The sequence below is a fragment of the Lysobacter sp. Soil_C_59 genome (genome assembly GCF_057656415.1).
This window is the reverse complement of record NZ_JBDGKK010000003.1, coordinates 226,461-282,730: the sequence shown is the minus strand read 5'-3', so window position 1 is coordinate 282,730 and position 56,270 is coordinate 226,461. Positions and strand designations below refer to the sequence as shown.

Annotated in this window: 51 protein-coding genes, 4 tRNA genes and 2 pseudogenes (1 of these 57 only partly in view); 39 read left to right on the top strand and 18 right to left on the bottom strand. The window is 66.8% G+C overall.

Translation table 11 applies throughout. The features are described 5' to 3' along the window. Positions 1-1,026: the 5' end (the start) of a M3 family metallopeptidase gene (locus tag AC3A3Q_RS08030; protein WP_487585745.1), read on the bottom strand. 1,188 nt of this gene lie to the left of the window's left edge; only the first 1,026 of its 2,214 coding nucleotides appear in the window; its start codon is at positions 1,024-1,026; its stop codon lies beyond the left edge, outside the window. A gap of 245 nt (positions 1,027-1,271) precedes the next feature. Here AC3A3Q_RS08030 and AC3A3Q_RS08025 point away from each other — a divergent pair, with 245 nt between their 5' ends. From AC3A3Q_RS08025 to AC3A3Q_RS08010, 4 genes are all read left to right on the top strand, one after another. Then, positions 1,272-3,332 carry an amidohydrolase family protein gene (locus tag AC3A3Q_RS08025; RefSeq protein WP_487585744.1) on the top strand — a complete coding sequence of 687 codons (2,061 nt, stop codon included), beginning with the start codon at positions 1,272-1,274 and terminating at the stop codon, positions 3,330-3,332. A 363-nt stretch (positions 3,333-3,695) separates the two neighbouring features. After that, entirely contained in the window at positions 3,696-6,002 is a 2,307-nt protein-coding gene (locus AC3A3Q_RS08020; RefSeq protein ID WP_487585743.1) for a TonB-dependent receptor, read from the top strand. A gap of 195 nt (positions 6,003-6,197) precedes the next feature. Then, the gene (locus AC3A3Q_RS08015) at positions 6,198-6,680 is read left to right on the top strand and encodes a glutathione peroxidase (RefSeq protein WP_200605465.1); all 483 of its coding nucleotides are present in this window, start codon (positions 6,198-6,200) and stop codon (positions 6,678-6,680) included. A 4-nt stretch (positions 6,681-6,684) separates the two neighbouring features. Next, on the top strand, positions 6,685-7,083 hold the full coding sequence (locus AC3A3Q_RS08010; RefSeq protein WP_487585742.1) for a hypothetical protein: 399 nt from the start codon (positions 6,685-6,687) through the stop codon (positions 7,081-7,083). A gap of 22 nt (positions 7,084-7,105) precedes the next feature. On the opposite strand, the gene AC3A3Q_RS08005 is transcribed toward AC3A3Q_RS08010, so the two are convergent. The 5 genes and pseudogenes from AC3A3Q_RS08005 to AC3A3Q_RS07985 form a co-directional block, all read right to left on the bottom strand. Then, positions 7,106-7,915 carry a ferredoxin--NADP reductase gene (locus tag AC3A3Q_RS08005; protein WP_487585741.1) on the bottom strand — a complete coding sequence of 270 codons (810 nt, stop codon included), beginning with the start codon at positions 7,913-7,915 and terminating at the stop codon, positions 7,106-7,108. Positions 7,916-8,071: 156 nt separating this feature from the next. Beyond that, positions 8,072-9,280, bottom strand: coding sequence for a PQQ-dependent sugar dehydrogenase (locus AC3A3Q_RS08000; RefSeq protein ID WP_487585740.1), 1,209 nt, complete (start codon positions 9,278-9,280; stop codon positions 8,072-8,074). 38 nt (positions 9,281-9,318) lie between these two features. Further along, the gene (locus AC3A3Q_RS07995) at positions 9,319-11,178 is read right to left on the bottom strand and encodes an ABC transporter ATP-binding protein (protein ID WP_487585739.1); all 1,860 of its coding nucleotides are present in this window, start codon (positions 11,176-11,178) and stop codon (positions 9,319-9,321) included. An 83-nt stretch (positions 11,179-11,261) separates the two neighbouring features. Beyond that, a pseudogene (gene xth / locus AC3A3Q_RS07990) lies at positions 11,262-12,083 on the bottom strand (exodeoxyribonuclease III); the annotation flags it as partial. After that, positions 12,084-12,923, bottom strand: a complete 840-nt coding sequence (locus AC3A3Q_RS07985; RefSeq protein WP_487585738.1) for a hypothetical protein — start codon at positions 12,921-12,923, stop codon at positions 12,084-12,086. A gap of 188 nt (positions 12,924-13,111) precedes the next feature. Here AC3A3Q_RS07985 and AC3A3Q_RS07980 point away from each other — a divergent pair, with 188 nt between their 5' ends. Continuing rightward, complete coding sequence (locus tag AC3A3Q_RS07980) at positions 13,112-14,668, top strand: fumarate hydratase (RefSeq protein ID WP_487585737.1); 1,557 nt, start codon at positions 13,112-13,114, stop codon at positions 14,666-14,668. Between the two features lie 220 nt (positions 14,669-14,888). Here the strand turns inward: AC3A3Q_RS07980 and AC3A3Q_RS07975 are convergent, their stop codons facing one another. The 3 genes from AC3A3Q_RS07975 to AC3A3Q_RS07965 all read right to left on the bottom strand — a co-directional run bounded on the left by AC3A3Q_RS07975 (position 14,889) and on the right by AC3A3Q_RS07965 (position 17,642). Further along, positions 14,889-15,842 (bottom strand): patatin-like phospholipase family protein, encoded by a 954-nt coding sequence (locus AC3A3Q_RS07975; protein WP_487585972.1) that lies wholly within the window; start codon positions 15,840-15,842, stop codon positions 14,889-14,891. 95 nt (positions 15,843-15,937) lie between these two features. Further along, complete coding sequence (locus AC3A3Q_RS07970) at positions 15,938-17,113, bottom strand: phospholipase A (RefSeq protein ID WP_487585736.1); 1,176 nt, start codon at positions 17,111-17,113, stop codon at positions 15,938-15,940. A 43-nt stretch (positions 17,114-17,156) separates the two neighbouring features. Next, positions 17,157-17,642, bottom strand: a complete 486-nt coding sequence (locus AC3A3Q_RS07965) for a DUF456 domain-containing protein (RefSeq protein WP_487585735.1) — start codon at positions 17,640-17,642, stop codon at positions 17,157-17,159. Between the two features lie 218 nt (positions 17,643-17,860). Here AC3A3Q_RS07965 and AC3A3Q_RS07960 point away from each other — a divergent pair, with 218 nt between their 5' ends. Next, complete coding sequence (locus tag AC3A3Q_RS07960; RefSeq protein ID WP_158731317.1) at positions 17,861-18,070, top strand: cold-shock protein; 210 nt, start codon at positions 17,861-17,863, stop codon at positions 18,068-18,070. Positions 18,071-18,252: 182 nt separating this feature from the next. Here AC3A3Q_RS07960 and AC3A3Q_RS07955 read toward each other — a convergent pair whose 3' ends face one another. Together AC3A3Q_RS07955 and AC3A3Q_RS07950 are read right to left on the bottom strand one after the other, a co-directional pair. Beyond that, a complete protein-coding gene (locus AC3A3Q_RS07955; protein ID WP_487585734.1) occupies positions 18,253-18,732 on the bottom strand; it encodes a glycine zipper 2TM domain-containing protein in 480 nt (159 codons plus the stop codon). 183 nt (positions 18,733-18,915) lie between these two features. Then, positions 18,916-19,362: a hypothetical protein gene (locus AC3A3Q_RS07950; RefSeq protein WP_487585733.1), complete on the bottom strand. Its 447-nt coding sequence runs from the start codon at positions 19,360-19,362 to the stop codon at positions 18,916-18,918. Positions 19,363-19,447: 85 nt separating this feature from the next. Between AC3A3Q_RS07950 and AC3A3Q_RS07945 the strand changes: the two genes are divergently transcribed. Next, complete coding sequence (locus tag AC3A3Q_RS07945) at positions 19,448-20,248, top strand: tRNA threonylcarbamoyladenosine dehydratase (protein WP_487585732.1); 801 nt, start codon at positions 19,448-19,450, stop codon at positions 20,246-20,248. 61 nt (positions 20,249-20,309) lie between these two features. Here AC3A3Q_RS07945 and AC3A3Q_RS07940 read toward each other — a convergent pair whose 3' ends face one another. Both AC3A3Q_RS07940 and AC3A3Q_RS07935 read right to left on the bottom strand, forming a co-directional pair. Then, positions 20,310-21,080 carry a TatD family hydrolase gene (locus AC3A3Q_RS07940; protein ID WP_487585731.1) on the bottom strand — a complete coding sequence of 257 codons (771 nt, stop codon included), beginning with the start codon at positions 21,078-21,080 and terminating at the stop codon, positions 20,310-20,312. Positions 21,081-21,100: 20 nt separating this feature from the next. Further along, entirely contained in the window at positions 21,101-21,322 is a 222-nt protein-coding gene (locus tag AC3A3Q_RS07935) for a DUF6116 family protein (protein WP_487585730.1), read from the bottom strand. A 165-nt stretch (positions 21,323-21,487) separates the two neighbouring features. Between AC3A3Q_RS07935 and AC3A3Q_RS07930 the strand changes: the two genes are divergently transcribed. From AC3A3Q_RS07930 to asnB, 6 genes are all read left to right on the top strand, one after another. Beyond that, positions 21,488-22,297 carry a glycine zipper 2TM domain-containing protein gene (locus AC3A3Q_RS07930; RefSeq protein WP_200605449.1) on the top strand — a complete coding sequence of 270 codons (810 nt, stop codon included), beginning with the start codon at positions 21,488-21,490 and terminating at the stop codon, positions 22,295-22,297. Positions 22,298-22,554: 257 nt separating this feature from the next. Further along, entirely contained in the window at positions 22,555-23,718 is a 1,164-nt protein-coding gene (locus AC3A3Q_RS07925) for an acyl-CoA dehydrogenase family protein (RefSeq protein WP_487585729.1), read from the top strand. Between the two features lie 120 nt (positions 23,719-23,838). Further along, positions 23,839-24,396: a GNAT family N-acetyltransferase gene (locus AC3A3Q_RS07920; protein WP_487585728.1), complete on the top strand. Its 558-nt coding sequence runs from the start codon at positions 23,839-23,841 to the stop codon at positions 24,394-24,396. Next, complete coding sequence (locus tag AC3A3Q_RS07915; RefSeq protein ID WP_487585727.1) at positions 24,393-25,037, top strand: glutathione S-transferase family protein; 645 nt, start codon at positions 24,393-24,395, stop codon at positions 25,035-25,037. The genes AC3A3Q_RS07920 and AC3A3Q_RS07915 overlap by 4 nt, the downstream gene beginning before the upstream one ends. A gap of 76 nt (positions 25,038-25,113) precedes the next feature. After that, positions 25,114-27,381, top strand: a complete 2,268-nt coding sequence (locus AC3A3Q_RS07910; RefSeq protein WP_487585726.1) for a thiamine pyrophosphate-dependent enzyme — start codon at positions 25,114-25,116, stop codon at positions 27,379-27,381. Beyond that, a complete protein-coding gene (asnB, locus tag AC3A3Q_RS07905) occupies positions 27,382-29,316 on the top strand; it encodes an asparagine synthase (glutamine-hydrolyzing) (protein ID WP_487585725.1) in 1,935 nt (644 codons plus the stop codon). 113 nt (positions 29,317-29,429) lie between these two features. Here the strand turns inward: asnB and ygfZ are convergent, their stop codons facing one another. Continuing rightward, positions 29,430-30,305 (bottom strand): CAF17-like 4Fe-4S cluster assembly/insertion protein YgfZ, encoded by an 876-nt coding sequence (ygfZ, locus tag AC3A3Q_RS07900; RefSeq protein WP_487585724.1) that lies wholly within the window; start codon positions 30,303-30,305, stop codon positions 29,430-29,432. On the opposite strand from ygfZ, the gene AC3A3Q_RS07895 reads away from it, so the two are divergent. From AC3A3Q_RS07895 to AC3A3Q_RS07790, 22 genes and pseudogenes are all read left to right on the top strand, one after another. Further along, positions 30,252-30,500 carry a DUF1674 domain-containing protein gene (locus tag AC3A3Q_RS07895; protein ID WP_487585723.1) on the top strand — a complete coding sequence of 83 codons (249 nt, stop codon included), beginning with the start codon at positions 30,252-30,254 and terminating at the stop codon, positions 30,498-30,500. The two genes, ygfZ and AC3A3Q_RS07895, sit on opposite strands and share 54 nt — an antisense overlap. Before the next feature lie 62 nt (positions 30,501-30,562). Next, positions 30,563-30,973 carry a succinate dehydrogenase, cytochrome b556 subunit gene (gene sdhC / locus AC3A3Q_RS07890; protein ID WP_487585722.1) on the top strand — a complete coding sequence of 137 codons (411 nt, stop codon included), beginning with the start codon at positions 30,563-30,565 and terminating at the stop codon, positions 30,971-30,973. Then, complete coding sequence (gene sdhD, locus AC3A3Q_RS07885) at positions 30,970-31,365, top strand: succinate dehydrogenase, hydrophobic membrane anchor protein (protein WP_487585721.1); 396 nt, start codon at positions 30,970-30,972, stop codon at positions 31,363-31,365. Before sdhC ends, sdhD begins: the two co-directional genes overlap by 4 nt. A 3-nt stretch (positions 31,366-31,368) precedes the next feature. Further along, positions 31,369-33,162, top strand: a complete 1,794-nt coding sequence (gene sdhA, locus AC3A3Q_RS07880; RefSeq protein ID WP_487585720.1) for a succinate dehydrogenase flavoprotein subunit — start codon at positions 31,369-31,371, stop codon at positions 33,160-33,162. A 15-nt stretch (positions 33,163-33,177) separates the two neighbouring features. Continuing rightward, positions 33,178-33,960, top strand: a complete 783-nt coding sequence (locus tag AC3A3Q_RS07875; RefSeq protein ID WP_200605439.1) for a succinate dehydrogenase iron-sulfur subunit — start codon at positions 33,178-33,180, stop codon at positions 33,958-33,960. A 173-nt stretch (positions 33,961-34,133) separates the two neighbouring features. Further along, positions 34,134-34,331, top strand: coding sequence for an FAD assembly factor SdhE (locus AC3A3Q_RS07870; protein ID WP_245156979.1), 198 nt, complete (start codon positions 34,134-34,136; stop codon positions 34,329-34,331). Beyond that, complete coding sequence (locus AC3A3Q_RS07865; protein ID WP_487585719.1) at positions 34,282-34,731, top strand: hypothetical protein; 450 nt, start codon at positions 34,282-34,284, stop codon at positions 34,729-34,731. The genes AC3A3Q_RS07870 and AC3A3Q_RS07865 overlap by 50 nt, the downstream gene beginning before the upstream one ends. A 6-nt stretch (positions 34,732-34,737) precedes the next feature. Beyond that, positions 34,738-35,982, top strand: coding sequence for a lipoprotein-releasing ABC transporter permease subunit (locus AC3A3Q_RS07860; RefSeq protein ID WP_487585718.1), 1,245 nt, complete (start codon positions 34,738-34,740; stop codon positions 35,980-35,982). Next, complete coding sequence (lolD, locus tag AC3A3Q_RS07855; RefSeq protein ID WP_487585717.1) at positions 35,975-36,694, top strand: lipoprotein-releasing ABC transporter ATP-binding protein LolD; 720 nt, start codon at positions 35,975-35,977, stop codon at positions 36,692-36,694. The genes AC3A3Q_RS07860 and lolD overlap by 8 nt, the downstream gene beginning before the upstream one ends. 14 nt (positions 36,695-36,708) lie before the next feature. Further along, a pseudogene (locus tag AC3A3Q_RS07850) lies at positions 36,709-39,206 on the top strand (DNA internalization-related competence protein ComEC/Rec2); the annotation flags it as partial. Then, positions 39,100-39,732, top strand: coding sequence for a MotA/TolQ/ExbB proton channel family protein (locus AC3A3Q_RS07845; protein WP_158731297.1), 633 nt, complete (start codon positions 39,100-39,102; stop codon positions 39,730-39,732). The pseudogene AC3A3Q_RS07850 and the gene AC3A3Q_RS07845, both read left to right, overlap by 107 nt. Before the next feature lie 13 nt (positions 39,733-39,745). Beyond that, entirely contained in the window at positions 39,746-40,204 is a 459-nt protein-coding gene (locus tag AC3A3Q_RS07840; RefSeq protein WP_487585716.1) for an ExbD/TolR family protein, read from the top strand. Then, entirely contained in the window at positions 40,201-41,949 is a 1,749-nt protein-coding gene (gene msbA, locus AC3A3Q_RS07835; protein ID WP_487585715.1) for a lipid A export permease/ATP-binding protein MsbA, read from the top strand. Before AC3A3Q_RS07840 ends, msbA begins: the two co-directional genes overlap by 4 nt. Next, entirely contained in the window at positions 41,946-43,001 is a 1,056-nt protein-coding gene (gene lpxK / locus AC3A3Q_RS07830; protein WP_487585714.1) for a tetraacyldisaccharide 4'-kinase, read from the top strand. The genes msbA and lpxK overlap by 4 nt, the downstream gene beginning before the upstream one ends. After that, on the top strand, positions 42,998-43,768 hold the full coding sequence (gene kdsB, locus AC3A3Q_RS07825; RefSeq protein ID WP_487585713.1) for a 3-deoxy-manno-octulosonate cytidylyltransferase: 771 nt from the start codon (positions 42,998-43,000) through the stop codon (positions 43,766-43,768). The genes lpxK and kdsB overlap by 4 nt, the downstream gene beginning before the upstream one ends. Beyond that, a complete protein-coding gene (locus AC3A3Q_RS07820; RefSeq protein WP_487585712.1) occupies positions 43,761-44,246 on the top strand; it encodes a low molecular weight protein-tyrosine-phosphatase in 486 nt (161 codons plus the stop codon). The genes kdsB and AC3A3Q_RS07820 overlap by 8 nt, the downstream gene beginning before the upstream one ends. A gap of 123 nt (positions 44,247-44,369) precedes the next feature. Then, on the top strand, positions 44,370-46,241 hold the full coding sequence (gene uvrC / locus AC3A3Q_RS07815) for an excinuclease ABC subunit UvrC (RefSeq protein ID WP_487585711.1): 1,872 nt from the start codon (positions 44,370-44,372) through the stop codon (positions 46,239-46,241). After that, positions 46,238-46,804: a CDP-diacylglycerol--glycerol-3-phosphate 3-phosphatidyltransferase gene (gene pgsA, locus AC3A3Q_RS07810; protein ID WP_200605428.1), complete on the top strand. Its 567-nt coding sequence runs from the start codon at positions 46,238-46,240 to the stop codon at positions 46,802-46,804. The genes uvrC and pgsA overlap by 4 nt, the downstream gene beginning before the upstream one ends. Positions 46,805-46,968: 164 nt before the next feature. After that, positions 46,969-47,044 (top strand) — tRNA-Gly (locus AC3A3Q_RS07805). Positions 47,045-47,171: 127 nt separating this feature from the next. Continuing rightward, positions 47,172-47,245, top strand: a tRNA-Cys gene (locus AC3A3Q_RS07800). 217 nt (positions 47,246-47,462) lie between these two features. After that, a tRNA-Leu gene (locus AC3A3Q_RS07795) sits at positions 47,463-47,549 on the top strand. Positions 47,550-47,627: 78 nt separating this feature from the next. Beyond that, positions 47,628-47,996 carry a hypothetical protein gene (locus tag AC3A3Q_RS07790; protein ID WP_487585710.1) on the top strand — a complete coding sequence of 123 codons (369 nt, stop codon included), beginning with the start codon at positions 47,628-47,630 and terminating at the stop codon, positions 47,994-47,996. 52 nt (positions 47,997-48,048) lie between these two features. On the opposite strand, the gene AC3A3Q_RS07785 is transcribed toward AC3A3Q_RS07790, so the two are convergent. Continuing rightward, entirely contained in the window at positions 48,049-49,548 is a 1,500-nt protein-coding gene (locus AC3A3Q_RS07785; protein ID WP_487585709.1) for an arylsulfatase, read from the bottom strand. Positions 49,549-49,734: 186 nt separating this feature from the next. Next, positions 49,735-50,619 carry a LysR substrate-binding domain-containing protein gene (locus AC3A3Q_RS07780; protein ID WP_487585708.1) on the bottom strand — a complete coding sequence of 295 codons (885 nt, stop codon included), beginning with the start codon at positions 50,617-50,619 and terminating at the stop codon, positions 49,735-49,737. A gap of 71 nt (positions 50,620-50,690) precedes the next feature. On the opposite strand from AC3A3Q_RS07780, the gene AC3A3Q_RS07775 reads away from it, so the two are divergent. From AC3A3Q_RS07775 to AC3A3Q_RS07765, 3 genes are all read left to right on the top strand, one after another. Further along, complete coding sequence (locus tag AC3A3Q_RS07775; RefSeq protein ID WP_487585707.1) at positions 50,691-51,725, top strand: YeiH family protein; 1,035 nt, start codon at positions 50,691-50,693, stop codon at positions 51,723-51,725. Between the two features lie 70 nt (positions 51,726-51,795). Then, the gene (locus AC3A3Q_RS07770) at positions 51,796-53,076 is read left to right on the top strand and encodes a nucleotide sugar dehydrogenase (RefSeq protein ID WP_487585706.1); all 1,281 of its coding nucleotides are present in this window, start codon (positions 51,796-51,798) and stop codon (positions 53,074-53,076) included. A gap of 64 nt (positions 53,077-53,140) precedes the next feature. Further along, complete coding sequence (locus AC3A3Q_RS07765) at positions 53,141-54,763, top strand: FMN-binding glutamate synthase family protein (RefSeq protein ID WP_487585705.1); 1,623 nt, start codon at positions 53,141-53,143, stop codon at positions 54,761-54,763. 29 nt (positions 54,764-54,792) lie between these two features. Here the strand turns inward: AC3A3Q_RS07765 and arsC are convergent, their stop codons facing one another. Beyond that, positions 54,793-55,146 carry an arsenate reductase (glutaredoxin) gene (arsC, locus tag AC3A3Q_RS07760; RefSeq protein ID WP_487585704.1) on the bottom strand — a complete coding sequence of 118 codons (354 nt, stop codon included), beginning with the start codon at positions 55,144-55,146 and terminating at the stop codon, positions 54,793-54,795. Between the two features lie 72 nt (positions 55,147-55,218). Next, positions 55,219-55,293: transfer RNA gene (locus tag AC3A3Q_RS07755), tRNA-Val, on the bottom strand. A gap of 133 nt (positions 55,294-55,426) precedes the next feature. Here AC3A3Q_RS07755 and AC3A3Q_RS07750 point away from each other — a divergent pair. Then, entirely contained in the window at positions 55,427-56,260 is an 834-nt protein-coding gene (locus AC3A3Q_RS07750) for a tyrosine-protein phosphatase (RefSeq protein WP_487585703.1), read from the top strand. Positions 56,261-56,270 lie beyond the last annotated feature (10 nt).

Here is a 56,270-nt window from a genome sequence, read left to right as displayed (position 1 = left end):
CGGAGCGAGCTGGCCGAGCATCTTGTTGACCGCCTCGGGCGACTTGGCAGTCTCGTCATCGAGCACATAGGCCGCGTAGTTCGGGTAGCCCATGATCTTGGCGCGTTCGGCGCGCAGCTTGGTCACCTGCGAGACGATGGCGGTGTTGTCGTACGCATTGCCGCGGCTGCCGCGGGCGACCGAGGCCTTGTGCAGGCGCTCGCGCAGTGCGCGATTGGTCAGCGAGGCTTCCGGCGGCTGGCCGGTGGTGTTGAGCAGCGCGATGACGTACTTGCCGTCGAGCTTGCGTGCCTTGGCTGCTTCGGCGGCCGAGGCAATCTGCTCGTCGGTCAGACCATCGAGCTCTTCCTTGGTGTCGACCACGATCGCCGAATCGTTCACTTCGGCCAGAACGTTCTGGCTGAACTTGGTGCCCAGCGCGGCCAGCTCGGAGTTGATCGCCTTGGTGCGGGTCTTGTCGGCTTCCGACAGGTTGGCGCCGGAGCGGACGAAGTCGGTGTAGTAGCGCTCGACCAGGCGCACGCCCTGGGCGTCCAGGCCGAGGGTGTCGCGGGTGTCGTACAGCGCCTTCACGCGAGCAAAGAGCTTGGCGTTGAGGTTGATCGCGTCACGGTGCGCGGAGAACTTCGGCGCGTAGGTCGCCTGCAGCTTCTCGCGGGTCGGGTTGGTGTCGGTGCCGACCAGGTTGAAGAACACCGTGGTGGCGCGGCCAAGGGTGCGGCCCGTCTTTTCCATCGCGATGATGGTGTTGTCGAAGGTCGGCTTCGCCGTGTTGTTGGCGATCGCATCGATCTCCTTCAGCTGCTCGGCCATGCCGGCGTCGAAGGCGGGCGCGAAGTCGGCGTCCTTGATCTTGTCGAACTGCGGATAGTGGAGCGGCAGCGTGCTGTCGCTGAAGAACGGGTTCACGCTGTTGGGCTGCTGGGCTTGCGCACTCACGGACGTGTCTGCCTTGGGGGTCTTGGCATAGGTGGGGGCGGTTGCGCTCAATGCCACGGCCAGGGCCAGCGCGAGAGGGTGCTTCATTGGACTGAAACCTCGTCAAAGGGAGCCCGCAGCCTACCCGATGGGGGGCGCCGGGACCCCTGACGAAAGGCATGGGCGGACAAACGGCCCGTGCAGGCACAGGCTGGCTACACTTCGGGCAAGGGGGCGGGGCCGAACGAGCCATGGCCAGGCCGCCTCCGGCCTTCCTGCCGTGGTGCCGCAGCTGCCCAAGCTGGTGCTGCCGGGCGAGGGGAGGCGCCCACCCGCCAGCACAGGATCACCGCATGACCTCCAATACGCGCGCCGTACTCACCCGTAGCCTGGTTCTCGGCATCGGCCTGCTGGGCCTCAGCGCCACCGCGCTCGCCGCCGAGACCGTGCGTTACGTCGCCCTGGTCGATGGCGGCAAGCAGGCCGGCCACCAGCTGGTCACCCGCGGTGACGACGGCAAGACCACCGTAGATTTTATTTTTAAAGACAATGGCCGCGGTCCGGAGCTGAAGGAAGAGTTCACCCTCGCCGCGGACGGTACCTACCAGAGCTATCGCTCGCAGGGCACCACGACCTTTGGTGCCAAGGTCGACGAGACCTTCAGCCGCAACGGCGACCAGGCGCAGTGGAAGACGACCTCCGACGACGGCCGCCAGACGGTTTCCGGCACGGCCCTGTATTCGGCGCTGGGCGGTACGCCGGAAAGCTTCTCGGTGGCCATCAATGCCCTGTCCAAGCGCAGCGACGGCAAGCTGCCGCTGATCCCCAACGGCACGCTGACCTCGCGCAAGGTCGCGACGGCCCGCGTCGAGTGCGGCAAGTCGCCGCGCGACGTTGAGCTGTACGCCGTCACCGGCGTCGGCCTCACCCCGACATTTGCCTGGGCCACCACCGGCGCCAACCCGCGCCTGTTCGCCTACATCTACCCCGGTTACCTGCAGCTGGTCGAAGACGGCTGCCAGGCCGACGCCAATGCCCTCGAAGCGCGCCAGAAGCAGGCCGAAAGCCAGGTCCTGGTCGACCTGGCCAAGCGCCTGGGTCATCCGCTCGGCGGCACCACGCTGATCACCAATGCGCGCGTGTTCGACAGCGAGAACGCGAAGCTGGGACCGTCCAGCGACGTGCTGATCAAGGATGGCCGCATCGTCTCGGTCACGGCGGCGGGGAAGGGCAAGGGCAAGGCTGACAATCTCATCGACGCCGGCGGCAAGGTCCTGCTGCCCGGCCTGTTCGACATGCACGGCCACGTCGGTCGCTGGGACGGCGGACTCAACCTCGCCACCGGCGTGACCACCGTGCGCGACATGGGCAACGACAACGACACGCTGCAGCAGATGCTGGGCGAGATAAAGAACGGCACGCTGATGTCTCCGGATGTCGTCCCGGCCGGTTTCATCGAAGGCGAGAGCAACTTCTCGGCGCGCAATGGTTTCGTCGTAAAGGATCTCGGCAGCGCTAAAAAGGCGGTCGACTGGTACGCCGAGCACGGCTACCCGCAGATCAAGATCTACAACTCGTTCCCGAAGGACGTGCTCAAGGACACCGTGGCCTACGCCCATTCCAAGGGCATGCGCGTCAGCGGCCACGTGCCGGCGTTCCTGCGTGCGCAGGACGTGGTCGACGACGGCTTCGACGAGATCCAGCACATCAACCAGCTGATGCTGAACTTCTTCGTCGACGACAAGACCGACACGCGCACGCTGGCGCGCTTCTACCTCGTCGCCGACAAGACCGACGGCCTGGACCTGGACAGCAAGCCGGTGCAGGACTTCATCCAGACGCTGGCGACGAAGAAGGTCGTGATCGACCCGACCCTGGCCACCTTCGAGTTCCTGCACCAGCGCGACGGCGAGATGTCGCCGATCGTCGCCGAAGTCGCCGACCACCTGCCGCCGGACATCCAGCGCGGCCGCCGCGTCGCCGAGATGAACATCCCCGACGACGCCACCGCCGAACGCTACAACCGCTCCTACGCCAAGATGGTCGAGTTCGTCGGACGCGCCTACAAGGCCGGCGTGCCGATGGTGGCCGGCACCGACGAGATGGTCGGTTTCACCCTGCAGCGCGAGCTGGAGCTGTACGTGCAGGCCGGCCTGACCCCGTCCCAGGCCCTGCAGGTGGCCACCTGGAACGGCGCCAAGTACACCCGCACGCTGGCCGAGCGGGGCTCGGTGGCACCGGGCAAGCGGTCGGATATTGTGCTGATCGACGGCGATCCGACTACCAACATCGCCGATATCCGCAATGTGGCGCTGGTGATCAAGGGTGGCACGGCGTATTACCCGGCCGAGATCCACGAGGCGCTGGGCATCAAGCCGTTCGTGCCGGCGGTGAAGGTCAGCGCTGCGCGCTGAGCCCCCCTCTCCCCGGCGCCATGCGGCGCCATCCCTCTCCCACAAGGGGAGAGGGCAACGCGGACCCCAGAACCTCTCCCTGTTTTCCCCTCTCCCCTTGTGGGAGAGGGACAGGCCGCGAACGCGCCAGGGAGAGGGGCAGGGCGTACGCACAAGTACGGGCCTTTAACAGTCTGGTAACATTCCGCCCGTCATGTCAGCCGCCGTGGCGCGGGACGGGTCCGCGTCTAGGTCGTCAGGGGACGGCCTGAAGTCACGTATCGCCGCATTCGCATGTCGGAGATGGACATGCCGGTGCGTCGGCCTTCGAATCCTTGGTGTCCCATCCTTGACGCCACCCATCGAGACCGCTCAATGCCTTCCATGCCGCTTGCACGCAAGCTTCCCCGTCACGCCCTGACCGTTGCCATCGCCCTGATGCTGCCGGCCCAGGTCGCTTTCGCGCAGGATGCGCCGACCCCGGTCGAGACTGCCCCGGCCCAGACGACCAATGGCAAGTCCACGACGCTGGAGACCATCGAGGTCACCGCGCAGCGCAAGGTTGAAAACCTGCAGGACGTGCCGGTCTCGGTCACCACCCTCAATGCCGAGCAGCTCGACGTGCTCGGTTCGGGCGGCAACGACGTGCGCTTCCTGTCCGGTCGCGTGCCCAGCCTCAACATCGAATCCTCGTTCGGTCGTGCCTTCCCGCGCTTCTACATCCGCGGCTACGGCAACACCGACTTCCGCCTCAACGCGTCGCAGCCGGTGTCGCTGGTCTATGACGAAGTCGTCCAGGAAAACCCGATCCTCAAGGGCTTCCCGGTGTTCGACCTGGATCGCGTCGAAGTGCTGCGTGGCCCGCAGGGCTCGCTGTTCGGCCGCAACACCCCGGCCGGCGTGGTCAAGTTCGAGTCGGTGCGCCCGTCGCAGGACTTCGGCGGCTACGGCAAGGTCGGCGTCGGCAGCGACAACATGTTCAACTTCGAAGGCGCCGTCGGCGGCGGCCTGACCGAGAACTGGTCGGCCCGCGCCTCGGCCCTGTTCCAGCGTCGCGACGACTGGGTGACCAACACCTACCCGGGCCCGAACGACGGCTTCGAAGGCTACGACGAGTCGGCCGGACGCGTGCAGTTCCTGTACGAAGGCGAGTCGTTCGAGGCGCTGCTCAACGCGCATGCGCGTCACCTCAACGGCACCGCGCGCCTGTTCCGCGCCAACATCATCAAGCCCGGCACCAATGACCTGGTCGACGGCTTCGACGAGGACAAGGTGTCGCTGGACGGCCTGAACCACTCCGAGCTCGACAGCCAGGGCGCCAGCGCGCGCCTGACCTGGGACATCGGCGACTACATCCTGCACTCGATCACCGGCTACGAGTCGGTCGAGACCTACAGCCGCGGCGACATCGACGGCGGTTTCGGCGCGGTGTTCCTGCCGGTTTCCGGCCCGGGCGTCATTCCGTTCGCCTCGGAAACGGCCGACGGCATCCCCGAGCATTCGCAGTGGACGCAGGAGTTCCGCATCGAGTCGGACTTCGACAGCGCGTGGAACTGGCAGGCCGGCCTGTTCTACTTCAACGAAGACTACGACGTCGAAAGCTTCAGCTACGACTCGCTGGCCGGCGGCATCCAGGACGGCTACGAGCGCGTCAACCAGACCAACGATTCGTGGGCGGTGTTCGCCGCGACCACCTGGGACGTCAACGACGCCTTCCAGCTGCGTGCCGGCGTGCGCTACACCTGGGACGACAAGGACCTGGACGTCAAGGAATACTGGCAGACCGGCTTCGCGCCGTGCGTCCTCGCCCAGAAGTGCACCATCCAGCAGCTGGCGGCGATGGAGCCCGACGGCGACCTGCGCGAGTCGACGGAAGACAAGAAGTTCAGCTGGGACCTGTCGGCCACGTACGAAATCAACGACGACGTGAACCTGTACGGTCGCGCCGCCACCGGCTACCGCGGCAGCAGCATCCAGGCCGCTGGCGCGTTCAACGGCATGTCGATCGCCGGTCCCGAGACCTCGACTTCATTTGAAGCGGGCATCAAGGCCGACCTGTGGGACAAGCGTGCGCGCATCAACGCCGGCATCTTCTACTACGAGGTCAAGGACCAGCAGCTCACCGCCGTCGGCGGCGAGACCGGCAACGCCAACATCCTGCTCAATGCCGACAAGTCGACCGGCCAGGGCTTCGAGATGGATTTCCAGGCGTACCTGATGGACGACCTGCTGCTGACCCTGGGCAGCAGCTACAACGACACCGAGATCAAGGATCCTGATCTCACCGTCGCACCGTGCGCGGCATGCACCGTGACCGATCCGCTGGTCAACGGCGCTGCCCTGATCGACGGCAACGTGCTGCCGCAGGCGCCGAAGTGGAACCACAACCTGACCCTGCGCTGGGGCATCCCGATGGACAACGGCGGCGAGTTCTACGCCTACACCGACTGGGTCTATCGCAGCGAAGTGAACTTCTTCCTGTACGACTCGGTCGAGTTCACCGGCAAGTCGCTGGTCGAGGGCGGTCTGCGCCTGGGCTACACCTGGGAGTACGGCAAGTACGACGTCGCCCTGTTCGGCCGCAACATCACCGACGAAGTGCAGGTTGTCGGCGGCATCGACTTCAACAACCTGACCGGCTTCATCAACGAGCCGCGCACGGTTGGCGTGGAGTTCAAGGCCGGGTTCTGACCGGCTTGAAGCGGCGATTCGCGGCAATCGTGTGACACCGACAACGCCGGGCATGTCCCGGCGTTGTCGTTTCTGCCCTCGTGGCCCGGCAGCTGGCGCCACCAATGGCCGTACGGCGCCGAATGCCAACGTTTTCACGTCCCGGATGCCCGCGCCCGGCGCTATGCTCAGGCCCACTGTTCCGGAGTCTCCCCCATGACGACCGCCTACGACTTCAGCGCCACCGACATCGATGGCCAGCCGCGCGGGCTGGACGAGTTCCGCGGCAAGGTCCTGCTGATCGTCAACGTGGCCTCCCAGTGCGGGTTCACCCCGCAGTACACCGGCCTGGAAAAGCTCTCCCGGGACTTCGGCCCCAGGGGGCTGGCCGTGCTCGGCTTCCCCTGCGACCAGTTCGGCCACCAGGAGCCCGGGGACGAGGCGGAGATCCGCAATTTCTGCTCGCTCAACTACGACGTCACCTTCCCGATGTTCGCCAAGATCGAGGTCAACGGCGCCGGCGCCCACCCCTTATGGAAGTGGCTCAAGGACGAAAAGGGTGGCATCCTCGGGCTGGACGGGATCAAGTGGAACTTCACCAAATTCCTGGTCGGGCGGGACGGCCGGGTGATCAAGCGTTACGCACCGACCGACAAGCCCGAGTCGATTGCGAAGGACATCGAAGCCGCATTGGGGTAATGCCATGCTTAGACAGGTCATGCAGGCCCAGCTGCAGGTCGAGATCGAGGATCACGATTTCGGTCTGCGCGTGCAGGTGAGCGGCGAGGAAAATCTCGACAACACGCTGGCCTACTGGCGCGAGATCATGCCGCGCCTGGAAGTGGCGCAGGGCAACGGCGTGCTTCTCGTCGACGAGTTGTCCGGCGAAGCGATGCAGGAACACGAATGGCTGGAGCTGGTGCTCGCCCTGGAATATGCCCGTCTGTGGCGCTATCGCATCGCCCACGTGAAGTCGCGCGGCGTTCAGGACGTGGAGTACTGCGCGCTGTACGCGCGCGATGCCGGCGTCGATGCGGCGGTGTTCACCAGTGAGCTCGAGGCCGAGCGCTGGCTGCGGCGGCCGGTGACGTTGCCGGCCTGAGCGATCTGCCTGACGGCTGGGGTTACTTCTCTACGAACGCGCGTTCGAACACGTACTGACCCGGCACGCCGATGCGCGGCGCCGCGGCAAAACCGCGGCCGTCGAGGATGCCGCGGAAATCGGCCAGCATTTGCGGGCTGCCGCAGATCATGGCGCGATCGAGTTCCGGATCCAGCGGCTCCAGGCCCAGGTGATCCATCATCCTGCCGCTGTCGAACAGGTCGGTGAGGCGGCCGCGGTGATCGTTGCCATCGAACGCGAACTCCTCACGCGTCACCGCCGGGTAGTACTTGAGCTTGGCGGCGATCTGATCGCCCAGGAACTCATGACGCGGCAACTCGTTGACGAAGTAGTCGCGGTAGGCGAGGTCGCCCGCGCTGCGTACGCCATGGGTCAGGATCACCCGGTCGAAGCGCTCGTAGGTTTCCGGATCCTTGATCACCGCCAGCCACGGCGCCAGGCCGGTGCCGGTGCCCAGCAGGTAGAGGTTTCGGCCGGCGTGCAGGTCGTGGATCAGCAGGGTGCCGGTCGGCTTGCGGCCGATCAGGACCTGATCACCGGGCTGGATCGATTTCAGGCGCGAGGTCAGCGGCCCGTTCGGCACCTTGATGCTGAAGAACTCCAGCTGTTCTTCCCAGTTCGCGCTGGCGATCGAATAGGCGCGCAGCAGCGGACGCGATGAACCGTCCGCTTGCGGCACCTGCAGTCCGATCATCACGAACTGGCCGTTCTCGAAGCGGAAACCGTCGTCGCGGGTGGTGGTGAAGCTGAAGTAGTCGTCCGTCCAGTGACGGACATCCAGCACCGTTTCGGTGCCAAACGCGGAAGACATGCCGGTGCTTGGGGGGAGGTGACCGGCGGGCATTGTAGCCGATCAGGCCCAGCTGAGACTGATTCTCATCTGGGCCGAAAAATTGTAGGAGCGAGCTTGCTCGCGATCGCCTCAGCGGCAGCCGGTCGCGAGCAAGCTCGCTGCTACACCAGATCTTCAGCCCGCCGGCGGATCCAACCGCAGCAGCTTGCCGTTGTCCTCGTCGGTGAGCACGTAGACCTTGCCGTCGCTGCCGACACGGACATCGCGGATGCGCGAGGTCAGTTCCTTCAGCAGGCGCTCTTCGCCGGTGATCTTGTCGCCGTCGAGGCTCAGGCGGATCAGGCTGCTGTCGGCGAGCGCGCCCAGGAACAGGCTGTTGTCCCACTTCGATCCGGCCTGGCCGGTATAGAAAGCCATGCCCGACAGGCCCGGCGACTTCTCCCAGACGTGGTACGGCTGTTCCATGCCGGGCGCCGAGGTGCCCACGGCTTCGGGGATCTTCATGCCCGAGTAGTTGATGCCGTGGGTGATGATCGGCCAGCCGTAATTCTTGCCCGGCTCGGGAATGTTGATCTCGTCGCCGCCACGCGGGCCGTGCTCGGCTTCCCACACCTTGCCGGTGCGCGGGTCGAGCGCCAGCGACTGCATGTTGCGATGGCCGTAGCTCCAGATCTCCGGACGCGCATCCTTGCGACCGACGTACGGGTTGTCGCTGGGCACGCTGCCATCGAGATTCAGCCGGACCAGCTTGCCCTGCAGCATGTCCAGCTTCTGCGAGGTCGGGCGGTCGTTGCGTTCGCCCTGGCTGATGAAGACATGGCCCTTGCCGTCGAAAACGATGCGCGAACCGAAGTGGTTCGGCCCTTCCAGCTTCGGCTGTTGCTGGTAGATGCGGCGCACGTCGCTGAGCGAGCTGTCGCCGAGCGTGGCCGTCGCCACCGCGGTGCCGGCGGTGCCGTTCTCGCCGGCTTCGGAATAACTGAAGTAGATGCGCTTGCTGCTGGCGAAGTCCGGCGCCAGCACTACGTCGAGCAGGCCGCCCTGGCCCTGCGCCCAGACCTCAGGCACCCCGCCCAGAGGGCCGGACACCGCACCGTCGGCGGAGACGCGGCGCATCCGGCCGGGGCGTTCGGTGACCAGGAAGCTGCCGTCGGGCAGCAACGCCACGCTCCACGGGTGCGAGAGGCCCGAGGCGATTTCGGTCACGCGCACCTGGCCGTTCTGGCTGGCCACGTTTTGCGACGGCAACGTCTTCGGCGCCGCGGTGGCGCTGGCAGCTGCGCCGGCATTGGCGCCTTGGCCGGCCCCTTGTTCGGCCTGGCAAGCGGCCAGAGAGAGCGACAGCGCAAAGGCGAGGGCGGTGCAGTGCAAGTGGTGGCGCATGGACGGACTCCCGGTGCGGAGGGGTGGAGGCTTGTCCGTCAACGATACCCGGCGGCCTGCAATTCAAAAAGTTCGGCGTAGCGGCCGCCCTGGTCGAGCAGTTCCTGGTGGGTGCCGCTGGCCTCGAGCCGGCCCTGTGCCAGCACCAGGATGCGATCGGCCATGCGCACGCTGCTGAAGCGGTGCGATATCAGCACCGCGGTCTTGCCGTGCGAGAGTTCCTTGAAGCGCTTGAACACTTCGAACTCGCTGCGCGCATCCAGCGCCGCCGTCGGTTCGTCGAGGATCATCACCTGCGCATCGCGCATGTAGGCGCGGGCAATGGCGATCTTCTGCCACTGCCCGCCGGACAGGTCGACGCCGGTCTTGAAGCGCCGTCCGATCAGTTGGTCGTAGCCGTTGGGCAGGCTCTCGATCACCTCGTCGGCTGCCGCACGCCGCGCGGCCTCGCGAATGCGCGCGCCGTCGGCCATCGCGTCGATCTGGCCGACGCCGATGTTCTCGCCGGCAGTGAGGTGGTAGCGCACGAAGTCCTGGAAGATCACGCCGACGTTGCCGCGCAGGTCGTCCAGGTCGTACTCGCGCAGGTCGCGGCCATCGAGCGTGATGCGGCCTTCGTCGGGGTCGTACAGGCGCGCCAGGAGTTTGACCAGGGTGGTTTTGCCGGCACCGTTCTCGCCGACCAGGGCCAGCACTTCGCCGGCGCGCAGTTCGAAGTCGAGCCCGCGCAGCGCCCATTTGTCCGCATCGGGATAGCGGAAGCCGACGTTCTCGAAGACGAAGCCGCGCGTGATCGGCCGCGGCACCGGCAGGGCATTCGCCGGCGAGACGATTTCGGGTTTGATCTCGAAGAACGAGAACAGGTCGTCCAGGTACAGCGCCTGGCCGGCCACCTGCGAGAAGCCGATCAGCAAACCCTCCAGCAACTGCCGCAGGCGGCGGAAGCTGCCGGCCAGGAAGGTCAGGTCACCGATGCTGAAGTCGCCGCGCACGGTGCGCCAGGCGATATAGGCGTAGGCGACGTAGTAGCCCATCGTGCCCAGTGCGGCCAGCAGTGCGCCCCAGGCGGCGCGGCGCCGGGCGAGGGCACGGTTGGCGCGGAAGAAACCGTCGGCCAGTTCGCGGTATTTGGCGATCAGGTAACGATGGAGGTTGAAGATCTTCACCTCCTTCGCCGTTTCGACGCTCGCGCCCATCTGTCGCACGTACTCGAGCTGGCGGCGCTCGGGGGTCCAGGCGAAGTTGAGCGAATAGCCCAGTGCGTTGAAGTGCGCCTCGCCGACGAACGAGGGCACCAGTGCCACCGCCAGCAGCACGATCAGCCAGGGCGCATAGACCAGCAGGCCGGCGGCGAAGCTGATCACCGTGATCGCATCCTGTACCTGGCCGAACAGCTGGCTCATCAGATTCATCCGCCCCATCGTCTGGCGGCGCGCACGGTCCAGCTTGTCCTGCAGGTCAGGGTCTTCGAAGTCTTCCAGGTCGAGCGTGGCGGCATGCTCCATCAGCCGCACGCTGGTGACATTGGTGAACAGCTCCGACAGCAGCGAGTCGCCGTAGCTGATCAAGCGGCCGAGCAGGTCCGAACCGATCGCCAGGGCGAACTCGAGCACAAGCAACGACGACAGCGTGTCGAGCTGGCCGCTGCGCCAGGCCTCGCCGATCGTGCCGAAGCCGTTGCCGGCGGCCACCAGCCGTACCGCCTCGTCGATGATCAGCTTGCCCACATAAAGCGTGGCAATGGGCAGGAACGCGCGCACCACGCGCAGGCCCAACGTGGTCAGTGTCAGCCAGGGGCTGGTGGCCCAGATCTGTCGCAGGAACGGCGGCAGGTTGCGCAGCGCGTCGAATCGTTCGCGCAGGCTCGGCTTGGCGGATGCGGTCGAAGGGGCAGGCATGGGTTCGCAGGATAGGGCAGTTGGGCGACAACCGACGTCATTGCCCCATCATCGCGCCGTGGCGGTGCCCAGCATCAGGGGTCGATCACGATCCACGTCGGTGCATGGTCGCTGGCACGCTCCAGATCGCGCACCCAGCGATCGACGCCGGCTTCGCTCAATCTCGGTGCGAGCTCGGCATTGAGCAGCAGATGGTCAATGCGCAGTCCGGCGTCGCGCTGCCAGTGCTGGCGGAAGTAATCCCAGAACGTGTACACGCGTTCCTCGCCGAACAGCTCGCGCAGCGAGTCGGTCCAGCCCTGCGCGAGCAGCTTCTGGTATCGCTCGCGCGACTGCGGCTGCAGCAGCGCATCCTTGCGCCACGACTTGGGATTGTAGATATCCTCGTCGGTCGGCACGACGTTGAAGTCACCGGCGAGCACGACCGGTTGTCCACTCGCATGCAGTTGCTTCGCACGCTTGATCAGGCGGTCGAACCACGCCAGCTTGTAGTGGAACTTCGGCCCCGGTTGCGGATTGCCGTTGGGCAGGTACAGGCAGGCGACCACGATGCCTTCCACCGCGGCTTCGATGTAGCGGCTCTGGCTGTCGTCCGGGTCGCCGGGCAGTCCACGCCGGATCTCGACCGGGTCGCTGCCGCGGGCGAGGATGGCCACGCCGTTCCACGCCTTCTGCCCATGCCAGATCGCGCCGTAGCCGGCATCGGCGAGGGCCTTGCGCGGAAATTGTTCGTGCGCAGCCTTGAGTTCCTGCAGGCAGGCCACGTCCGGCGCTTCCTCGCGCAGCCACGCCAGCAGCGAATCCAGGCGGGTGTTGATGCCGTTGACGTTGAACGTGGCGATCTTCAAGCGTTGACCCGGCGCGGCGCCCGGGAGCCGGCAAGGCCGGCCCCTGGGCCAATGCACTCAGAAGCGATACACGCCACCCAGTCGGATGCCGCTGTCCTGGAACTCGAGGCGGCCGTCGAAGCGGCTGGCTTCGGCATCGGCATCGATGTTGTTGAAGGTGTAGTCGAGCATGAAGCCGAAGCTCTCCCACGGGAACCACTCGACGCCACCACGGGCGAAGGTGACGTCGGCATCGATGTCGTTGATCTTGGCGGTGAAGTAACCGGCTTCGGCGTAGATGCGCCAGTCGTCGGCCGGGACCCAGCGCCAGCTGGCACCGATCGACGGTGCGGGCACGTCGGCGGAGACCTGGCGATCGAACGCCGCGCCGCCCTGGTTGCCGCCTGCGTCCAGTTCCAGGTCCAGGTCGAGTTCGACCTTGTACCAGACCAGTCCCAGGCGCGGTCCCAGCGCCCAGGTGTCGTTGTTGGCGACCCACCAGTTGTAGTTGAGCTCGTAGGCATCGAGGTTGTACTCGCTGCGCACGGTGGCACTGGCCGGGTAGACCGCGCCGTCGAAGTTGATGTCGCGGCTGAGCGTGCGCCTGGAGTTGAAGCTGTCCTGGTAGTAGGCGATGCCGAACTCGTGGTTCTCCAGTGGCCGCCACGACGCCGAGATCAGGCCGATGGTGCTGTCGCCATCCAGGCCCAGGTCGCGCTCCAGGTCCACATTGGTGCCGCGCAAGGTCTCGCCGTCGGCGCGAAGCTCGGTGTCGAATTTGCTGATATAGCCTGCGATGCGGATGCTGAAGGTATCCAGGGGCTCGACCGCCAGGGCAGGGAACGAGGCGATCGAGAGGAGGACAGCGGGCATCAGCAGGCGGCCGACAGCCCCGCTACGGCGTTGCGAAGACGACATGGGAACCCCCTCAGGCTGGCGGCAGGCGGGGGCCGGCCGCATAGATGTTCAGTTTCTGTAACGTTCCATTGTGGGCTGTGCGTGAAATGTGAAGGCCCCGATTTCCCCAATCGCGCCCCTGCCGGCACCGGACCCGCAGTCAGTTAAGGGCTAAAATATCGGCCCCATCGCCAGCCTCGAAGCCCGCCGTGAGCAACGCCGCAAGCCCGAAGTCCAGCTCGACCACGCCCGTAGCCATTCGCCAGGAAGACCTGATCCAGTCGGTTGCCGATGCCCTGCAGTACATCAGCTACTACCACCCGGTCGACTACATCAAGAACCTTGCCGCCGCCTACGAGCGCGAACAGTCGCCGGCCGCGCGCGACGCCATCGCCCAGATCCTGATCAACTCGCGCATGTGCGCCGAGGGCCACCGCCCGATCTGCCAGGACACCGGCATCGTCACCGTCTTCCTCGAGATCGGCATGAACGTGCGCTGGGACGACGCCACGATGGGCGTGGAGGACATGGTCCACGAGGGCGTGCGTCGCGCCTACAACCACCCGGACAACAAGCTGCGCGCCTCGGTGTTGGCGGATCCGGCGGGCAAGCGCACCAACACGAAGGACAACACGCCGGGCGTGGTCAACGTCAAGGTCGTGCCGGGCAACACCGTGGACGTCATCGTCGCGGCCAAGGGCGGCGGTTCGGAAGCCAAGTCGAAGTTCGCGATGCTCAATCCGTCCGACTCGATCGTCGACTGGGTGCTCAAGACCGTGCCGACGATGGGCGCGGGCTGGTGCCCGCCGGGCATGCTCGGCATCGGCATCGGCGGCACCGCCGAGAAGGCGATGCTGCTGGCCAAGGAAGCGCTGATGGAGCCGATCGACATCACCGAGCTGCAGCAGCGCGGTGCATCCAATCGTGCTGAAGAGCTGCGCCTGGAGCTGTTCGAAAAGGTCAACGCGCTCGGCATCGGTGCGCAGGGCCTGGGTGGCCTGACCACGGTGCTCGACATCAAGGTCAAGGATTACCCGACGCACGCGGCCAACCTGCCGGTGGCGCTGATCCCCAATTGCGCCGCCACGCGCCACGCCCATTTCACCCTCGATGGCAGCGGCCCGGTGATGCTCGATCCGCCGTCGCTGGCCGACTGGCCGCAGCTGACCTACGACTCGTCCAAGGGCCGTCGCGTCGATCTCGACACGCTCACCCGCGAGGACGTCGCCAGCTGGAAGCCGGGCGAAGTGCTGCTGCTCAACGGCAAGCTGCTGACCGGTCGCGACGCCGCGCACAAGCGCATGGTCGACATGCTCAACAAGGGCGAGCCGCTGCCGGTCGACCTCAAGGGGCGCTTCATCTACTACGTCGGCCCGGTCGATCCGGTGCGCGATGAAGTGGTTGGCCCGGCCGGCCCGACCACGGCCACCCGCATGGACAAGTTCACCGAACAGGTGCTCAGCCAGACCGGCCTGCTCGGCATGGTCGGCAAGGCCGAGCGCGGCCCGGCCGCGATCGAGGCGATCCGCAAGCACGGTTCGGCCTACCTGATGGCCGTCGGCGGCGCCGCCTACCTGGTGTCGAAGGCGATCAAGGCCGCACGCGTGGTCGGCTTCGCCGACCTGGGCATGGAGGCGATCTACGAGTTCGAAGTGCAGGACATGCCGGTGACCGTCGCCGTCGATTCCACCGGCGAATCGGTGCACAAGACCGGCCCGCGCGAGTGGCAGGCGAAGATCGGCAAGATTCCGGTGGTGGTGGAGTAAACCGCCAGCGTTGTAAGACCTCGTCGTTCCGGCGAACAGTCACCGTCATCCCGGCGAACAGTCACCGTCGTCCCGGCGAACGCCGGGACCCAGGCCCGCAACGCATCAGCCACCTCACCGTCATCCCGGCTTTCGCCGGGACGACGTGACTGAAGGGCTCTGAGCCTGGATCCCGGCGTTCGCCGGGATGACGTTGATAAGTGACTGAACGTGGCCGCCGCTACAACCGCCCCACCAGCTCCACAAGCTTCTTGCGCGTATCGGCCTGCAGCAGATACGCCTGCGCCATCGACTCCAGCGCCGCGACGTTGGTCGCGCTGACGTCATCGAGGTCATCCAGCCCGGTCACCAGCTCCGCCTGCAGGCGGAAGTAACCATCGCCGACCAGGTGCTGGGCGATGTAATCGACCGCATCGGTGTTGCCGTCGAACAGCACGTCGATGATGGGAATTGCCCATTCCAGCGCACCCCATTCCTGCGCCGATTTCAGGTCGATCGGCCGGTTGCGCTCGCCGCTGCCGACCGACAGCACCACCAGGTCCTGGGCGCCGTCGATGCGCGCGTCCTTGCGCAAGGCTTCGGCGATGGCGCAGGCGGTGGGATTGTTGGCGACCACGCCGCCATCGATCATCGAGCGCCTGCGTCCTTCGACCACCATCGGATGGGCCGGGAAGTAGGTCGGTGCCGCGGTCGAGGCCCGGCACACGGACCACATCGGCAGGTCGGCGTGTTCGGGCTTGAAACTCTTGAAGACGATCGGCGTGCGCGAAATCGTGTCGTAGCTGGTTACCAGCAATGGCTTCTTCGCCTGGCCCAGCGTGGTCGTGCCGAAAACCTTCTTCAGCACCTTCTCCAGACCTTTGGCGTCATAGCGGGGGGCAGACACGCCCTGGGTAAACGCGCGTCCGGCCCGCGACCACAACCGCTGCGCCATGCCGGGAAAGATCAGGTGCCGCTGCTGGCGGTACAGCTCCGCCAGTTGCTGGGGCGGAAGGCCGAGAGCCAAGCCGCAGGCGATCAGCGCACCGGTCGAGCTGCCGGCGATCAGGTCGAAGTTGCGGAGCAGCCCGCCGGATTTCCTGGCCTGGGCGAGGGCATCTTCGACGCCGGCCAGCCAGACGCAGCTGACCAGGCCGCGGATGCCGCCGCCATCGAGCGAAAGGATGCGGCGCATTTTCACGTTCACGTCTCCTGCCATTGCAACCCCTGCCGAAGATGGAAGCCATCATCGCAGGCCGCGGTCGCAGGGACTGCGACCGCGTTGTCAGGTCAGTACCACTCCAGCAGCGAGATGCCCAGGCCGATGTAGGTCGCACGATGGTTGTAGTCGATCAGGCTTTCGCCGTAGCCGTCGAACACCTGGATGTGTCCGCGCAGGCTGTTGCTGATCGGGAAACCCCAGTCGAGCTGCACCGCGCCGTGCGAGCGGTCGCCACCGCGCAGCGAATGCCGCCCCATCACCGAGAACTGATGACCGCCGTGCACGTACACCAGCGTCGCATCGCCGCGCCCGACGAAATCCTCGATGTCGGAGTTGTTGTCCTCGCTCGCGCTTTCCTTGACCCGCCACCACGGCCGGACCGTCAGCGCCCAGTTCTCGCGATCCAGGCCGATCATGCCGACCACGCGGTTCCAGCTGCGCGACAACGGATCGGCTCGGCCATTGGACTGGTGGTTGATGCCGATGCCGGCCAGGCGGCCGTTCCAGCCACCGATCTGGTAGTTGTTGCGGAAGGTCAGCATGACCTCCGGTTCGTAATTGGTCTCGCGGAACGGTCGCGAGGTGTCGGCGCTGTAGACCTGCCAGTGCGAGGACTGGGTATAGGCCATCCACAGGTCGCCGTTGTCGCCGAAGATGTTCTCCCAGGCCTTGGTCTTGAAGCTGAGCTGGAACTTCGCCTCCAGCGCATCGACCGGGATGGGCCCTGGCACGGTGTTGTTGGGATTGGGCGAGTGCGGCGTCTCGTTGGCGTCCGTGCTCCAGAACGCGGGCAGCAGGTAGACCGGCTTGTAGGCGCGGAAGTTGAAGACGCCCAGCTTGGAATCGCGCGCCAGTTCCCAGCGGCTGTCGAGCAGCGAGCCCTTGCCGGCGTTGGCGATGGCGCTGTGAAGCGGGTCTTCCATCGGGTACAGGTCGCTGCCGGCGCGGGTCTGCTCGGGCGCGGCCGCCGTCGCATCGGGCACGACCTCCTCGGCGATCTCCAGGTTTTTCTGGATCGCCTTGGCTTCCTTGGCCGCAATGTCGGCGCCGCGCGTGTCGCGGGCGCGGCGGCCATGTACGGCGTCATAGCAGGCCAGGCGTTCGGCATCTACGTTGATGGAAACGCAGGCTTCCGGCGTGGCCGGAACGGCAGGGGCCTGCGCCTGTGCAAGCAATGGCATGGCGGCGGCGACGACCAGCCATGAGCGGTGCGGATTACGGTGCGGATTGCGAACTGGCGGCATGCGGGGGGCTCGATGCGTTGAAGTCACTGATGGGAAGTGTGGCCTAGAAGAACCAGGCGAAGGCGAACAGGCCGAGCATGGCGAATGCCAGGCCGAGCTTGAGCACGACGCCGAAGACGATGCCGAGCCAGGTACCGAACCCGACCTTGGCGGCCTTTCGCACTTCGCGTCCATGGATCAGCTCGCCGCCGAGGGCCCCGACAAACGGCCCGGCGAACAGCCCGACCGGCCCGAAGAACAGCCCGGCGAACGTGCCCAGTACCGCCCCGATGACGGCCAGCCTGCTCGCCCCGACGCGCTTGGCGCCTATCGACGTGGCCAGCAGGTCGATGCCCAGCGACAGCACGGTCAGCAGTCCCAGTATCACCAGCGGCACCCAGCCGACCTCGCGGAAATCCCCGGCCCATGCCGCCAGCAGCATCCCGGCGAATACCAGGGGCAGGCCGGGCAGGGCAGGCAATACCGTCCCGGCTATCCCGACCAGCATCAGAATGCCCGCGATTAGATAGTAAATTCCCTGCAATTCCATACTAATTACCCCCTGTCGGACCATGACTTTGCCCAGATTGCATTTTCACCCGGCGCGGGGTACTTTGCGGGCGCTGTGTTTGCCAGGGTCACCGTGAATCGTGGCCCGATGCGGTTGATCCATCGATCCGCTACATCGTTGCACCTCGCTTCCTCCTTGCAACCAGCACGCAGCCTAACGCCGCGTTATCAACCAAACGTTCCAAGGAGTAAGTAAATATGTCGAACCGTGAAACCGGTACCGTCAAGTGGTTCAACGATGCCAAGGGCTTTGGCTTCATCAGCCGCGAAAATGGTGAGGACGTGTTCGTGCACTTCCGCGCCATCCAGTCGCAGGGCTTCAAGAGCCTGAAGGAAGGCCAGAAGGTCTCCTTCACCGTCGTCCAGGGCCAGAAGGGCCTGCAGGCCGACGCCGTCCAGCCGCTCTGATCACGGCAGACGACGGAAGTCACTGGCGCGCCGCTTGCGGCGCCCGGAATGGAAAAAACCCGGCCTTGGCCGGGTTTTTTCTTTCTGCGTCGGTGGCGGAACGGATGGCTGCCGGTGCATGGGCGAAGTTTCCAAACATTCCCGGTCATCCTTGTTACCGCTCCCATTGTTTCCAGGATTAGTTACTGCGCCCAGGCGCGGCCGTTATTCACGCGGACATACGAGCCTTCGCGAATGCCGTCGAGGTCCTTCTGCGTGACCACGGTGGTGCGACCGTCGTTCAGGCGCACATAAACGTTATAGGCCGCGCTGCCGGTGTTCTTCTGGATTGCGTTGCCGGCAACGGCGCCGCCGACCGCGCCCGCGGCCGCTGCGACATTCTGATTGCCCTTGCTGCCACCGGTATGGGCGGAGATCTCATGGCCGGCGACGGCGCCGACGATGCCGCCAAGGATTGCACCCGTTGCGCTGGGCGCGGTGCTGCCTGCCGCGACCTGCTCGATGCGGGTAACGGTGCCGCAGTCGTAGCAGGTGGCACTGCTGCCACCGTAGGACGGTGCCGGCGCGGTGCTGTAGCCCGAGGACGGAGACGTGGCACAACCGGCCAGTGCGACCATGGCAGCGGCGGCAACACCAAGCAGGCGGAGATTCTGGGAACTCATGCGCGACTCCTGTGTGGATGGAGTGGTGTTGGCCGGACTACGTCGGCACGCCACGCATTGGACGCTAGCGGTCGCGAGGTGAACCGGCGATCAATACTCACCGGGTCGAGTGGATTCGTTGGGGAAGTAGCCAGCTTGCTGGTGACGGCGTGACGACGCCGCTGCCGAATGCCGGCTACGGCCTCAGCTGCGGAAATCCTGGTGGCAGGCCTTGCAGGCTTCGCCGATTTCAGTGTTGACCGTGCCGACACCGGCGCAGTTGAGCGGCGGACTGGCCAGCGCCGCGTCGAGCTTGGCGCGCATGCGGCTGGCGTGCTCGCCAAAGCGCTTGTCGTCGGCCAGGTCCGGGAAGGCCGGTTCCAGGTCGTCTGCCATGACCCGCAGCGCCTTGAAATGGGGCAGGACATCGGTGGCCGCGCAACGGTTCTGTTCGACCTTCTGCTTGAGCTGACCCAGGTGCCACTGCTGGACGTGCATGACGCTCTCGTGGAAATGGTCCTTGCGGGCATCGATCGCACGCAGCGCCATCACCGTAGCGACCACGCCCATGACCAGGCCGATCAGGAACAGGAACAGATACTTCGTCGCGTTGCTGCCTGGCTTGACGCTGCTGGGCTGTGGGGTGCTCATCGCCGGGGCTCTCCTTGCAGTTTGCGCGGAACCATATCACGCGGCCCGTGCCCGACCGCGGCCGGCGGACCCTTACAATGTCGCAATGACCACCACCCCCCTGGACCCGGCCTGGCTCGAACGCTTCGCCGGAGTAGACCGCCTTTACGGCGTCGGAACCGTTGCCCGCCTGTCCACCTGCCGCGTTGCCGTCGTCGGCATGGGCGGCGTCGGCTCGTGGGTGGTCGAAGCGCTGGCACGCACCGGCATCGGCCACCTGACGCTGATCGATGCGGACGATCTGTGCGTGTCCAATACCAACCGCCAGCTTCCGGCGCTGGCCGGCCAGTACGGCCGTGCCAAGGTTGAATCGATGGCGGAACGCTGCCGGGCGATCAATCCGCAGATCACGGTGGAGGCGGTTGCCAGTTTCGTCACGCCGTCCAACCTGACCGAGATGCTCGACCGCGGTTTCGACCTGGTGATCGATGCCTGCGACAGCTTCCGCACCAAGGTGGAGATGGCCGCGTGGTGCCGTCGCCGCAAGTTGCCACTGATCGTCGTCGGTTCGGCCGGCGGACGCACCGACGCGACCCTGGTGCGCGTGCGCGACCTGTCGCGCACCGAGCACGATGCGATGCTGGCGCTGGTGCGCAAGAAGCTGCGCAGCGAATTCAACTTCCCCAAGAACACCGATCGCTACTTCGGCATCTCGGCGATCTACTCGCTGGAGAACGTCAAGTACCCGCAGCCGGACGGCAGCGTCTGCGGCGTGCGGCCGCAATTGAGCGGGGACGCCGCGCTGAAACTCGACTGCGGCGCGGGGCTGGGCGCTGCCACGCACATCACCGGCACGTTTGCATTTGCCGCGGTCGGTCGCGCGCTGGAGCTGCTGCTGAAGCGGTAGGAGCGAGCTTGCTCGCGAGGCCAGCCGCAGTTGATGACCCCGATCGCGAGCAAGCTCGCTCCTACGGCGGCAGGGCGAACAGTCGGTGTGCGTTCGCAGTGGTTGCCAGCGCCAGTTCCCCAGGCGCGATGCCGCGCAGCCCTGCGATGACGCGTGCCACTTCCGGCAGCCGTGCCGGTTCGTTGCGCTGCCCGCGGATGCCCGCATCGGGCTGGTCGGGCGCATCGGTTTCCAGTAGCAGGTGCCCGATCGGCATCGATGCCGCCAGCTTGCGCAGGCGATTGGCGCGGTCGTAGGTCACCGGGCCGCCGAGCCCGAGCATGAAGCCGGCGTTCCACAGTTGCCGTGCCTGCTCTGCGCTGCCCGAATAGCTGTGGACGACACCGCGCAGTCCGCCAACGCGCCGGATGGCGCCGATCACTGCGTCGACGGCGCGGCGTGCGTGCACGATGACCGGCAGCTCGAACTCGCGCGCCAGCCGCAGCTGGCCTTCGAAGAAGTGCATCTGCAATTCCGCGTCGAGACCTTCGACGAAGTAATCCAGGCCGCACTCGCCGATCGCGAGCGGACGTTCGCGCTCGATCCACTCGCGCAGCAGCGGCACGTGCTCGTCGCGGTGCTGCGCCAGGTACATGGGGTGCAGCCCATAGGCCGGATGCAGGCCGCTGCCCGGCCGACAGGTGTCTCGCAACTTCGGCCAGCCGGCGGCGTCCACCGCCGGCACGACCTGGCGCGTGACGCCGGCCTCGCGGGCGCGCGCGATCACCTGGTCACGGTCGCCATCGAACTCGGCCGCGTCCAGGTGGCAGTGACTGTCGACCAGCGGGTGCACGGAGGCAGGGTGGCCCGGGTTCAGCGGGGAGCGCGGGGCGCGGGCGGCAGGCCCGGGTCCTTGCGCTTCTTCCAGCTGGCCAGCAGCAGGGTGCCCAGGCCGAGCAGGAGCTCGTCGGCCAGCGGCACGAAGTCGGGCACGACCACGTCGACCACGAACAGGGCCGCGGTCAGCAGGAACAGGCGCGGGAAGCTCAGCTTGCCGAGGAAGCCCAGCAGGGGGGCGGTGAGTGGGTTGGCCATGGCATTCGCAGTATGACGGCGGTCGCAATGACGCTAACACGCGGCCAAACCAGGTTCACAGTCGCGACAGCTTGATGTTAAAAAATCGGCGGCCGTTCAGGATCGCAGTGTTCGAATGGCGCCATCCATCAACCCGCGGGCCAAATCCCGCAACAGAGGCCTGAAATGAACAAGAACATCCTCGCAGTCGCCCTGGCTTCGCTGCTGGTCGGTGGCGTCGCAGTCGCGGCCTTCAACAGCTTCCGTGGCAACGACAACGCGCAGGCCCAGGTGGATGCCAACGGTCAGGCCATCGGCCAGGACGGCGACATGGCGGCTGACGGCTCGATCCAGTCGGGCAAGATCGAATACGCCGACGTGCTCAACGTCAAGCCGATCAACGAGAAGGAAAAGCTCTACGCCACCGTGATCGGCACCGACGCCGTGCGCGAGACCAGCACCACCTCGACCCCGCGTGAGGTCTGCGAGGACGTGGTCGTGCAGGAGCGCGCTCCGGAGCGTGACGGCAACGTTGGCGGCACCGTTGCTGGCGCCGTCATCGGTGGCCTGGTCGGCAACCAGATCGGCAGCGGCAACGGCCGCAAGGCTGCCACGGCCGCAGGCGCCGTCGCCGGTGGCTTCATCGGCAACACGGTCGACAAGCGCCACGTCGGCGGCAAGGTCACCAGCCGCACCGAGCGCCAGTGCCACACCACGTCGTCGACGTCGCAGTCCTCGCGCGTGGTCGGTTACAACGTGACCTACCGCAATCCGGACGGCACCACCGGTTCGATGCGCACCGACAGCAAGCCGGGCAACAAGATCCTGCTGGGTGAAGAGGACAAGGTGGTCGGTTACGACGTGACCTACCGTTACGACGGCGCCGAGCAGACCATCCGCATGGACGAGCGTCCGGTCAACAACCGCCTGCCGGTGATCGACGGCCAGGTCGTGACCCAGACCGCTTCGGCCTCGACGGGTTCGACCCAGGGCTGATCGCTCTCCAGCCAAACGCAATACCCGAGGGGCCGGAGCAATCCGGCCCCTTTCTTTTGTGCCATCGCCGCCCCCGGGCCGGAGGACGACGCTTCGGCGAGTTACTTCACGGTCTTCGTCAGTTCGTAGGGGGCTGGCAATCGAAGCGTCCCGGGCCCGTAAAGGCCTTGGAAAAACAACGCTGTACAGGCTCCACAGGGGGTACCCGAGCGGCCGGCGGCCATTACAATGGCTGTCTTTCCACTGTCGAGCGCGCCATGGCCCTGCACCCGTACGATCTTTACGACGTCCGCTCCCTGCTCACTGAAGAGGAGCGCGCCGTACAGGACACGGTGGCGCGTTTCACCAACGAGCGCGTGATCCCGATCATCGGTGATGCGTTCGACCAGGCCCGCTTCCCCAAGGAGCTGGTGGGTGAGATCGCCGAACTGGGCCTGCTCGGCTCGTCGCTGCCGGAGAAGTACGGTTGCGCTGGGCTCAACGCAGTCAGCTACGGCCTGATCTGCCAGGAACTCGAGCGCGGCGACAGCGGCATCCGCAGTTTCGTCAGCGTGCAGTCCTCGCTGTGCATGTACCCGATCTACGCCTACGGTTCGGAAGAGCAGCGCATGCGCTGGCTGCCGGACATGGCCGCGGGCAAGGTCATCGGCTGCTTCGGCCTGACCGAGCCGCACGGTGGTTCCGATCCGGCCAACATGAAGACCCATGCCAAGCGCGACGGCGGTGACTGGGTCCTCAACGGTTCCAAGATGTGGATCACCAACGGCAACGTCGCCGACATCGCGATCGTCTGGGCGCAGACCGACGAGGGCATCCAGGGTTTCGTCGTCGAGAAGGGCATGCCCGGTTTCGCGGCGCAGGAAATCAAGCACAAGATGAGCCTGCGCGCATCGGTGACCAGCTCGCTGTTCTTCGACAACGTGCGCGTGCCCGACGCCAACCGCCTGCCGAACGTGAAGGGCCTCAAGGGTCCGCTCGGTTGCCTCACGCAGGCCCGTTACGGCATCACCTGGGGTCCGATCGGCGCGGCCATCGCCTGCCTCGACGAAGTGCTGAACTACACCAAGGAACGCATCCTGTTCGATCGCCCGGTGGCGGCAACGCAGAGCGCGCAGATCAAGATGGCCGAGATGGCGCGTCGCATCACCCTGGCGCAATTGCTGGTGGTGCAGCTCGGTCGCCTCAAGGACGCCGGTGCCATGCAGCCGGCACAGGTGTCGCTGGCGAAGTGGAACAACTGCCGCATGGCCATCGACATCGCGCGCGAGTGCCGCGATCTGCTCGGCGGCGCCGGCATCACCACCGAGCACGCGGCAATCCGCCATGCGCTCAACCTGGAGTCGGTGATCACCTATGAGGGCACCGAAACCGTGCACCAGCTGGTGATCGGACGCGAACTGACCGGCATCAGCGCGTTCTGATACCCAGGCTCGTCATTCCCGCGAAGGCGGGAACCCAGCGCCTTCGATTGGCAGCGCGAAGCCACTGGGTCCCCGCCTTCGCGGGGATGACGGCTCAGATGCTGTCGGAGAGGTCCACACGTGTCTGTCTTCGACATCCAACTCGAAACCCCGCGCCTGATCCTGCGCCCACCACAGGCAGGCGACTTCGAGGCGTGGGCGGCGTTCCGCGCCGACGAGGAGGCGACACGTCACATCGGTGGCATCGAAGCACGGCCCATGGCGTGGCGCAGCTTCGCCGCGATGATCGGCGTCTGGCACCTCAAGGGCTTTGCCATGTTCTCGGTGATCGAGAAGGCCAGCGGCGAGTGGGTGGGGCGCGTCGGGCCGTGGCAGCCGGAAGGCTGGCCCGGCACCGAGGTCGGCTGGAGCATCGTCCGCAGGCACTGGGGCAAGGGCTTCGCCCCCGAGGCCGCTGTCGCCTCGATGGACTGGGCCTTCGATCACCTCGGCTGGACCGAGGTGATCCATACCATCGATCCGCAGAACGCCAATTCCAGGGCCGTTGCTGCCAAGCTCGGTTCGCGCTACCTGCGCATGGGCCGCCTGCCGGTCCCATACGATGCCAACGAGATCGAAATCTGGGGACAGTCGCGCGAGCAGTGGCTCGCCCGACGCACACGCGAGGAGCGCGCATGATCACCGTCTATGGCTATCCGTGTTCCGGCAATTGCCACAAGCTGAAGTTGCTGCTGACCCAGCTGGGGCGTGAGTACAAATGGGTCGATATCGACAGCACCTGCGGCGAGACGCGCACGCCGGAATACCTGGGCAAGAACCCCAACGGCAAGGTGCCGATGATCGAGCTCGAGGATGGCCGCATCCTCACCGAGTCCAACGCGATCCTGTGCTGGCTGGCCGAAGGCACGCCGTTCTGGGCGGGCGACGCGTGGCAGCGTGCGCAAGTGCTGAGCTGGATGTTCTTCGAGCAGTACAGCCATGAACCGTACATAGCGGTCGCCCGCTTCATCCGCGGCTGGACGACGCTGGACTCGCCGCGTCGCGCCACGCTGGAGCAATTGCGCGAGCGCGGTCACCAGGCGCTGGCGGTGATGGAACAGCACCTTGCCGCCGGCCACGAGTGGTTCAGCGGCGATGCCTACGGCATCGCCGACATCGCCCTGTTCGCCTACACCGTTGTCGCCGATGAAGGCGGCTTCGACGTTTCGCGTTATCCGCAGATCCGCGAATGGCTGGCCCGCGTGATGAAGACGCCGGGCTTTGTCGCCATGCCGGCGCCGCCGGTCGAGGTCGCCTCGCGCCTGGCGCTGCCGGACTGACCGCCACAGCAAGTTTCCTGCAAAGACATGCCTGGTCCCGCGCATAGCGCAGGACGACATCCGAGAACCTGAAAAAATGTCCGTACTGCCCAATCCGATCCCCGCACGCATGAAAGGCCTGAACCGGGCCGAGATCTGCGACGTCAACTTCAGCGAGTTCGTCAAGGCCTGGAATGGCCGCGCCGAAGCCCGTCCGACCGCGGGTGAGGCGATCCTCGACGGCAGCGCGCTCGATGCGCGAGGTTTCCGCGAGTTGTTCGAGTCGCAACTAGTCAGCCGCCACCTCGACCTGATGGCGCGCGTGCTGCGCGTGCAGAACAAGGTCTTCTACACGATCGGTTCCAGCGGCCACGAAGGCAACGCGATGGTCGCGCGCCTGACGCGCCATACCGATCCGGCGTTCCTGCATTACCGGTCCGGCGGCTTCATGGCCGAGCGCTTCCGCAAGTTGCCCGGGATGGATCCGGTGATGGATTCGGCGCTTTCGTTTGCCGCCAGCAAGGACGACCCGGCCAGCGGTGGACGCCACAAGGTCTGGGGCAGCAAGCCGTTGTGGGTGCTGCCGCAGACCTCGACCATCGCCTCGCACCTGCCCAAGGCTCTGGGCACGGCAGTGGCCATTGAAGCAGGCAAGCGCCTGGGCCATGCGCTGCCGATTCCGGACGACAGCATCACGATCTGCTCCTTCGGCGACGCGTCGGCCAACCATGCCACCGCGCAGACCGCGTTCAACGCAGCGGCCTGGACCGCCTACCAGAAGCTGCCGGCGCCGGTGCTGTTCGTCTGCGAGGACAACGGCATCGGCATTTCGGTGAAGACCCCGGGTGGCTGGATCGGCAACCGCTTCCGCAACATGGACGGGCTGGACTACTTCACCGCCGACGGCCTCGACCTGGCCGCCGGTTATGGCGACGTGCAGCGCGCCGTCGAGCATTGCCGCACTACGCGCCGTCCGACCTTCCTGCACCTGAAGACCACCCGCATCATGGGTCACGCCGGCACCGACTTCGAGATCGAATGGCGTTCGATCGAGGAACTGTGTGCGGTCGAGGCCACCGACCCATTGCTGCGCTCGGCCGCGATCGCGCTCGAGTCGGGCCTGATGTCGAAGGACGAAGTGCTGGATCTGTACGAGCAGACCAGGAAGAAGTGCTTCGCGGCCGCCGATGAGGCCGACCGCCGGCCCAAGCTCGACAATCTGGCCGACGTAATCGCGCCGCTGGCCCCGTACACGCCGGCCAAGGTCGCCGCCGAAGCCAAACGCGCTGATTACGGTCCGCGCCGCCTGGAAGTGTTCGGCAGCGAGGCCAAGCTGCCGGAGAACCAGCCGCCGCGTCACCTGGCGATCCAGATCAACAATGCCCTGCACGACATCTTCGCCAAGTACCCCGAGACGCTGCTGTTCGGCGAGGACGTGGCGCAGAAGGGCGGCGTCTACACCGTCACCAAGGGCCTGCAGAAGGCCTTCGGCCCGCGCCGCGTGTTCAACACCCTGCTCGACGAGACGATGATCCTGGGCATGGCCCAGGGCTTCGCCAACGTCGGCATGCTGCCGATCCCGGAGATCCAGTACCTGGCGTACTTCCACAACGCCTGCGACCAGATCCGAGGCGAGGCGGCGAGCCTGCAGTTCTTCAGCAACAACCAGTACGCCAATCCGATGGTCGTGCGCATCGCCGGCCTGGGCTACCAGCGCGGCTTCGGCGGCCACTTCCACAACGACAATTCGATCACCGCGCTGCGCGACATCCCGGGCCTGGTGGTGGGGTGCCCGTCGCGCGGCGACGACGCGGCGACGATGCTCCGCACGTTGACGGCGCTGGCCAAGGTCGACGGACGCGTGAGCGTGTTCCTCGAGCCGATCGCGCTGTACATGACCAAGGATCTGTACGAGGCCGGCGACGGCGCCTGGCTGACGAACTATCCCAAGCCTGATGAGGCGATGACGCTCGGCGAGGGCCGCATCTACGGCGAAGGCAACGATGACCTGGTGATCTTCAGCTACGGCAACGGCGTGCCGATGAGCCTCCGCGCGGCGCGGACCATCGAGGCAAAGCACGGCTGGAAGGCGCGAGTGGTCGACCTGCGCTGGCTCGTGCCGCTCAACGAGGAGTTCATCCGCGAGCAGGCACGCAGCGCCAAGCGCCTGCTGATCGTCGACGAAGGCCGCCACAGCGCCGGCGTGGGCGAGGGCGTGCTGACTGCCATTGCCGAGGGTGGTTACGGCGCACGACCGTTCCAGCGCGTCGTCGGCGTCGACACCTACACGCCACTGGCTGGCGCCGCATTCCTGGTGATTCCGGGCGAGGACGACATCGTCGCGGCAGCGGACCGGCTCGCCTGAATGTGCGGTCTCGCCGGACTGTTGCGCGCCACCCCCGACGCCAGTGCTGAGCGGCTGACCACGCTCGCCGGCGCGATGGGCGACGCGCTGGTCCATCGTGGCCCGGACGATCGCGGTGTCTGGACGGAAGCGGAGACCGGCATCGCGCTGGCCCATCGCCGCCTGAGCATCCTCGACCTGTCGCCGCTGGGCCACCAGCCGATGGCGTCGAGCGACCACCGCTTCGTCATTGCCTACAACGGCGAGGTCTACAACTTCGCCGAGCTGCGCGAAGTGCTGGTCGCGCGCGGTCATGCGTTCCGCGGCCATTCCGACACCGAGGTGCTGCTGGCCGCGGTGGTGGAGTGGGGCGTGGAAGACGCGATCTCCCGGTGCAACGGCATGTTCGCGATCGCCCTGTGGGATCGCCAGGAGCGCTGCCTGTGGCTGGCCCGCGACCGCGTCGGCAAGAAGCCGCTGTATTACGGTTGGGCCGGCGACACGTTCGTGTTCGGTTCGGAGTTGAAGGCGCTGTGGCGCCACCCGGATTTCGACAACGGCGTCAGCCGCGATGCGCTGGCCCTGCTTTTGCGCCTGGACTACATCCCGGCGCCGCATGCGATCCATGAAGGCACCTTCAAGTTGATGCCCGGCTCGCTGCTGCGCATTGACGCGGCAGCGGTGGCCGGTGGGGCAGGCGCGCACGACCCGCAGCGCGACCAGCGCCGATACTGGGATCCGCGCGAACGCATGGAAGCGGCGCTGCGTGCGCCATTCAAGGGTGACGAGCGCGAAGCGGAGAACCGCCTCGACGAGCTGCTGCGTGATGCCGTCGGCCTGCGCATGGTCGCCGACGTTCCAGTCGGCGTGTTCCTGTCGGGCGGCACCGATTCCTCGATCGTCACCGCGCTGATGCAGGCACAGAGCCGGCATCCGGTGCGCACCTTCACCATCGGCTTCGAGCGCTCGCACCATGACGAGGCGCACCTCGCGCGCGAGGTTGCCGAGCATCTGCATACGGCGCACACCGAGCTGTACGTGACCGGCAGCGATGCGCTGGCAGTAGTGCCGACGTTGCCGGCGATGTTCGATGAACCCTTTGCTGATGCCTCGCAGGTGCCGACCGCGCTGGTGGCGCGCCTGGCGCGCAGCGCGGTCACCGTGGCCCTGTCGGGTGACGGCGGCGACGAACTGTTCTTTGGTTACAAGCGCTACGAGCGCGCCTTGCGCAACTGGCGCTGGCAGCGGCGCGTGCCGTCACCGCTGCGCAAGGCGATGGCGCGCAGTGCGACCGGTCATGGCGAGTCCTCGCGCACGGGCGGCTTTGCCGCACTCGCGGCGGAGATGGGCGCGTGCGGCATCGGCGACGTCTACCGCCAGCGCATCGCCCGCTGGCGCGATCCAACCTGCGCCGTGCCTGGCGCGCAGCTTCCGGCGACCTTGTACGACCAGCCAGATCCGCTGCACGGCGCCGGCACCGCGGCCGACGCGATGATGCTGGCCGACTTCAGCGTCTACCTACCCGAAGACCTGCTGTGCAAAGTCGACCGCACCAGCATGGCGGTGAGCCTGGAGGCGCGGGCGCCGCTGCTGGACTGGCACGTGGCCGAGTTCGCCTGGTCGTTGCCGCTGGCGTTCAAGCGCCACCCCAAGGGCAACAAGTACCTGCTCAAGCAGGTGCTGCGGCGCTATCTGCCCGACGAGATGGTCGACCGCGGCAAGCGCGGGTTCGGTGCGCCGGTCAGTGACTGGCTGCGCGGCGACCTGCGCGAATGGGCCTCGGCGCTGCTGGACGAGCAGCGCCTGCGCGAAGAAGGCTACTTCGATGCCGCTGCCGTGCACGGCATCTGGCGCAAGTTCCTCGACGGCGAACGCAAGTGGCACACGCACCTGTGGAACGTGCTGATGTTCCAGGCGTGGCACGAGCATTGGCGCGAGCAGCGGCGCGCGACCTAGCCGCCATCCCGGCATTTCAGTTCCGTCATCCCGGCGAAAGCCGGGATAACGGTGACGAGTCTGATGTGTTGTGGGCCTGGGTCCCGGCGTTCGCCGGGACGACGAGTGTGGGGTCAGCGCCCGAGTCCGCCGCGCAGCGGCAGTTCGCGCACGGCGACATCGCCCGCGCTTGTTTCCTGAGGCTCTCGTTCCAGCGGCAGCACCGCCAGCGCGACATGCCGGTCGCCGGCATCGACAGCCGAAACCAGCTTGCCCAGTGCCAGGGCGCCAGCCATCACATCGGTTCCGGCAACAAGCGTCGCTTTGGCTTCGAAAAGCGCCAACCCACGCTTGGCCTGACCAAGGAAATGCGTACGCGCGACGATCTCCTGGCCCGGATAGCAGCCCTTCTTCACGCTGAAGGCCTGCAGGCGTTCCAGGGACAGCTGCTGCGGCGTCCAGTGGCCAGCCTGGGAGGCGGGCAGGCGCGGCAGGCCGTGCTCGAGGTCGTACGCCTGCCACCGCGCCAGCGCCAAGGCATCGGCCGTGCCAGTGGCACCGCCAGAAATGCGCAGGCTGCGCGGCCGGCCATCGCCGCCCAGGTCCATTTCGACCGCCTCGACCCCGTCATCACCGGCAAGAGCGGAGCCTTGTGCCATCGCCGGTGCCGTAAAGGAACCACTGACGTGCAGATCCTGGCGAAGTTCGATCTTGACTTTGCTGCGAAACACGAAGCGCTGCAGTGCGGCGGCCAGCTCGCCGGGATCGGCATCGGGCAGGAGCAGCCAGAGCGCCTCATCGGACAGTTTCAGCAAAGCGAACAGCGCCACCACGCGCCCCTTGGGCGTCAGCCAGCCATTCCACTGCCAGCTGCGCGGCTCCAGCAGGCCGACGTCGTTCATGAACTGTGCCTGCGCAAAAGCGACCGCATCACGCCCGCTGAGCGCGATCAGGCGATGGTCGGGCAGGGCGAAGGCGAGGCCGGCGGCGGCCTGCGGGTTGTCATGCATGGGGGGCGGGAATTAACATTCAGCGCCGTGATGATAGGCCAAACCCCACCCGTTGAAGCGCCCGAGGCAGATTCGACTCCGCAGCCCGCGCCATTGACGGATCCCAACAGGCCAAAGGAGCACGGCGGGCGCGAAGGCCCCGAACCGACCCGCTACGGCGACTGGGAAAAGAACGGCCGCTGCATCGATTTCTGACGCGTCACCACGCTTCCCCGCCACGCGGCTCCTGCCGCCCAGCTCAGAGAACGCCATAGCCCATGGCTAACGATCCACGCGTCCGCGAACGCCCCCTGTCACCGCACATGCAGATTTACAGCTGGCAGGTGCAGATGGTGACCTCGATCCTGCACCGTGGCACAGGCATCGTCCTGACCCTGGGCAGCCTGCTCGTTGTGTGGGCGCTGGTGGCAATGGCTGCCGGTCCCGAATCCTGGAGCACCTTCACCGCCTGCGCGCGGTCGCCGCTGGGCTTCCTGGTCCTGTTCGGCTGGAGCTGGTCGCTGGCTTACCACCTGCTCAACGGCATCCGTCACCTGGTGCAGGACGCCGGTTACGGCTACCGCATCGAAGCGTTCGTGCGCAGCAGCTGGATCTCGGTCTTCGGCAGCCTGGTGCTGACGGTGATCATCTGGCTGCTGGCGATGATGGCCCAGCGGGGTGGCGCATGAGCACCAACAACAACCGCCTGCGCAACCCGCTCAAGACCGCGCGCGGCCTGGGCTCGGCCAAGGACGGTACCCATCATTTCGTCGTCCAGCGCGTGACCGCCATCGCGCTGGTGTTCCTGTCGATCTACGTCATCGGCCTGATCCTGTCGCTGATCGGTGGCGATTACGCCAGCGTCCGCGCCACCGTCGGCCACCCGTGCAACGCGGTGCTGCTGTCGGCGTTCCTGATCGCCTCGTTCTGGCACGCCAAGCTCGGCATGCAGGTGATCATCGAGGATTACGTCCATACCCCGGGCCTTGCGATGGCATCGCAGCTCGCGGTCGTTTTCGTTTGCGTTCTCGCGGCATTGGCCAGCGTGCTCGCCGTCATCCGCATCGCGCTGGGAGCCTGATACATGGCCGCCGCTTACAAGATCCATGAACACACCTTCGACATGGTCGTCGTCGGCGCCGGTGGCGCCGGTCTGCGCGCCACCTTCGGCCTGGCCCAGAAGGGCCTGAAGACCGCCTGCATCACCAAGGTCTTCCCGACCCGTTCGCACACCGTGGCCGCCCAGGGCGGCGTCGCCGCGGCGCTGGCCAACATGGGCGAGGACGACTGGCGCTACCACTTCTTCGATACCGTCAAGGGCTCGGACTGGCTGGGCGACCAGGACGCGATCGAGTACATGTGCAAGGAAGCCATCCCGGCGATCATCGAGCTGGAGCACTACGGCGTTCCGTTCTCGCGCACCGACGACGGCAAGATCTACCAGCGCCCGTTCGGCGGCATGACCACCCGTTACGGCGAAGGCCCGCCGGCGCAGCGCACCTGCGCCGCCGCCGACCGCACCGGCCACGCCATCCTGCACACGCTGTACCAGCAGTCGCTGGCGCATGACGCGCAGTTCTTCATCGAGTACTTCGCGCTCGACCTGATCATGGACGCCAACGGCGCCTGCCGCGGCGTGCTTGCGCTGGACATGGCCGAAGGCACGCTGCACCTGTTCAAGGCGCAGGGCACGGTGCTGGCCACCGGCGGCTACGGCCGCGCCTACTTCTCGGCGACCTCGGCCCATACCTGCACCGGCGACGGCGGCGGCATGGCGCTGCGCGCGGGCTTGTCGCTGCAGGACATGGAGTTCGTGCAGTTCCACCCGACCGGCATCTACGGCGCCGGCTGCCTGATCACCGAGGGCGTCCGCGGCGAAGGCGGCATCCTGCGCAACAGCAACGGCGAGCGCTTCATGGAGCGCTACGCACCGAGCGTGAAGGACCTCGCCCCGCGCGACATGGTCAGTCGCGCGATGACGATGGAAATCCGCGAAGGCCGCGGCGTCGGCGAGTTCAAGGACCACATCCTGCTCGACCTGACCCACCTCGGCCCGGAAGTGATCCACGAAAAGCTGCCGGGCATCGCCGAGTCGGCGCGCATCTTCGCCAACGTCGACGTTGAGAAGCAGCCGATCCCGGTGATCCCGACCGTGCACTACAACATGGGCGGCATCCCGACCAACTACCACGGCGAAGTGGTGCAGCTGCGCAACGGCAACCCGGACGAAGTCGTCCCGGGCCTGTACGCGATTGGCGAAGCGGCCTGCGTGTCGGTCCATGGCGCCAACCGCCTGGGCTCGAACTCGCTGCTCGACCTGGTCGTGTTCGGTCGCGCCGTCGCCAACCGCGCCGCCGAGACGGTCAAGGTCGACGGCAAGCAGGCGCGCCTCGCCGGCGATGCCTGCGATTCGGCCCTGGCCCGCCTGGACAAGCTGCGCAACGCCAACGGTGGCACGCCGACGGCGGTCATCCGCGACAAGATGCAGCGCACGATGCAGGCCGACGCTGCGGTGTTCCGCACCGGCGAGACACTGGCCGACGGCGTGCGCAAGATGCGCGAGATCCACGCGTCCTTCGGCGACGTCAAGGTGGCCGACCGTTCGCTGATCTGGAACTCGGACCTGATCGAGACCTACGAGCTGTCGAACCTGCTCGACCAGGCGCTGGTGACGATTGTTTCCGCCGAGAACCGCACCGAGTCGCGCGGCGCCCACGCCCGCGAGGACTTCCCGGACCGCGACGACGCCCACTGGCAGAAGCACACCCTGTGCTCGGTCACTGAAAGCGGCGAAACCGCCATCGACTATCGCCCGGTGCACATGTACACGTTGAGTGACGACGTGTCCGTGGTCCCGCCGAAGAAGCGCGTCTACTGATCCGGAGCGAGCAACGTGGCTGAATTCTCACTACCCAAGAACTCGCAGATCCAGAAGGGCCGCCACTGGGCGTCGCCGGGCGCCAAGCAGCCGCGCACCTTCAAGGTCTACCGCTGGAACCCCGACGACGGCATGAACCCGCGCGTGGACACCTACGAGGTGGACATGGCGACGTGCGGCCCGATGGTTCTGGACGCGCTGATCAAGATCAAGAACGAGATCGATCCGACGCTGACGTTCCGTCGTTCGTGCCGCGAGGGCATCTGCGGTTCGTGCGCGATGAACATCGACGGCACCAACACGCTGGCGTGCACCAAGGCCATTGGCGATTGCGGCAAGGCCGAAGTGCCGATCTACCCGCTGCCGCACATGCCGGTGGTGAAGGACCTGGTCCCGGACCTGACCCACTTCTACGCCCAGTACGCGTCGATCAAGCCGTGGCTGCGCACGCAGAGCCCGGCACCGTCCGACCGCGAGCGCCTGCAGTCGCCGCAGGACCGCAAGAAGCTCGACGGCCTGTACGAGTGCATCCTGTGCGCGTGCTGCTCGACCAGCTGCCCGAGCTACTGGTGGAACGGCGACCGTTACCTGGGCCCGGCGATCCTGCTGCAGGCCTACCGCTGGATCATCGACTCGCGTGACGAGGACACCGGTGCGCGCCTGGACGATCTGGAAGATCCGTTCAAGCTGTACCGCTGCCACACCATCATGAACTGCGCGCGCACCTGCCCGAAGGGCTTGAACCCGGCGCAGGCGATCGGCGAGATCAAGAAGCTGATGCTGGCCCGTCGCGTCTGACGGCGCGCGGACCGGTGACAACACCAGGGGCGCACTCACGGGTGCGCCCCTTTTTTTCGTCATCCCGGCGTACGCCGGGATCCAGGCCTGGAACCGGGAAGAAAGACGTGGAAGGCATCAACGAAGCCGACGAACGCGAGCTGCGCCGCCTGCGCTGGCGCTGCCGGCGCGGCATGCGCGAGCTTGACCAGCTGTTCGAGCGCTACCTCGATCGCGCCTGGCGCCAGGCCGGCGAGGACGAGCGCGTCGTTTTCCTACGCTTGCTGGAAACCGAGGACGATAAGCTCTGGCACTGGTTCATGGGCAACGACGCGCCAACCGATGCCGACCTCGCAGCGCTCGTCGCGCGCATCCGCTCCCTGCCTCCTTGAGTGGCGTCCGTCACGACTGCTCGCCGCGGCGCTGGCGTCGCTGGGCATGCTGGCCGCTTTGGCGGTGATCGGCTCTGAAATGCCCCTGCCGCTATCCCTGCCATTGGCGCTGCTGGCGGCCGGGGAGGGGATGCGGTTGGCCCGCCGCGAGTGCATGCGGCCCAAGCGGCTGCTGGTGATTGGCGGCGACGGCACGGCCACGCTGGACGGACAGGCGATCACCGGCCTGAGCGTCGAGTGGCGCGGGTCCCTGGCTTTCATGCGATTGGTGGACAGCGCCGGCCGGCCGTCACGCCTTGCCTGGTGGCCCGACACCCTCCCGGCCCCCGCCCGCCGTGAACTCAGGCTGGCCGCTCCGGTCAAAGCCGCTGCGCTTGAGCCGCCTTCGATGGCACCATAGTCCGATATGTTCAAACCCATCCCAGTGGCCATAGGCCTGCGCTACCTCCGGGCCAAGCGCCGCAACGGTTTCATCTCCTTCATTTCGCTGGCGTCCATCGCCGGCATCGCGCTGGGCGTCACGGCGCTGATCACCACCCTGGCGGTGATGAGCGGCTTCCAGCGCGAGATCCGCGACCGGATGCTGCAGATGGCCGCACACGCCACCGTCAGCGCCTATGGCGAACCGCTGACCGACTGGCAGCAGGCGGTCAAGACCGCCGTGGCCGACGCGCGAGTGGCCGGCGCCGCGCCCTACATCGAGAAGGAAGCGTTGCTGTCGGGTGCGCGCAACCAGCCTGCGATGGTGCGGGCGGTGTTGCCGGACCAGGAAGGCAAGGTGTCGGTGCTCGCCGAGAAGATGGTGCAGGGCAAGCTCGACTCACTCGAGCGCGGAAGCTTCAACATCGTGCTGGGCAAGGAACTGGCGCTGTGGCTAGGCGTCGGCATCGGCGACAGCGTGGTGATGACCACCAGTGATTTCCGCAGCACGCCATTGGGCGCGGTGCCGCAGCTCAAGCGCTTCATCGTCAGCGGCATCTTCGAGGCCGGCTACAACGAGTACGACAAGGGCCTGGCCGTCGTCAACTTGCACGACATGCAGCGCCTGCTGCGCATGGGTGACGGCGTCACCGGCGTGCGCCTGCGCCTGCACGACATGGACAAGGCCTGGGACGTCGCCCGCGACCTGGCGGTGAACCTGGGCGGCCCGTACCGGGTCAGCGACTGGACCAGCGAGAACGCCAACATGTTCCGGGCGCTCAAGATGGAAAAGACCATCATGGCGATCCTGCTGTCGCTGATCATCGCGATGGGCGCCTTCAACCTGGTCAGCTCGCAGGTGATGCTGGTGACCGACAAGCAGGCCGACATCGCGATCCTTCGCACGCTCGGCCTGACCCCGCGCGGCGTCATGCAGGTGTTCGTGGTGCAGGGAACATTGATTGGCGTGATCGGTACCGTGATCGGCGTGATTGGTGGCATCGTCCTGACGCTCAACCTCGAACACATCCTCAAGGCGATCGAAGCCGTGCTCGGCGTGCAGCTGCTGCCGGAGGACGTCTATTACATCACCGGCCTGCCGACCGAACTGCAGAGCAGCGACGTGGTGATCATCGCCGCGGTCGCGCTGGCGATGGCGTTCATGGCCACGATCTATCCCGCCTGGCGCGCCGCGCGCACGGCTCCGGCGGAGGCGCTGCGCTATGAGTGAGATCAACAACCACAAGCACACGGGCGAGTCGATCCGGGCCGAGGGCCTGGCGATGACCTATGCCGAAGGCAAGATGCGCACGCCGGTGTTCGAAGGGCTGCAGCTGTCGGTGCAGTCGGGCGAGACGGTTGCGATCCTTGGCGCGTCCGGTGCCGGCAAAAGCACGCTGCTGCACCTGCTCGGCGGGCTCGACACGCCCACCGCCGGCGAAGTGTTCGTGGCCGGGCAGCAGATGAGCTCTTTGTCCGACGCCGCGCGCGGCGCACTGCGCAACCGTGCGCTCGGCTTCGTATACCAGTTCCATCACCTGCTGCCGGAGTTCACCGCGCTGGAGAACGTGATGCTGCCGGTGCTGCTGTCCGGCGCGCATGTTGCGGACGCTTCCAGAAGCGCGCGGGCGCTGCTGGAGTCGGTCGGCCTGGGTCACCGCCTCGAGCACAAGCCCGGCGAGTTGTCCGGCGGCGAGCGCCAGCGCGCGGCCGTCGCGCGTGCGCTGGTCAACCGTCCGGCCTGCGTGCTTGGCGACGAGCCCACCGGCAATCTCGACGAGAAGACCGCGCAGACGGTGTTCGAAATCATGCTCGCGCTCAACCGCGAGCAGCACACCAGCCTGGTGCTGGTGACCCATGACCGGCGCCTCGCACGGCGCCTGGATCGCGTGCTCGAACTGCACGAAGGCAAGCTGCGCGAGCTGAGCCACGCCGAGGTCTAAGACAGGGAGAGGTCATGCGCGACGCGGCAAGGACGCCGCCGTTCGGAACCACCGCCGCACTGGCACTGCTGACAGGCGTCTGCGCCTGCCTGTGGCTGCCGTGGTTGTTGCCCTGGCCAGGTTCGATCGGGCTGTTGTTGATTGGGATTGCCGTTTGCGGGCTCGGCCTCCGGGCCGGCCGCGCTGCGCTCATGCTGCCTGGCTGGTTGGTGCTGGGCTTCGCGCTGGCGGGCCTGCATGCGGCGCATTCGCTGGCGTTGCAGCTGCCCGCTGAGCTGGAGCATCAGGACGCACGGGTCCGCGGTCGCATCGTCGACCTGCCGGTGCACGAAGTTGCGCGCAGCCGTTTCGCCTTCCGTGTTGACGACGACGAGACGCAGCGGCGGCCGCTGCGGGGGCGCACGCTGCGTCTGGCCTGGTACGACCGCAGTCTGAAGGCGCGCTCCGCGCTGAGGGCAGGGCAGCGATGGCAATTCGACGCGCGCCTGCGCGCACCGCGCGGACTGCGCAACCCCGGCGGGCTCGACAGCGAACGGTATGCACTCGCGCAGCGCATCGCCGCCACCGGTTATCTGCGGCAGCCGCAGCAGGCACTGCTGCTGGCGCCGGGAGATGGGTTGGAAGCGTGGCGCGAAGACATGTCGGCGCGCATCGCTTCACTGGATCGGTCGTCTTCGCGGTTCGTGCGCGCACTCGCGCTGGGCGACACGCGCGCGCTCGACGATGGCGACTGGCACGTCCTTCGCGCCAACGGCCTTACCCACCTGATCGCCATTTCCGGTTTCCATGTCGGCCTGGTGGCGGGATTCTTCGCGCTGATGGCGCGGGCGTTGTGGTGGCTGTGGCCGGTGGCGCTGGCGCGGCGCATGCCCGCACAGATCGCGGCGGCCGGTGCCGGTTTGTGCGGCGCAGTGCTATATGCGGCGGTCGCCGGATTCGCGCTGCCGACGGTGCGCACCGCGCTGATGATCGGCGTGATCGCCGCCGTGCGAATGTTCCGCAGGCCGCTGCGGATGGCCGATTCTCTGGCATTGGCGGCCATCGCGGTCCTGCTCGCCGATCCGATGGCCGTCCTCGGTGCCGGGTTCTGGCTCAGCTTCGCGGGCGTCGCGTGGCTGCTCTGGTGCCTGCCGCATGGCGGCGGGCGACCGCTGCACGACTTCCTCTCGGCGCAGGGCGTGGCGACCGTGGGACTGCTGCCGTTGAGCGCGGTGCTGTTCGGCCAGGCCTCGCTGGCCGGGTTGCTGGCCAATCTGCTTGCGGTGCCGTGGTGGAGCCTCGTTGTGGTGCCGCTGTCGCTGCTGGGGCTGGCGCTGGAGATGCTGGCTCCCGGCAACGGTGCCTGGGCCTGGAACCTTGCGGCGGCGGCCTTCGAGCTGACCTGGCCGATGTTCGAGCATCTGGCCGCGACCCCGCTGGCGGTCTGGTGGCTGCCCGAACCTGCGTGGTTCGCATTGCCGATGGCGTTGCTCGGTGCGTTCTGGCTGTTGCTGCCGCGTGGCGTGCCGGGCAAGCCGCTGGCATTGCTGTTGTGGTTGCCGCTGCTGTGGCCGGATCGCCACCTGCCGCGTCACGGTGAGGCCGAGCTGCTGGTGATCGATGTCGGCCAGGGCCTGTCGGTGCAGGTGCGCACGTCGCGGCACGCGCTGCTCTACGACATGGGCCCGGCGGTCCGCGACGGCTTTGACGCCGGCGAGCGGGCAGTGGTGCCGACCCTGCACGCGATGGGCGTTCGCCGGATCGACCGGTTCGTGGTCAGCCACGCCGACAATGACCACGCCGGTGGCCTGGAGGCCGTGGGCCGGGTGTTCGCGACGACGGACTTGCTGGCGCCGGAGGGCGCCCCGCTGGCGGACGCCAGGCCTTGCGTGGCGGGACAGGCCTGGGTCTGGGATGGCGTCCATTTCCGCGTCCTGCACCCGGCGCCGTACTTCCCCTACCTCGGCAACGAGGCCAGCTGCGTGCTGCGGATCGAGGCAGCCGGGGCCTCGGCGCTGCTGACCGGCGACATCGGCGAGGCGGTCGAGCGGATCCTGCTGCGCCGGGACCCCGCCTCCCTGCGCGCCGACGTGGTGACGGTGCCGCACCACGGCAGCGACGGCTCTTCCGACCCCGGATTCGTGGCCGCCACCGGTGCCCGCCATGCCCTGGTGGCGTCCGGCCACGGCAACCGGTTCGGGCATCCCAAGCCCGCAGTCGTCGAGCGCTGGGGCCGGGCCGGCGCCCAGGTCCATGACACCGCCCGCGCCGGCGCCCTGCGTGTGCGGCTTCAACAAGGCGGCGTGAGCGTGGAATCGCGACGGCAGGCACAGCCGCGGCTGTGGGATGCAGCGCAACGCGGGGAGAGGGGCGCGGCTGGGCTATCCTATCGGCCTGATTAACACGGCCGAGGGCCGGAGGTTGGCGTGCTGGAACTGGTCAAGGCCGGCGGTTGGCCGATGATTCCCCTGTTGTTGCTGTCGGTACTGGCCCTGACGCTGATCGTCGAGCGCGCCTGGTCGCTGCGTCGCAGCGTGGTGCTGCCACCCAATCTGGGCAAGGAAGTGCGGACCTGGGCGGGCAGCGGCAAGCTTGACCCGGCGCACATCGAGTCGCTGCGCAAGACCTCTCCCCTGGGCGAGCTGCTGGCGGCCGCCCTGGATGTCCGCCTGCGCCCGCGCGACCAGATCCGCGAGCGCATCGAGGATGTCGGTCGCCATCTGGTCCACAAGATGGAGCGCTACCTCAACACCCTCGGCACGATCGCCGCGGCCGGCCCGCTGCTGGGCCTGTTCGGCACCGTCGTGGGCATGATCCAGATGTTCCTGGGCATCCTCGACCACGGCATCGGCGACGTGAACCAGCTTGCCGGCGGCATCGGCAAGGCGCTGGTCTGCACCGCCGCCGGCATGATCGTGGCGATCCCGGCGCTGATCGCGCACCGCTGGTTCCGTGGTCGCATCGGCGAGTACATCGTTTCGATGGAGCACGAGGCCATCGCCCTGATGGACACGCTCGACACGCGCCCGGCCGCCGTGCGCACGCCGCAGGCCGCCTGAGGCTCACGTCACGATGCGTATCCGCGACCACCGCGCCTTCGAAGACGGGCTGGAGATCAACCTGGTTCCGTTGATCGACGTGATCCTGGTGCTGATCATCTTCTTCGTCGTCACCGCGACCTTCGACGCGCGCTCGGTGCTCAAGCTCGAGCTGCCGCGCGCCACCGGCGAGCCGGCCAGCGACACTTCCAAGGCGTTGATCGTGCTGGTCAATGCCGACGGCCGTTACTTCGTCGACGACCGCGAAGTGCTGCGCAGCGATGTCGAGTCGCTCAAAGCGACCATCGCGGAAGTGGCCGGCAACGACCGCGACCGCGCGGTGATGCTGCGCGCCGACGCGCGCACGCCATACCAGGCCGTGGTCACCGTCTATGACGCACTCGGGCAGCTGGGCTTCCGCAAGGTCATGAACGCCACCGCACCGCAGACACGCGAAGGCGCGGGTGGACCCGCCGCGGGGGCGGGCAAGTGAGCGACGCACCGTCGCCCTGGTCGACCTACCGCCGCCTGCAGGACTTCGTATCGCCGTATCGCGGGGTGCTGCTGGTAGCGCTGCTGGGCATGCTGATCGAAGCCGCCGCTGCCGGCGCCTTCACCTGGCTGATGAAGCCGGTGGTCGATGAAACCTTCATCAACAACAACCGCAAGCTGAGCCTGCTGCTGCCGCTGGCCATCGTCGGCATCTTCGTTGCCCGCGGCATCGCCGGTTACATCACCGACACCTTCATGGCGCGCGCCGGCCGCAGTATCGCCCGCGACCTGCGCGTGATGGTGCTGGGCAAGTACATGCGCCTGCCTGGACTGCGCTTCGACACCGAGCCGGTTGCCTCGATGCTCACCCGCCTGGGCTCGGACAGCGACCAGGTCGCGCAGGCCGCGATCGATGCCGCCAAGGTGATGCTGCAGCAGTCGCTGCAGGTCGTGGCGATGATGGGCGTGATGCTCTACTACAGCTGGCGCGTGACCCTCGCCATCCTGCTGCTGGGCCCGCTGCTGGCGTGGACGATGGACACCGTCGGCCGTCGCTACCGCCGCATCGGCCATCGCATCCAGGAGAGCGGAGCACAGCTGCTGCAGTCGGCCGACCAGGCTCTGTCGAACCATCAGGAAGTGAAGGTATACGGCGCCCAGGGCGCCGAACTCGAGCGTTATTCGGGCCAGGCCAACCACCACCTGCGCCTGAGCCTCAAGGTCGAGTCCACGCGCAGCATCTCGTCGGCGGTCGTGCAGCTGATGGGCGCGGTCGGACTGGCGCTGCTGCTGTTCTTCGCCGGTCGCGAAGCTGCCAATGGTCGTCTCAGCGCGGGCGATTTCGTCAGCCTGATGACCTCGATGCTGGCAGTGATCCCGGCGCTGAAACAGCTGACCAACGTGCAGGGCATGTTGCAGCGTGGCGTGGCTTCGGCCGAACGCCTGTTCGACGTGCTCGATACCCCGGACGAAATCGACACCGGCCGGCGCCCGCTCGAGCGTTCGCAGGGCCTGCTCGAATTCCGCGATGTCACCGCGCGTTATCCGGGCCAGGCACAGCCGGCGCTGTCCGACATCAGCTTCGTCGCGCGCCCCGGCACGGTCACCGCGATCGTCGGCCGCTCCGGCAGCGGCAAGTCGACGCTGATCAAGTTGATCCCGCGCTTCTACGACATCGAAGGCGGGCAGATCCTGCTCGATGGCCATCCTCTGCAGGACTATCGCCTGCAGGACCTTCGTCGCCAGATCGCGCTCGTCGGCCAGCAGGTGATGCTGTTCGACGGCACCGTCGCCGCCAATGTCGCCTACGGCGAGTTGCAGAGCGCCGGCGAACCGGCGCTGGAGCAGGCGGTGCGCGGCGCCAACGCGATGGAGTTCGTCGAGCGCCTGCCGCAGGGCATGCACACCGAGATCGGTGCCAAGGGCGGCCGTCTTTCCGGCGGCCAGCGCCAGCGCCTGGCGATCGCACGCGCGATGCTCAAGGACGCGCCGATCCTCATCCTCGACGAAGCCACCGCCGCGCTCGACACCGAGTCCGAACGACTGGTGCAGGACGCGCTTGACCACCTGATGCCCAACCGCACCACGCTGGTCATCGCCCACCGCCTGTCGACGATCGAACACGCCGACCAGGTGCTGGTGCTCGACCAGGGACGCATCGTCGAGCGCGGCACGCACAGCGAGCTGCTGGCACACGGCGGCCTCTACGCCCATCTCCACCGCATGCAGTTCCGCGAGGCTGAATGAGTAAACGGTCGTCGCAAACCCCGGCGTTCTGGTACGACGACGTGCGCGTGCCGCTTGGTGCGCGCCTGCTTTCGGCGGTCTACGGTTCACTCAGCGGACTGCGGCGCAGCCTGTACCTGAAGGGCTGGCTCAAGCGCCAGCACCCGGGCGTGCCGGTGATCGTGGTCGGCAACATCACCGCAGGCGGCGCCGGCAAGACGCCGCTGACCATTTCCCTGGTCGAGCGCCTGCGTGCCGAGGGCTGGAGTCCGGGTGTCGCCAGTCGTGGCTATGGCCGCGACGATTCCAGCGCGGCGATGTGGGTCGATTTCCGCAGTCCTGCCGATGCCGCCGGTGACGAGCCGGTACTGATCGCGCAGCGCACCGGCGTGCGCATCCGCGTCGACCGCGACCGCGCTGCCGCAGCCAAGGCTCTCGCCGAAGCGGGCTGCGACCTGGTGATCTGCGACGACGGCCTGCAGCACTACAAGCTCGCGCGCGACATCGAGATCGAAGTGGTCGACGGCCGCCGTCGCTACGGCAACGGCCAGCTGCTGCCGGCCGGACCACTGCGCGAGTTGCCCGAGCGCGGTGCCCGCTGCGACTTCCGCGTGGTCAATGTCGGCGCCGGTGGCGTCGGCAATGGCGATACCGGTTTCGGCGAATGGCCGATGCGCCTGCTGGCCGACCAGGCCCAGCCGATGCTGGGCGGACGTCCGCGCCGCCTGACGTCGTTCTCCGGCCAGCGCGTGCATGCGGTGGCTGGCATTGGCGATCCCGAGCGATTCTTCTCGATGCTGCGTGGTTTCGGCATTGCCGTGGTTCCGCACGCGTTCGCCGACCATCATCGCTACAGCGCCGAGGACTTCGAGTTCGGCAGCCGCGAATTGCCGGTGCTGATGACCGAGAAGGACGCGGTGAAGTGCACCGCGTTCGCCGACGACCGTCACTTCAGCGTGCCGGTGCGTGCCGAGTTGCCGGAGGCGTTCTGGGTCTCGCTGCTCGATCGCCTGTCGGGCAAGGCACGCCCGTATCGCAATGGCGCCGGTGCGACCGAAGGGAAGCTTCCGTGAGCAAGGATTTCGTTGTCGCAATCCCGGCCCGGCATGCCGCGACCCGCCTGCCAGGCAAGCCGCTGCGCCTGCTCGCCGGCGAGCCGCTGGTGCTGCACGTGGCGCGCCGTGCGCTGGCGGCAGGCGCTCGCGAAGTCTGGGTGGCCGCCGACGACGAACGCATCGCCGCGGCCATTGCCAACTGCGGCGTCCGCGTGGCCATGACCTCGCCCGATCACGCATCGGGCACCGACCGCCTCGCCGAGTGCGCACGCATCGCCGGCTGGAGCGACGACACCGTCGTGGTCAACCTGCAGGGCGACGAACCGTTTGCCCCTGCCGCCGGCATCCGTGCCGTGGCCGCGCTGATGCACGACGGCGACACCGAGATGGCGACGCTGGCCGCGCCGGTGACCGACGTCGAAACGCTGCTCGACCCAAACGCGGTCAAGCTGGTGCGTGCCGGCAACGGCAATGCCCTCTACTTCAGCCGTGCGCCCATTCCGTGGCCGCGAGATGCCTTCGCCCGCGACCGCAGCAGCATGCCGGGGCAGGGCGAATGGCTGCGCCATATCGGCATCTACGGCTACCGCGCCGGATTCCTGCAGCGCTTCGCGGCGCTGCCGGCGGGGCGGCTGGAACAGATCGAATCGCTGGAGCAGTTGCGCGTGCTCGAAGCTGGTTACCGCATCGCGGTCGGGATCACACCGGAGCCGTTCCCGCCTGGCGTGGATACCCCGGAAGACCTTGCCCGTGCCGAGGCCTGGATCGCTGCCGGCCGTGGCTGAACCGGTTCGACTGCTGGTCGTCTGTCTTGGCAACATTTGCCGCTCGCCGGTTGCTGAAGGCGTTCTGCGCGCACGCATCGCCACCTCTACCCTGGCCGGCCAGGTCGAGCTGGATTCTGCGGGGACGGGCGACTGGCATGTCGGCCAGCCACCGGACCGTCGCGCGATCGCCAATGCCGCCGAGCACGGAATCGACATTTCCGGCCTGCGCGCACGCCAGCTTGCCGCCGATGACTACCAGCGCTTCGACTGGTTGCTGTGCGCCGACCGCGCCAACCTGCGCGACGTCCAGGCGCGTGCCCCCCGCGGCGCGCGCGCCCGCAGCGCGCTCCTGCTGGAATGGACAGGAACGGAGGAGGGCGGCGAAGTGCCCGATCCCTACACCGGTGGGCCGGCGCAGTTCGAGCACGTCTTCCAGTTGCTCGACCGCGCGGCCGACGGCGCCATCGCCAGGCTGCGGCGCGAATACCGGTTGTAGCCGCGAAGATCGGGGGAAAGCCTTGTGCTGTCGCATAATTGGCCCAACTTCTGAGTCGATGCTCGTGACCGCAACGCCCGCCATCGCCACCCTTACGCCCACGGCTTCCGACGGCTTGGCACCATGAGCCGGGCCGAAGCCACGCCGTTCGACGGCAAGGCATTCATCAAGAAGCTGAGCACCGCGCCTGGCGTCTACCGGATGATCGCGGCTGACGACAGCGTGCTGTATGTCGGCAAGGCCGGCGTGCTCAAGAACCGAGTGTCCAGCTATTTCAACGCCACGCCGAAGTCGGCGCGGATCATGACCATGCTGGCGCAGACCGCGCGCATGGAAGTGACGGTCACGCGCACCGAGACCGAGGCGCTGATCCTCGAGAACGAGCTGATCAAGTCGCTCAAGCCGCGCTACAACGTGCTGCTGCGCGACGACAAGAGCTACCCCTACGTGCTGATGACGCAGGAAGCCTGGCCGCGCATCGCCATGCACCGCGGGCCGCGTGCGATCCCGGGGCGCTACTTCGGGCCCTATGCCAGCGTCGGCGCGGTCCGCGATTCGCTTAACCTCATGCACAAGCTGTTCAAGCTGCGCAGCTGCGAGGACAGCGTCTTCCGCAACCGCTCTCGGCCCTGCCTGCAGCACCAGATCGGCCGTTGCAGCGCGCCGTGCGTGGGCATGGTGCCGGCGCGCGACTACGCCGAGAGCGTGCGTCGCGCCAGCCTGTTCCTGGAAGGCCGCAGCGACGAGCTCAGCGACGACCTGGTCAAGTCGATGGAAGCGGCCAGCGTGCGCCTGGATTTCGAGGAGGCCGCGCGCCTGCGCGACCTGGTCGCCTCGATCCGCAGCGTGCAGGCGCGGCAGTACGTCGACGGCCGAGCCGCCGACCTGGACGTGCTCGCCATCGCCATGCAGGGCGTGGCGGCCTGCGTGATGCTGCTGGCCTTCCGCGACGGTCGCAACCTCGGCACGCGCGCGTTCTTCCCCAAGACCAACGGCAGCGACAATCCCGAAGAAGTGCTGGCGGCATTTGTTTCGCAGTACTACGGCGAGCAGCAGCCACCGCGCGAGATCGTGCTCGACCGCGACATCCCCGATCGGGAGCTGATCGAGCAGGCGCTGTCGAGCGCCGGCGAGCGCAAGGTGCAGATCCGCTGCAACGTGCGCGGTGAGCGCGCCGGCTACCTCGACATGGCCAGGCGCAACGCCGAGCTGTCGCTGTCGAGCGAGCGCACCAGCCACGCCGCCCAGCGCGCCCGCGCCGAAGCACTGCGCGACATGCTCGCCATGGACGAACTTCCCACGCGCATCGAATGCTTCGACATCAGCCACACGATGGGCGAGGCCACGGTCGCTTCGTGCGTGGTGTTCGATGCCGAAGGCCCCGTGCGCGGCCAGTACCGGCGCTACAACATCGCCGGCATCGAGCCCGGCGACGATTACGCGGCGATGCACCAGGCGATCGAGCGGCGGTTCCGTCGCGCAGTGGAGGAGGGCGGGGTGATGCCCGACATCCTCCTCATCGACGGCGGCGCCGGCCAGGTCGCGCAGGCGCGCGCGGCCCTGGACGAGCTGGGGGTCAAGGGCGTGGCCCTGGTCGGCGTAGCCAAGGGACCGGCCCGCCGCCCCGGCGACGAGGAACTGCTGCTGCCCGATGGCCGCGCGGTGCACCCCGGAGCAGAATCACCGGCCCTGCAGCTGGTCCAGCAGGTCCGTGACGAAGCGCACCGTTTTGCCATCACCGGCCACCGCGGGCGCCGCCAGAAGGCCCGCAACACCAGCCGCCTGGAAGACATCGCCGGCATCGGGCCGCGCCGACGCGCCAGCCTGCTGCGACACTTCGGCGGCCTGGGCGGCCTGAAAGCGGCGGGGATCGAGGAAATTGCCCGCGTGGATGGCATCAACGATGCCCTTGCCGAGCGTATCTATGCGACCCTGCACGGGCTGGACACCCCCGACATGAACGACACGAAGAGCGGCGCGCGGAGCGAAGGATGAAGTTGACGGTACCGACCATGCTGACCCTGCTGCGGATCCTGCTGATCCCGGTGCTGGTGCTGGTGTTCTATTTGCCGTTCAAGTGGACGAACTTCGCGGCGGCTTTCATCTTCGCGTTCGCCTCGATCACCGACTGGCTCGATGGCTGGATCGCGCGGCGCTACAACCAGTACTCCGCGTTCGGCGCGTTCCTCGATCCGGTGGCCGACAAGCTGATGGTGGCGGTGGCGCTGCTGCTGACGGTCCAGAAGCATCCGACCGTGTGGATGGCGTTGTGGGCGGCAGTCATCATCGGCCGCGAAATTGCCGTTTCCGCGCTGCGCGAGTGGATGGCAGAGCTCGGCCAGCGCGCCACGGTCAAGGTCGCCGGCATCGGCAAGATCAAGACGATCGTGCAGATGGTGGCGCTGGTGTGCCTGCTGTATCAGGAGCCTTTCGCGGGCATCAATGTGTTCATGGTCGGCGAGTGGCTGCTGGCTGCGGCGGCGTTGCTGACGTTGTGGTCCGGACTTTTGTATCTGCGAGCTGCATGGCCGGTCTTGCGCGAAGACGCGCGTTCATAGAAAATAGCGTCATCGCGAACGGTGCAGTGTTCGCTGATCAACCGGACAGTGGCAGGTCCGGTGGGGTGTTGAGAGGTAATGCGGAAGTCCGGCGACAGGGACCTCCGGGGAAGCGAAAAAGTGGTTGACAGATTCGCTTCCATGCCTAAAATGTCGGTTCCTCTGCGGGAATAGCTCAGTTGGTAGAGCACGACCTTGCCAAGGTCGGGGTCGCGAGTTCGAGTCTCGTTTCCCGCTCCAAATTCGAGGGTGCAGTTGATCAGCTCCCTCAACCAAGGCCCCGCGAGCGGGGCCTTGTTGTTTCCGGCCCCCTTGCGTGAACGGGCCTGGAATGTGGAAGAATCCGCATGCGGATTCGAAAGTCACCGGCCTGGTGGCAGAGTGGTTATGCAGCGGCCTGCAAAGCCGCGTACGCCGGTTCAATTCCGACCCAGGCCTCCAAGTTCAAAGCACAAGCCCGACCTTCCGGTCGGGCTTTTTGCTTTCTGCTCGTCATCCCGGCGAATGCCGGGATCCAGGCCGACATTCCATCCGCGCGCGATGCCCAATGCCTTTGCTCCCGGTCGGCAGGCAGACGTATCTCGTGACGCTTCGAACTGGATCCCGGCGTTCGCCGGGATGGCGCCTGTTGGCATAAGCTAGCGCACCACGCATCCTGGCCCGGATGGCGGAACTGGTAGACGCATCGGACTTAAAATCCGCTGGCCGAAAGGCCGTGCCGGTTCGATTCCGGCTCCGGGCACCATCGAATCCTTGTTCGCCGGACGCCGCTTGCCTAAGCTCAGGCCGGGCCGGGGGGCGGCCCGTCAAAACGGGGAAGGGCATGGGCAAGGCACTCGGGTACCTGATCGTCCTGATTTTCGGCGTTTTTCTGTTGCGCTCCACCGGGCTGTTCGACGGGATGTTCCAGCGCAGCAACCTGGAAGAGCGCGCGAAGTTCTGGGAGGAAACCGTGGCGCGCGAGACGCCGAACGGAACTTCCAAGGGCGTGGTGGATGCGCTGGCAGCGCGCAACGGCATGACGCTTGAATGTTTCCACTCTTCCCTTCAGCCGCCGATCGCGGACTGCATCGCCGATGACCCCGGCTCGAAGGGCGGCACCTCAGGGCATCCGGTAGCACTGCAACTGCGCTTTACGTTCCACGGCGAGTCGCTCGCGAAGTTCGAGACGAATCCGCACGTCCTGCAATAGGACCTGATCATGCCGAGCGGTGGCGCGGCGGTTCACCGCGCCACCGTCGGGGTCAGTTCTGGCTCGGACTGGCGGTGGTGATCTTTTCCATCGCATCGCCCACGGTGAAGCTTGCCGCCTTCGCACGCGGCGGAAACTCCTTGAAGCTCTCCAGCATCTTGCCGACGATCGCCTGCGCCGGAACCAGCAGGAAGATGCGACGCGCCTGCCAGTCGCCGTAGTAGATGCCGTCGCTTCCGCCTTCGAAGGGATCCGCGCGCAGGTTGTAGATGTTCGGCGCCCGCAGCGTGGTGAACTGCCCCTGCCACACGCCCAGGGGCGTCTTGGGGGTGATCTCGGCATGCTGTTCCAGGAAGCTGATCTTCCAGTGGCGGACGCGGATGGCGAGCAGGTCGCCGTCGTCGCTCCAATACGGGAAGAACTCGCGCGGCGACTTGTCCACCTCGCCCTTGAACAGCGGTTGCAGGTCGTGGCCGTCCAGATGGACCTTGAACGCCGTGTCGCCGATCTTGCCGCCCTTGCGCACCCGGTCGACGACATCGCCATCGCCCGCGGCACCACCCAGCGTGGGCAGGAAGTCTTCGTGTGAGCAGATCTCGTTGATCACCGTTCCGGGCTTGATCGTGCCGGGCCAGCGGATCACGCAGGGCACTCGGAAACCGCCTTCCCAGTTGGTCGCCTTCTCGCCACGGAATGGCGTCGTGCCGCCGTCGGGCCAGGTGAAGCTCTCGGCGCCGTTGTCGGTGGTGTAGACCACGATGGTGTTCTCGGCCACGCCCAGCTCGTCGAGCAGCGCCAGCAGTTCTCCGACGTGACCGTCGTGCTCGACCATGCCGTCCGGGTACAGGCCATAGCCGGTCTTGCCCTGCGACTCTTTCTTCAGGTGCGTGAAGATGTGCATGCGCGTGGTGTTGAAATAGCAGAACCACGGCGTCTTGCCGTTGTTGCGCTTGATGAAGGCCTTGGCATCGGTGAGGAATTCCTCGTCGATGGTTTCCATGCGCTTTTTCGTCATCGCGCCGGTGTTCTCGATGGTCTGCCCGCCCTTGCCATCGGCTTTGCACTTGAGCACGCCGCGCGGTCCGAACTTCTCCTTGAACCTGGGATCCTTCGGGTAGTCCTCGTTCTCCGGTTCTTCCTCGGCATTGAGGTGGTAGAGGTTGCCGAAGAACTCGTCGAAGCCGTGCATCGTCGGCAGGTGCTCGTCGCGATCACCCAAGTGGTTCTTGCCGAACTGGCCAGTCGCGTAGCCTTGCGCCTTGAGCACCTGGGCGATGCAGGGATCTTTCGGGCCCAGGCCAAGCTCCGCGCCGGGCAGGCCGACCTTGGTCAGGCCGGTGCGGATCGGTGACTGTCCGGTCAGGAACGCCGCGCGTCCTGCCGTGCAGCTCTGTTGCCCGTACCAGTCGGTGAACAGCGCGCCTTCTTTTGCGATGCGGTCGATGTTGGGCGTCTTGTAGCCCATCACGCCGAGGTTGTAGGCGCTGACGTTGTACCAGCCTATGTCGTCGCCCATGATGAAAAGGATATTCGGCTTCCCTTGCGCGGCCATCGCTGTCTCCGTTCGGCGCCGGATCGAACGCGCACCCTCTTTTGCCACGGCCGGCGCCGCAACTGGTTGACGGTGGCGCCCGACTCCACGGCGGGCGCCCGCAAAGATTAGGTCGGGCTTGTGATTCCCCGGTGAAAGGCCGCTTTTTCGGCCGATTGCGGATGCACAAGCGGCTTCCGCTTACGCTCAGGCCTTGCGCACGCTGGCGAGGAACTCGCGCAGCAGCGCACTGCGGTACTTGCGCCGGTGTAGCACCAGGCTAAGTTGACGCTTGAGGCTGAGGAAAGGTGTGCGCAGCACTGCCAGTCGTCCGGCAGCCTGCGCATGCGCGACCGCGACCTCCGGCAACAGAGCGAGCCCAAGCCCCGCAATCACCGCCTGCTTGATAGCTTCGCTCTGATCAAGCTCGAGCACCGTCTCGCCTGGCGGCAACGCGGCAAGTGCGCGTTCGGTCTGGCCGCGCGTTGCCGACCCGCCTTCGCGAAGGATCCAGCGTGCACCTGCGAAGTCTTCGGGGCGCAGGCGCCGCCGTTTCGCCAGTGGATGCGTGGGAGGGGCGCATACGCAAAGCTTGTCGTCGCGCCAGCGCAGCAGTTCCAGTTCCGGGTGGGCCGCCGGTCCTTCGATGCAACCTATGTCGAGGCTGTAGTCGAGCACGCCGGACACGATCGCCGCGCTGTTGTCGACGTGCAGCTTCAGTGCAACCTGCGGAAGGGCGGTGATGAACGCGCCGAGCAGGTCGCCGACGAGGTAGTTGCCGACCGTATTGCTGGCGCCCACACGCAGTTCGCCCGAGAGCAGGGCGTCGTCGTGCCCGGCGTGCCGGCCCAGTTCGCGCATGCGTTCGAGCAGTTCCTGCGCCAGCGGCAGCAGGTGGCGGCCGCGTGCATTGATGTGCAGGCGGCGCTGGGTGCGGTCGAACAGCGGCGAGCCAAGCACTCGTTCGAGCTCTGCCAGGGCCATGCTGGCCGCGGGCTGGGTCAGGTGCAGCTGCTCGGCCGCCGCGCGGACCGTGCCGCCGGTGGCGATGGCGACGAATACTTCGAGCTGGCGGGGGCTTACGCCTATCATCAGGGAAGTTTATGCCAACGCTAAGGATTCTCAAATTTACTGAATAACCGTGCGGGCCGATCATTTGCGCCATGGCTTACGTCGCTCCCGAATCGCAAACGAAGCTCCGCCCCCTGAACGCCTGGATTCCGGGCTGGGCGCCCGGGCTGGCACTGGCTGTGTCGGTCGGGTTGCTGGCATTGGCTGCCGCGCAATTGCCGCTGTTGCAGCGCTGGCAGCTGAGCGCACTGACCGTCGCCATCGTGCTGGGCATGCTCATCGGCAATCTGGCCGGCGCGCGCCTGCCCGCCGGCATCGCGCCCGGCATCGGTCTGGCCCAGCGCCAGTTGCTGCGCGCCGGCGTGGTGCTCTACGGATTGCGCCTGAGCTTCCAGGATGTGGCCGCAGTCGGCGTCCATGGCCTGCTGATCGACCTCATCGTGGTGGTGTCGACACTGGGCCTGGGAACCTGGGTGGGCCGTCGCTGGTTTGGACTGGATCGCGACACGGCGTTGCTGACTGCCGCCGGCAGCGCGATCTGCGGTGCCGCCGCGGTACTGGCGGTGGAACGCGTGATCCGCCCTGACCCGAGCAAGGTCGCCATCGCCGTGGCCAGCGTGGTGCTGTTTGGCACGCTGAACATCTTCCTGTACCCGCAGCTGTATCCCCACCTCGGCCTGGATCCGGCGGCGTTCGGCCTGTATGCCGGCGCGACGGTGCACGAAGTGGCACAGGTCGTGGCGGTGGGCAGTGCGATCAGTCCGGAAACCGCCGATGCCGCGGTCGTCGTCAAGTTGACCCGTGTCCTGATGCTGGTGCCGGTACTGCTGGTGCTGGTATGGCGTGAGGCGCGCAATGGTGGCCAGCGGGCCATGGTGGTGCCCTGGTTCGCGCTCGGCTTCCTCGGCGTGGTGGCGCTGAACTCGCTGGTGACCGTGCCCGCGCCTGTGCGCTCGGCGCTGCTGACCCTGGACACTCTGCTGCTTGCCACGGCCATGGCTGCCCTGGGAATCGAGACGCGCGTGTCGAAGCTGCGCGCACTCGGCCCGCGACCGCTGCTGCTGGCGGCGGCACTGTTCGGCTGGTTGTCGATTGGCGGATATGTGCTGGTGCGCTGGCTGGCCTGACACCCGCTGGCCCTAGAATGGCCGCTCGTGGCGACCGGTTCGGGCGCCGATCATCTGAGCGGGTGGGTGGATGCAGGATATTTCGGGTTCGCGCATCGCGGTCGTCGGGCTGGGCTATGTCGGTCTGCCCTTGGCCGTCGAGTTCGGCCGGCAGTACGACACGCTCGGCTACGACATCGATGCCCGCCGCGTCGAGCAGCTTGAACGTGGCGAGGACTACAACGGCGAAACCGATCGCGGCGACCTGGCCGAAGCGACGCGGCTCGGGCTGACGTCCGACCCGCAGCGCCTGCGCGAGTGCAACGTGTTCGTGGTCACCGTGCCGACACCGGTCGATGAGCACAAGCGGCCCGACTTCTCGCCGTTGATCGCTGCCAGCCGCACGATTGGCGCTCTGCTGAAGACCGGCGACGTGGTGGTGTACGAGTCCACGGTCTACCCGGGTGCGACGGAAGAGATCTGCGTACCCGAGCTCGAACGCGCCTCCGGCCTGCGCTACAACCTGGACTTCTTCGTCGGCTACAGCCCCGAGCGCATCAATCCGGGTGACCGCAAGCGGCGCCTGGTCGACATTCCAAAAGTAACCTCCGGCTCGACGCCCGAAGCCGCCGATTTCGTCGACGCGCTCTACCGCAGCATCATCAAGGCAGGCACGCACAAGGCCTCGAGCCTGCGCGTGGCCGAAGCGTCCAAGGTGATCGAGAACACGCAGCGCGACGCCAACATCGCCCTGGTCAACGAGTTCGCGCTGATCTTCCAGCGCCTGGGCATCGACACGACCGAAGTGCTGGAAGCGGCGGGCACGAAGTGGAACTTCCTGCCGTTCCGTCCGGGCCTCGTGGGCGGCCATTGCATTGGCGTGGACCCCTACTACCTGATCCAGAAGGCGCAGCAGGCCGGCTACTACCCGGACATCCTGCTGGCATGCCGCCGCATCAACGATGCGATGGGCGAGCACGTGGCCGCCGACGTGGTGAAACTGATGATCCAGCGCGGCATCGCAGTGGCCGGCGCGCGCATCCTCATCCTGGGCATCACCTTCAAGGAGAACTGCCCGGATCTGCGCAACACCCGCGTGGTCGAGCTTGCGGAAAAGTTCGGCGAGTACCGCGCCCAGGTCGATATCCACGATCCGTGGGCGGACGTCGAGGAGGCACGGCGTGCCTACGGTGTCGATCTCCTGCCGGCGACGCCGCAGCTCGACACCTACGATGCCGTGATCGTGGCCGTGGCACACGACCAGTTCCGCGAACTCGGCCCGCAGGGCGCGCGTGCCTACGGGCGTCCGCATGCGCTGCTCTACGACATCAAGAGCCTGTACCCGCGCGAGCAGGTCGACGCGCGGCTTTGATCACGCAGGTCTGATCACGGCCGCCGCGCTATCCTCCGATCTCCCCCGGGCCGGTTGCCAGCACATGCGTTATTCCCTCTATGTCGCCAGTGTGATCGCAACGCTGGCTTCAGCGATCCTGGCCATGTGGCACTCGACATGGCTGTGGGGCGTGGCCGGCTTCGGCGCGCTGGTAGTGCTGGGAACCTGGGACCTGCTGCAGACGCGCAGCGTGTTGCGGCGCAACTATCCGGTGCTGGCGCATTTCCGCTATGGGCTGGAAGCGATCGGACCGGAAATGCGGCAGTACTTCATCGAGTCCGACATCGCCGAAGTGCCGTTCTCGCGCCAGCAGCGCAGCCTGGTGTACCAGCGCTCCAAGTCTGTGAGCGACGTGCGGCCTTTTGGCACGCAGCAGGACGTCTACGGCATCGATTACGAGTGGATCAACCACTCGCTGGCGCCGCGGCCTGCCGGGTCGCACGACTTCCGCGTCGTGGTGGGGCAGGGCAGTGCCGCCCATCCGTACGCGGCCAGCGTGTTCAACATCTCGGCGATGAGTTTCGGCTCGCTTTCGGCCAACGCGATCCGCGCGCTCAACCACGGCGCGCGCATGGGCGGCTTCTATCACGACACCGGCGAGGGCTCGATCTCGTCCTATCACCGCGAGTTCGGCGGCGACCTGGTCTGGGAAATCGGCTCGGGTTACTTCGGTTGCCGCAACGACGATGGCAGCTTCAGCGCGGAACGCTTCGCCGCATGCGCGAGCGACCCGCAGGTGAAGATGATCGAGATCAAGTTGTCGCAGGGCGCCAAGCCCGGCCACGGCGGCGTCTTGCCGGCGGCCAAGGTGACCGCCGAGATCTCCCGATTCCGCGGCGTGCCGATGGGCGTGGATTGTGTGTCTCCGGCAGTGCACAGCGCGTTCAGCACGCCGCTGGGCTTGCTGGAGTTCGTCGCGCGGTTGCGCGAACTGTCGGGCGGCAAGCCGGTCGGTTTCAAACTGGCGATCGGTCATCCCTGGGAATGGTTCGGCATTGCCAAGGCCATGCTCGAGAGCGACCTGTTGCCTGACTTCATCGTCGTCGATGGTGCCGAAGGCGGTACCGGCGCCGCGCCGGCCGAGTTCATCGACCACGTCGGCGTGCCGATGCACGAAGCGCTGATGCTGGTGCACAACACGCTGGTGGGTTTGGACCTGCGCGGCCGCATCCGCGTCGGTGCGGCCGGTCGCATCACCAGCGCCTTCGATATCGCGCGCACGCTGTCGATGGGTGCGGACTGGTGCAATGCCGCGCGCGGCTTCATGTTCGCGCTGGGTTGCATCCAGTCGCAGAGTTGCCACACCGACCGGTGCCCAACGGGCGTGGCGACGCAGGACCCGCATCGCTGGCGCAACCTCGACGTACCCGACAAGGCCACGCGGGTGGCCGCGTTCCAGCAGAACACGCTCAAGGCATTGCGCGACCTGCTGTGCGCGGCGGGACTTGAACATCCCGAGCAACTGGGGCCGGAGCACATCCTGCGCCGCGTGTCACCGATCGAAGTGCGTTCGCTGGCTGCGCTGTACACATTCCTGCGGCCGGGCGACCTGATCGCGAGGATTCCCGACCATGCCGTCTTCCAGTCGTTCTGGGCCAGCGCACGCAGCGACAGCTTCTCCGCACCGCCAGCGGTGGAGCTGATGCGCGGCAGCAAGTCGCAATAGCCAGCTGCCCACCAGGGCAGCGGCGATCTTCAGTCGAGCAGCTCGAGCACGCGCTCCGGCGGTCGACCGATCACCGCGCGGCCGCCATGGACAAAGATCGGCCGCTCGATCAGGCGCGGATGCTTGACCATCGCGTCGATCAGCGCCGACTCGGCCAGCGATTCGTTGGCTAGGCCCAGGGCCGCGTACTCGTCCTCGCCGGTGCGCAGGAGGTCGCGGGCAGGCAGACCCAGTGTCCCGAGCAGATCGCGCAGCTCGGCCGCGCTGGGAGGGTTGTCCAGATAGGCGATCACGAGCGGCTCGATGCCGCGCTCACGCAACAGTTCCAGCGCGCCGCGCGACTTGGAGCAGCGGGGGTTGTGGTACAGGCGGGTGTCGTTCATCGGTGCCTCGCTGGTCGGGTCGCGGACGCTGAAAAGCAAAAGGCCGGCTTTCGCCGGCCTTTTGCCTGGAACTGGTGGGCGGTACAAGTTTCGAACTTGTGACCCCTGCCGTGTGAAAGCAGTGCTCTACCGCTGAGCTAACCGCCCGAAATGGGCGCGCAGTATACCCCAAGCCGGGGTCTGGTTGGCAAGGGGTGCGTGGCCCGGAACATGCGTCGCTCGTTCAGGGCGCCACCGCGCTTTGCAGATACACTCCCGCGCTCTGCTCAGGGGGAGCCGGATGTTCGACCTGCATTGCCATCTACTGCCGGCCATCGACGATGGCGCGGTCGACCTCGACATGGCGCTGGAAATGGCGCGCATGGCCGCGGCCGATGGCATCGTCACGGTTGCCTGCACGCCGCATATCTATCCGGGGATGTACGAGAACACCGCGGACGGCATCCGTGCGGCGATCGCGGCATTCCAGGCCGAACTCGACGAGCGCGGCATCGCGCTGCGACTGGTCGAGGGCGCCGACGTCCATCTCGCCCCGGACCTGATCGAAGGCATTCGCAGCGGCCGCGTGCCGACCCTGGCCGGGTCGCGCTACCTGCTGCTGGAGCCGCCGCACCATGTCGCGCCGCCGCGGTTCGAAGAGGCAGTGTTCGATCTCATGGCGGCGGGGTTCGTGCCGGTAATCACACACCCTGAGCGCCTGACGTGGGTGGAAACCCATTACGACGTGTTCGCACGCCTTGCCGAACGTGGCGCCTGGATGCAGATCACCGCCGGGGCCATGACCGGGCGCTACGGGCGTCGGGTCAAGTACTGGAGCGAGCGTTTCGTCGGCGAGGGGCTGTGCATGGTGCTGGCGACCGACGCCCACCACCCGCAGCGGCGTCCGCCGCTGCTGGCCGAGGCCCGGGAAGCCGCGGCCGCACTGGTGGGAATGGAGGAAGCGGTGCACATGGTCGACACCCGCACCCGCGGCATCGTCGACGATCTGGCGCCTGATCAGTTGCCGCCGGGGTTGTTCCGGCAGGCAGGGTTCCGGCCGCAGGTTCGCGGTCCGTCCGCGTCGGCGGGCGAGGGTGTCGTCGGGCGCTTCCTGCGCTCGATCCGGGGGAAGTGAGGAAAAGTCT

Coding starts and splice junctions, on each gene's coding strand:
- AC3A3Q_RS08025 (WP_487585744.1), top strand. CDS start 1,272: ATGACCTCCAATACGCGCGCCGTACTCACCCGTAGCCTGGTTCTCGGC.
- AC3A3Q_RS08020 (WP_487585743.1), top strand. CDS start 3,696: ATGCCGCTTGCACGCAAGCTTCCCCGTCACGCCCTGACCGTTGCCATC.
- AC3A3Q_RS08015 (WP_200605465.1), top strand. CDS start 6,198: ATGACGACCGCCTACGACTTCAGCGCCACCGACATCGATGGCCAGCCG.
- AC3A3Q_RS08010 (WP_487585742.1), top strand. CDS start 6,685: ATGCTTAGACAGGTCATGCAGGCCCAGCTGCAGGTCGAGATCGAGGAT.
- AC3A3Q_RS08005 (WP_487585741.1), bottom strand. CDS start 7,915: ATGTCTTCCGCGTTTGGCACCGAAACGGTGCTGGATGTCCGTCACTGG.
- AC3A3Q_RS08000 (WP_487585740.1), bottom strand. CDS start 9,280: ATGCGCCACCACTTGCACTGCACCGCCCTCGCCTTTGCGCTGTCGCTC.
- AC3A3Q_RS07995 (WP_487585739.1), bottom strand. CDS start 11,178: ATGCCTGCCCCTTCGACCGCATCCGCCAAGCCGAGCCTGCGCGAACGA.
- AC3A3Q_RS07985 (WP_487585738.1), bottom strand. CDS start 12,923: ATGTCGTCTTCGCAACGCCGTAGCGGGGCTGTCGGCCGCCTGCTGATG.
- AC3A3Q_RS07975 (WP_487585972.1), bottom strand. CDS start 15,842: ATGCGCCGCATCCTTTCGCTCGATGGCGGCGGCATCCGCGGCCTGGTC.
- AC3A3Q_RS07970 (WP_487585736.1), bottom strand. CDS start 17,113: ATGCCGCCAGTTCGCAATCCGCACCGTAATCCGCACCGCTCATGGCTG.
- AC3A3Q_RS07965 (WP_487585735.1), bottom strand. CDS start 17,642: ATGGAATTGCAGGGAATTTACTATCTAATCGCGGGCATTCTGATGCTG.
- AC3A3Q_RS07960 (WP_158731317.1), top strand. CDS start 17,861: ATGTCGAACCGTGAAACCGGTACCGTCAAGTGGTTCAACGATGCCAAG.
- AC3A3Q_RS07955 (WP_487585734.1), bottom strand. CDS start 18,732: ATGAGTTCCCAGAATCTCCGCCTGCTTGGTGTTGCCGCCGCTGCCATG.
- AC3A3Q_RS07950 (WP_487585733.1), bottom strand. CDS start 19,362: ATGAGCACCCCACAGCCCAGCAGCGTCAAGCCAGGCAGCAACGCGACG.
- AC3A3Q_RS07945 (WP_487585732.1), top strand. CDS start 19,448: ATGACCACCACCCCCCTGGACCCGGCCTGGCTCGAACGCTTCGCCGGA.
- AC3A3Q_RS07935 (WP_487585730.1), bottom strand. CDS start 21,322: ATGGCCAACCCACTCACCGCCCCCCTGCTGGGCTTCCTCGGCAAGCTG.
- AC3A3Q_RS07930 (WP_200605449.1), top strand. CDS start 21,488: ATGAACAAGAACATCCTCGCAGTCGCCCTGGCTTCGCTGCTGGTCGGT.
- AC3A3Q_RS07925 (WP_487585729.1), top strand. CDS start 22,555: ATGGCCCTGCACCCGTACGATCTTTACGACGTCCGCTCCCTGCTCACT.
- AC3A3Q_RS07915 (WP_487585727.1), top strand. CDS start 24,393: ATGATCACCGTCTATGGCTATCCGTGTTCCGGCAATTGCCACAAGCTG.
- AC3A3Q_RS07910 (WP_487585726.1), top strand. CDS start 25,114: ATGTCCGTACTGCCCAATCCGATCCCCGCACGCATGAAAGGCCTGAAC.
- asnB (WP_487585725.1), top strand. CDS start 27,382: ATGTGCGGTCTCGCCGGACTGTTGCGCGCCACCCCCGACGCCAGTGCT.
- AC3A3Q_RS07895 (WP_487585723.1), top strand. CDS start 30,252: ATGGTCGGGCAGGGCGAAGGCGAGGCCGGCGGCGGCCTGCGGGTTGTC.
- ygfZ (WP_487585724.1), bottom strand. CDS start 30,305: ATGCATGACAACCCGCAGGCCGCCGCCGGCCTCGCCTTCGCCCTGCCC.
- sdhC (WP_487585722.1), top strand. CDS start 30,563: ATGGCTAACGATCCACGCGTCCGCGAACGCCCCCTGTCACCGCACATG.
- sdhD (WP_487585721.1), top strand. CDS start 30,970: ATGAGCACCAACAACAACCGCCTGCGCAACCCGCTCAAGACCGCGCGC.
- sdhA (WP_487585720.1), top strand. CDS start 31,369: ATGGCCGCCGCTTACAAGATCCATGAACACACCTTCGACATGGTCGTC.
- AC3A3Q_RS07870 (WP_245156979.1), top strand. CDS start 34,134: ATGCGCGAGCTTGACCAGCTGTTCGAGCGCTACCTCGATCGCGCCTGG.
- AC3A3Q_RS07865 (WP_487585719.1), top strand. CDS start 34,282: ATGCCGACCTCGCAGCGCTCGTCGCGCGCATCCGCTCCCTGCCTCCTT.
- AC3A3Q_RS07860 (WP_487585718.1), top strand. CDS start 34,738: ATGTTCAAACCCATCCCAGTGGCCATAGGCCTGCGCTACCTCCGGGCC.
- lolD (WP_487585717.1), top strand. CDS start 35,975: ATGAGTGAGATCAACAACCACAAGCACACGGGCGAGTCGATCCGGGCC.
- AC3A3Q_RS07840 (WP_487585716.1), top strand. CDS start 39,746: ATGCGTATCCGCGACCACCGCGCCTTCGAAGACGGGCTGGAGATCAAC.
- lpxK (WP_487585714.1), top strand. CDS start 41,946: ATGAGTAAACGGTCGTCGCAAACCCCGGCGTTCTGGTACGACGACGTG.
- uvrC (WP_487585711.1), top strand. CDS start 44,370: ATGAGCCGGGCCGAAGCCACGCCGTTCGACGGCAAGGCATTCATCAAG.
- pgsA (WP_200605428.1), top strand. CDS start 46,238: ATGAAGTTGACGGTACCGACCATGCTGACCCTGCTGCGGATCCTGCTG.
- AC3A3Q_RS07790 (WP_487585710.1), top strand. CDS start 47,628: ATGGGCAAGGCACTCGGGTACCTGATCGTCCTGATTTTCGGCGTTTTT.
- AC3A3Q_RS07785 (WP_487585709.1), bottom strand. CDS start 49,548: ATGGCCGCGCAAGGGAAGCCGAATATCCTTTTCATCATGGGCGACGAC.
- AC3A3Q_RS07780 (WP_487585708.1), bottom strand. CDS start 50,619: ATGATAGGCGTAAGCCCCCGCCAGCTCGAAGTATTCGTCGCCATCGCC.
- AC3A3Q_RS07775 (WP_487585707.1), top strand. CDS start 50,691: ATGGCTTACGTCGCTCCCGAATCGCAAACGAAGCTCCGCCCCCTGAAC.
- AC3A3Q_RS07770 (WP_487585706.1), top strand. CDS start 51,796: ATGCAGGATATTTCGGGTTCGCGCATCGCGGTCGTCGGGCTGGGCTAT.
- AC3A3Q_RS07765 (WP_487585705.1), top strand. CDS start 53,141: ATGCGTTATTCCCTCTATGTCGCCAGTGTGATCGCAACGCTGGCTTCA.
- arsC (WP_487585704.1), bottom strand. CDS start 55,146: ATGAACGACACCCGCCTGTACCACAACCCCCGCTGCTCCAAGTCGCGC.
- AC3A3Q_RS07750 (WP_487585703.1), top strand. CDS start 55,427: ATGTTCGACCTGCATTGCCATCTACTGCCGGCCATCGACGATGGCGCG.